Source organism: Pseudovibrio sp. Ad37, assembly GCF_001623075.1.
In the GTDB taxonomy this organism is placed as follows: Bacteria; Pseudomonadota; Alphaproteobacteria; order Rhizobiales; family Stappiaceae; genus Pseudovibrio.
Window position 1 is genome coordinate 1 of sequence record NZ_LMCF01000218.1, and the last position, 57,671, is coordinate 57,671.

The window sequence follows — 57,671 nt, forward strand, 5'->3', positions numbered from 1 at the left end:
TCACTAAACCGGGCGTTAGAAAGTCACGTTTTGTCGTCCTTCTAACGCTCATATTTTGTAGGGAAAGAAAAAAGGCCGCTGTGCACGTTATATCGCCCACCTATGCAAAATCTCACGCCGCGCCACAGGTAAAATCGCGCTTTCAAACGCTCTCATTTGCTTACATAGTGCTGACACAGGGCACAAATGCAAAAAGCTCCCGGAAGGGAGCTTTGCTAAACCTCTTTATATACCATGAGGTTAAATGGTGAGCCCGCACGGGTTCGAACCGTGGACCTACTGATTAAAAGTCAGTTGCTCTACCAGCTGAGCTACGGGCTCACTAAACACGAGACGTCTATTGGTGGGTGCATAGGGATTCGAACCCTAGACCGGCTGATTAAGAGTCAGCTGCTCTACCAACTGAGCTATACACCCAAAACGTTTCCCGCCGAAGCGATGGCGGGTGTATATAAAGCCTTTTGCGAGAGCGCAAGGCCCTACGTGCAACTTTTCGAAAATGTCTTGTGTAAAGTAAACTTATCCCAGACTAACCTATGCAAATCTACGAATTTTCGCAGCACAAACACAATTCAGAAGTGCGAAACGCGAAAAAACACCGCAATTTTCGCAAAGCTGCCTTCTTATCAATTAGTCCAACGCAAAATTTTCACAGATCTCCCAGCCACGGTCTATCTCAAATCTTCTTAGCAGTCACAGGCGTGCACTGCAGCTAAAGTCGTTCCACCATCATCGCACTGCAAAATCCCGTATTTCTGCGGGTTCGCTCAAGCGCAACAATTGCGCTTAGAAAAGCCAATGCAAACAGAGCGAGTATAACTTTCCGTGACGCAACTTCTGCAAAGCACGCTGACTGTTGCAGATAACTCAAGAAAACGAGAGGTCTTTGCGGCGCAACATTAAGAAGAAGCCACTTGACGCTTTTACGTATCTAAGCCTAATCTCTCCCCGAATTTCAGAGTTTACCTGAGCGATTCAATGGTGAAGCGCGGTAATCTCTTTCACGGTTGGAATTATGTTAAGGGAGAGTGGAGCCCTGAGGCTCCCAATACCAAAATGCAAACTTCAATTCTTCTTATCGTGGTGGGACGCGCGTCGCCGGAGTGAGCAAGCTCACTCGGAACGGTTAGACGCGCACAAGGAGCCAAACGGCTCCTTTTTTTATGGCTAATTCGCAGTGATGTTTAAAAGAGCACCTCTGCAAAACAAACAGTCGGATTGATTGCACACCCTTCAATCAGGCAAAACGAGCAGATACAGGCAACAAGGACTTGATGATGCAACGGGAGATGACAGGCGCTGAAATGGTTCTCCAGGCGCTGAAGGACAACGGGGTGGAACATGTATTTGGATACCCTGGTGGTGCAGTTCTACCCATTTATGATGAGCTGATCCAACAGGACGCGATCCAGCACATCCTTGTCCGTCACGAGCAAGGCGCAGGCCATGCTGCTGAAGGCTATGCACGCTCTACCGGCAAAGCCGGCATTGCTCTGGTGACCTCTGGTCCGGGCGCAACCAACATGGTGACTGCCCTGACAGATGCCATGCTCGACTCCATCCCCATGGTCTGCATCACCGGTCAGGTACCAACCAACCTCGTTGGGTCTGATGCGTTCCAGGAGTGTGACACCGTTGGCATCACCCGCCCGTGCACCAAGCACAACTGGCTGGTGAAGGATGTTGATGATCTGCCTCGCATTCTCCATGAAGCGTTTTATGTTGCACAGTCTGGTCGTCCCGGCCCTGTTGTAGTTGATATTCCAAAGGATGTTCAGTTTGCCATCGGCACCTATGAAGGCCCCCAGGCAAACCCGAGCAACCACAAAAGCTATCGCCCACAGCTGAAAGGCGACATGACTGCCATTCGCGCAGCTGTTGAGCTGATGTCAAAAGCCAAACGCCCTGTTTTCTATACAGGCGGCGGCGTCATCAACTCCGGCGCGGCTGCAAGCCAGCTGCTGCGTGAACTGGTAGACCAGACAGGCTTCCCGATCACATCCACTCTGATGGGTCTGGGGGCTTATCCGGCTTCTGGCGAACAGTGGCTCGGCATGTTGGGCATGCATGGCACCTATGAAGCCAACATGGCCATGCACGATTGTGATCTGATGATCTGTATCGGTGCACGCTTTGATGACCGCATCACGGGCCGTCTGGACGCCTTCTCACCGAACTCCACCAAGATCCACGTGGACATCGACCCATCCTCCATCAACAAGATCGTTCATGTTGATCTGCCGATCGTTGGCGATGTGGCACACGTTCTGGAAGACATGGTTCGCATCTGGCGCGCCTCCAGCTTCCACTCTCAGCCAGAGCTGAAGGAATGGCAGACACAGATCGCCAAGTGGCGCGCACGCGATTGCTTGTCCTACCGCCACAGCGACGATGTCATCATGCCTCAGTACGCATTGCAGCGTCTGAACGCAGCCATCAAAGGCCGCAAGGATGTTTACATCTCCACCGAGGTTGGGCAGCACCAGATGTGGGCAGCGCAGTACCTTGGCTTTGAATCGCCAAACCATTGGCTGACCTCCGGCGGCTTCGGCACGATGGGTTATGGTCTGCCAGCAGCCATTGGCGCACAGGTTGCCCATCCAGACGGGCTGTGCATCAACGTTGCAGGCGATGCCTCCATCCTGATGAACATTCAGGAAATGTCGACAGCCGTTCAACACGGTCTGGCCCCTAAAACATTCATTTTGAACAACTCCTACATGGGCATGGTTCGCCAGTGGCAGCAGCTGCTGCATGGCAACCGCCTGTCCCACTCGTATACTGAAAGCCTGCCTGACTTTGTAAAATTGGCAGAAGCCTACGGCGGCAAAGGTATTCGCGTTACCAAACCGGGTGAACTGGATGACGCCATTCAGGAAATGATTGAGACACCGGGTCCGGTTCTGTTTGATTGCTGCGTCGCTCAGCTGACCAACTGCTTCCCAATGATCCCATCAGGCAAAGCACACAACGAAATGCTGTTGCCAGATGAAGCAACTGATGAAGCCGTTGCAAACGCCATCGACACCGCTGGCAAGTCATTGGTATAGGTAAGCTGGGAGAAGCATTATGAACGCACAGAAAACAGACGCTCTATCGGCCTATTTCCTAGCCGAAACCAGCGATGTCCTCGAAACACATACTCTATCTATCATTGTAGACAACGAACCTGGTGTTCTTGCCCGCGTGATTGGCCTCTACTCTGGCCGTGGCTACAACATTGACAGTCTCAGCGTCTCTGAAACTGAGCACGAGAAACACGTTTCCCGTATCACGATTGTGACCACAGGTACTCCTCAGATCATTGAGCAGATCCGCCACCAGCTGGATCGCCTTGTACCGGTGCATATCGTCCGGGATCTGACCGTTGCAGCACGCAATTCCAATCAGGAAAAGCCGCTTGAGCGAGAGCTGGCACTGATCAAGGTGCGTGGTGAAGGAGAAAAACGTCTGGAGGCCCTGCGTCTGTCAGAAGCTTTCAGGGCAACTGTCATTGATGCAACCATTGATCACTTCGTTTTCGAGATCACAGGCCGCACCAATAAAATCGATCAATTCATCGAAATCCTGACACCACTGGGTCTTGTTGAGGTTTCACGTACGGGCGTTGCCGCACTTTCACGCGGTTCCCAAGGTCTTAAAGACTTGCAGGATGAAATTTAACAGTTAGAGGACAATTTTGTCCTATTGATATTGAGCGGCGTCTTTTGCAAGTCTGTGAAGACGCCGTTTTATTTTGATAATCTAGAGCGTATCCCCGACAGGTGAGAACCGGTTCTCGGATAAGGGTACGTGAAGAATAAAAAAGTCAGGGCATGGCGTATAAAGGCGACATGCCCTGACTCAAAAAAGAGTATGCCCCATGAAGACGCCTAGCCGCTTATCTGTCAACGTAAACGCTGTAGCAGTTCTGCGAAATCGCCGCGACGTTCCGTGGCCAAGTGTGACGCATCTGGCAGCCCTCGCCCTCAATGCAGGCGCCAAAGGCATCACCGTGCACCCACGCCCGGATGAGCGCCATATTCGCCGCACGGATGTTGAAGACATTTCCAAAATGCTGCGTGAAGAACTGCATGGCAAAGAACTGTGCCTCGAAGGCTATCCGGATGAGCGCTTCATGGAGTTGGTGGAGCAAACCCGCCCGACGCAGGTTCTGTTTGTACCGGACGACCCGTCCCAGCAGACCTCTGACCATGGCTGGGACTTTTCCGAGAACATGGATCTCCTGAAAGAAGCCATCAGCACTGCAAAGTCCTGGGGTGTGCGCACATCACTCTTCGTGGATCCGGAACCAAGCCAGCCAGCTCTTGCAGCTGAAGCAGGCGCTGAGCGTATCGAGATCTACACCGGCCCTTATGGGGCCTGTCATTCTGACAAGGAAGCCGAAAAGATCGAGCTGGAGAAAGTCGTTGCCACCGCAGAAGCGGCAAGAGCAGCAGGCCTGCTGGTCAATGCAGGACACGACCTCACCGTTGAGAACCTGCCAGCTCTGATTGAGCGCGTACCATACATCTCAGAGGTCTCCATCGGCCACGGCTTCACTGCCGACGCTCTGGAACATGGTTTCACCCAAAGCGTTCGCCGTTTCCGCCACGCCCTTGGTGAGCCGACAGAACTCTAAGAATTATCCCGTTTCAAAGAAGAGCCTGCTGTGATCCGTTACAGCAGGCTTTTTTGTGTGTAGCTGCTGAATTCAAACCCCTTCAAAATACCGCAGAAACTCAAAGCTGGTGATGTCCTTCTCAATCCATGCTTTGAACGCCTTCAGCTCATTCTCCCGGCTACGTGCATACTGATCCGCCAGCGACGACCCCAAGGCCTCCTTCACAAACTCACTCTCCCGGAAGAGCTCCAGTGACGCTTCCAAGGATCGCGGCAACTTCTCCAAGCTTTCATCCTTACCCGGATCACCAATCAGCATTGCCGGTGGCTCCTCCCCCTTGCGAAGACCTTGCAGCCCAGCGGCAGCAATCAAAGGCACGATGATATACGGATGGGTGTCAGCCCCCGGACACCGATGCTCCAAGCGGACCGCTTGCGGGTCAGGACTGGAAATCACGCGCACCGCACTCACGCGGTGCTCATCTCCCCAACACACTTCTTCAGGACAACCAGTAAATCGGGAAAGCCGGCGGTAAGAATTGATCGTTGGCCGAAACGCCAGATGAGACGACTGCATCTGCTCCAGAAGCCCAGCTACAAAGAACCTCCCCCGCTCACTCAGCACCGCCTCCCGATCATAAAATACATTGTGCCCCATCTCGTCATAGAGGCTGATGTGCACGTGGGTTCCGCACGCAGAATCCTGCCCCATCGGCTGATAACGCGCCATAAAAGTCGCAATCAGATTATGCTCCCGGCAAAGCTCTTTCAGGTGATGACGTGCCCGCACTGCATTGTCAGCAGCCTGCAACGGCGAGGTTGGCGACAAGGCAACCTCATACATGCCCCAACCAATCTCACTCTCCATTGAGGACACCCCGATGCCAAGCGAGTCCATACGCACCCGAAACGCTTCCATCAGATCCATGTAATCCGGGTCACGATTGACCGAGTCATATTGCAGTGAATGACCAAACGGCTTGAGTTTATGATGCTCGCCTGCCTCAACCAATGCACGGTCAAAGTGAAAGATCCCAAACTCAAACTCCATCCCAACTTTCATGGTGAGTTTCAACTCGGCAAGTTTCTCTTCCAGCATTTCCAACGGGCGCCACACATCCAGTGAAAAGCGCTCTCCACCCCGTTCATAACAGTTGAGCAGAACCTCAGGGACCTCAGACCGCCACCCCAGCTGGCACAGGGTGTTACCATCTGCCAAACTGTGCAAGTTGCCAAATCCTGTATGATACCAGACATGCGGAGACTCGTAGATCTGCTCACCTGCAGGCTGCCCGTCACCGTGAGGAATGAGGTAAAGCGAGGAATTGGTGGAACATCCCTTCTCCAACCCATCCAGATGCTGAAGTCGGCACCGCAAAAGCCCGTTCATATCCGGAACCTGCGTGATGACCGAATGTACGCCCCGCTGCCTCAACTGCGCGATTTGCTTGGCCAGCCCTTCCTTTGAGGCGGTTTGCTGTTCCCAAAATGTCGTCATGCCTGATCCACTCCAAGATGTACAAAGCACCTTAAAGTCAACGCTGATTGCAAAGCATGGAAGAATTTGGCGACCTTTAAACTAAATCTCGCATCCGCATAAGTTGCAAGTAAATCCTCAAGACTACCTAAGCAGTGTAATTGGTACACAGGCGCCTCGACGCGAATTATCGACAAAAACCACATCAAGCCTATGAAATGATGAAAATAAGTGCCCCCATACCCACCGTGCAGATCAGCAACACTCGTAGAGATAACTAATAGTTTATTGCCAGAAAATTGTAAGGATACGGATTTCTGCTAGGTTGGACATTCCCTAAGGACACCCCATCAAGAATAATAGAAACATGCGCTCTTTATACCTCCTGGCTATCCCCATGGCTCTTGCTGCACATCCCCTCAGTGCACAAGAAGCCAACCACCAAACAGAAGCTCCACGAGAGCTTAACGCAGGCGGTTTTGTCGGCGTCAACGTTGGCCGCTCTTTCTTTGAGGCTGATCAGATCGACACGAAAGATCAGGAACCAAACACCCTTGGCTTCTATGGATCTTACGCTCTGCCACTCTTCCAACAGTTCAGCCTGCAGGTAGATGGAGATCTCGAATACTACCAGTTCGACACCAAGGACGGTGACAACACCCTCCGCGACGGTCTGGGAGCAGTCCACTTCGCTTACAAAGACCCACAGCAAGGCCTGTTCGGTGTCTTTGGCGGCGGGGGTGTAACTGTTGACGGTGGAGACGACACCTCCACCAAAACCTTCCAGTTCATCGGCGTTGAAGGCCAGTATTACCTTCAGGGCATCACCCTGTTCAGTCAGGCTGGCTTCCTTGATGGTGATGACGACCAGAACGAGACCATCGACAACGGCCTGTTTGCCCGTGGTGGCGCAAGCTACTACTTCACACCAAACACCAAGTTGACCGGCTCTCTGTCTTACGTCAGTGGTGATCGCTACAATCACCCAAACCCGGGTGATGCGCGCGATGGTGAGGTGAATATCTTCAGCTGGGGTGCGGAGTTCAAACAAAGCTTCACCGCTCTGCCAATTGGTCTCAGCGCTTCCTACAATGGTCATGACTTCCAGATCAAAGGTGATGAATCCGACGAACCGGTCATTCATGAGTTCCGTTTTGGCGCATTCTTCCAGTTCGGCACCACAACATTGCAGGAAAACGACCGCACAGCAGCAGGCTCTGATCTGCCACAGCTGAAACGTTGGATTTCCCTCTCAACCAACGAAGTCGACTAAGCCTCTGAGATAAGGCTGAGCTATGTAGTAATACGCTATTACCCGCTCAGCCTCTTCCCTTGCTACGTTTCCCTCGCAGTCACATCTGGGAGGGAAACATGTCTGCCAAAAAAGTGCTTATGATCACCGGTGATTTCACCGAGGATTACGAAACCATGGTGCCGTTTCAAACCTTAGGCGCCGTTGGTCATGATGTTCACGCCGTTTGCCCGGATAAAAAGGCAGGCGATACAGTCGCAACATCCATCCATGACTTTGAAGGTGACCAGACCTACACCGAAAAACGCGGCCACAACTTCACACTCAACGCCAGCTTTGACGCCATCAACCCGGCCGATTATGACGCACTCGTCATTCCCGGTGGCCGTGCACCAGAATATCTGCGCCTGAACCCAGCCGTTCTGGACATGGTGCGTCACTTCTTCAAAGAGAACAAACCGGTTGCAGCCATCTGCCACGGTGCTCAGCTTCTCTCTGCTGCTGGCGTGTTAGAGGGCAGAACCTGCTCCGCTTATCCGGCCTGCGCACCAGAGGTCACCATGTCTGGCGGCAAGTTCGCTGACATCGACGTGGCTGACGCAGTCACTGATGGCAACCTTGTAACAGCGCCAGCATGGCCTGCTCATCCAGCATGGCTCAAGCAGTTCCTTGCTCTGCTGAACCAGCCTGCTTATGCTTAAGAAGCAGCACTAGACAATTGCGGAGGGGACCATGTGTGAGCTTTTCATCAAAGCAGATACTGACCTGTGGGAGAGCACAACACGCTCCCTTCGCATTGACCGTATGGTCACCAGCGTGCGGCTGGAAACTTATTTCTGGACCATCCTTGAAGAGATAGCTAAGCGTGATGACATGTCCGTTGGCCAGCTTCTGACACGTCTGCACAATGAATCCATCGAAGCAGGGCATGACTTGGGCAACTTCACCAGCTTCCTGCGCGTGTGTTGTCTCCGCTATCTCTCGTTACAGGTGACAGAGGATATCCCGAAAGACAAATCCGTCCCGATCAGCACCCTCAATGCTCCTCAGTTGCTGAAGAACGAACGCGCCTATCGGGCACAAACACGTGCCATAGAAAACGCAAGTTAGGCTCCCCTCACCTTCTTCAGCGAGAGAAGCCAATCAACTGCTACGCAAAGACAAAGTCTTCAGCGCTCAGGCTATGAGTGAACAACCACCCCGTATCCACCTCCAGCACATCATTGCCATAGGATATGGTGATCCATCCTCCCAAAACTGTCTCGTTGATATCCAGCTCCGAAAAGGAGCTCACACCGGCGGCGGAAAGATCAATGGTGTCCTCGCCAACGTCGAAGTCATCAATCACATCCTTCACACCATCATCCGCAAAGCAAAACGTGTCGGCACCATCTCCCCCAACAAGGAAGTCACGGCCCGCACCATCCCGCAGAACATCGTTACCATCTCCACCTTCCAGAATGTCATCACCGGAACCGCCAAGCAGCTGGTCATTGCCATCTTCCCCGCGCAGATGATCATCACCAGCAAACCCTTCCAGGGCATCATCACCATCATTCCCGCGTAGCAGGTCATTGGAGGTTGATCCGAGGATGTAGGCATCCTGTCCATGGTGACCAGTTGGGTCCAGCAGAATTGGAATATCCTCAACCCACGTATCATCACGCTTCTGATCAGAAAGCCCGGAGATAATCACCACGCTGTCCCGATTCATCTCGCTATAGAACGCGGAGGCGTTGATCGCATTGAATGCCGTGCTGTAGTTGAAAGGCAGATGCGCCGACCAGCTCGGCAGGTTGAGCAATCCGCCCCCATCCCAAAACAACGGTGTATCATACCAATCATTGAAAATGACGATATTGCTGGTGTCGTAGCCGTAGTCCGTATCGTTACCCGTCAAATCCAGACCATCAGACGAGATCGTCGAGGGCACCGGATCGTTTTCCAGATCAAAGCTGAAAAGCTCAGCTCCACTGTCCAGAACAGCAGCGCCATCCTCCGGCGTATAATGGCTAGCAAATGCCATGTAGTTGGCATCCACAAAGAAGCCATCCAGCCAGTCATTGCTGCGCTCTGCCATGTTGGCAACAGCACCGCCACCCAACGAATGGCCTGTCACAACCAGATCACTACCATCCAGACCATGCCCGACCATGAAATCCTTCAGCGCAGCAAGCAGCCCGCCGAACGCTTCTTCAACGTAATGCGGTTCATCCTTGAAGAACTCAAGATAGTCGATCACATCCCCAATCGTGTCGGTAACAATGTTGTCCAATGTCCCCGTCGTTCCACGAAACGCCAGCGCAACCTGCGTGATGTTGCCTTGATCATCATATTTGGCCAGCATATCCGCTTGCGCATCTTTGAACTTGAACGTCTCTCCCTGAAACGTCCCGTTGTGATCAACGATTGCACCATCATACCCAAGATCAGCAGCAGAAAGGACCGTCCATCCCTTCTCCTCAATCCTGTCGCGTGCCGCTTGTTCACTCTCTCCGCTCAACAATCCGGCTTGATCTTCAGTTCCCCAAAGAGTTCCGACTAGTGTTCCCAGCGAGAACCCGTTGGCTTGATACGCACTCCCAAGCGCATCATCCAGCCCGTGATAACTATAAAGCATCAAGTCCAAAGCATCAGACATGAGCTGTCGCGCGTCATTCCCTTTATACTCAAATAAAGACATCATCCCTCCCGAATGCAAAGCAACTACATCCTGAAGGAAAACGCTGATCTCACAATAATCAATACCAGTACTATGAATTCCATATTTCAAATATTTGAAATGCGGATGGATGTTCATCCAGCAAGCAACAGATAACCTAACCAACGCCTATGAAACTATTAGATTATAACTGGAAGTTCTTGCTACAAGGACAAATTCATTCAGCTCATCTAAATCCCAACTCTCCTTCAAATTTCTCTTGTATATTAGTTTATTAGAATATATTAATATTATAAATTAGAGAGATCGGAGGGTAATCAATTGGATCTTCTCAGGCAAAACGTTTGGTCCCCCTACCTGGCGGGCATAATCATTGGGCTCCTGCAAATCCCGACTTTCTTGCTGGTTGATACCGCACTGGGAGCATCATCCTCTTTCGTCACCGGCACAGGCTTTATCTTCTCGCTCTTTGATTCCAGCATCACGGAGATCAAGTATTTCGCCAAGTACATGTCCAAGGACAAGTACTTCTGGCAAAGCGCATTGGTCATCGGCATCGCTCTGGGCGCTCTGATCTCCTACAAAGCAAGTGGACGCAAAGCCAGCTTCTCATCCGCCAGCTGGAAGAACATTGGCGCAAGCTCGGCACCAGTTGCCCGCCTCCTGCAAGGTTTCATCGGCGGTTTCGTTCTGCTGGTTGGCGCCCGCATCGCAGGCGGCTGCACATCAGGACATGGCATCTCAGGCCTTGCTCAACTCGGCGTTGGCTCCAGCGTTGCTGTTGCAGCCATGTTCGCAGGTGGCATCGTCACCGCCAATCTTCTTTACAAACGCGCATCCTAAGGAGAGGTCATATGGAAATTTTCTGGCTTGTTATCCTCGGCCTCACCATGGGCATCATCTTCGGTGTCGCACTGGAAAAGTCATGCGTCATGGAACCCGGCGTTCTCATCGGTCAGTTCCTCTTCAAAGACTACACCATGCTTAAAATGTTCCTTGCAGCAACAGCAACTGGTCTGGTCGTCCTCTCTGGCCTGACCGCACTCGGCCTTGCTGAGCTGCACCCGAAAAGCTTTGTTGTTGGCAACATCATCGTCGGCGGCACCATCCTCGGCGCAGGCATAGCCATCGCAGGCGCGTGCCCGGGCACAGTCTTCGCTCAGATTGGCCGCGGTTACAAAGACGCATGGCTCACTGTCATCGGCGGCATCATGGGCGCAGCGTTTTATGGCTACAACAAATCCCTCATTGACGGCGTGTTGGACATGGGCAGCCTTGGCAAGATCACCTACGCAGAGCTGTTCCCACCCCTGCCCTTCTGGATGCTCGGCCTCATCACCGCAGCTGCCCTCGTCGTGGTCATGATTGCGCTGGAAATGTACCGCCCATGGAAAGTGGATCGTGGCATGGACCAGAACAACGATGCATCTGCCAGATCAAATGCTGCACATGCATAATTTAAGAGCCCCCAACTGAACTGACTTTAGTTCAGATCAGTAATGCCCCGAAGGAGCACAGACCTTCGGGGCATTTTTTTGCGTGAATGAGAAAGGATCAAACCAAACTCACCCTAAGACACCTAATTTTGTTGCGCTCACTCTGCATTTTCCCTCACTTTCCTGTTGCATCCATTTCGATTCTACGGCATAACCGAACCGTACCGTACGGTACATAAAATTAAACAAGCCGAACCGCTGGAACTAGAACTGCATATGTCCACTGAGCCAGAACAACCAGACTTTACAGACCGCCAGCGTGCGGTACTGGACAAAGCGCTGGAGCTGCTGGTGGAAGGCGGCGAAAAGGCGCTGACAACAGCCGCCATCGCTCGCGCTGCGGGGTGCTCGAAAGAGAGCCTCTACAAGTGGTTTGGAGATCGCGATGGATTGCTGGCTGCAATCGTGACCCGTCAGGCCTCCAAGGTTATTCCGGGTGCTGATCCAGCTGCAAACATGAGCGAAGACGGCCTACGAGCCGCATTGGAAGAATTTGCCAGAAACCTGCTGGAGACCATCTCCGGCGACGTTTCTCTGGCCCTGAACAGACTTGCCATCGGGCAAGCCAGCAAATCTGAAACCGGTCTTGGCGCCATCCTCGAAAAGAGTGGCCGCGCCCGCATTGGCAGACAGACCACAGCATTGCTGGAAAAAGGATGCACACTTGGCTACCTGCACTGCGAAGACCCGCAGGAAGCCTACAGCACACTTTACGGGCTGGTCGTTCGCGATCAGCACATCCGCATGCTTCTGGGCGGCACCGCACAGGCATCGGCAAAAGACTTGGAACTGGTTGCCCAAACAGCAGTCAAACAGTTCATACAGCTCTACGGAGCACAGAATTAAAGCGCCTCTCTGGAAAGAGGAAACAGATTTTCAGGGATACGCAAACCAAAAACTAGACCATACGTGCTTTGGGAAAGGCACGGGCGAAACAAAGGGTAGTACCATGCGCGTATATTATGACCGCGATTGCGATTTGAACCTGCTCAAGGGCAAGAACATCACCATCATCGGCTACGGTTCTCAGGGTCGTGCACATGCAATGAACCTTAAAGACAGCGGCGTTGCAGGCATCACCATCGCTCTGCGCGAAGGTTCCACAACACGTCTGAAAGCTGAAGCAGACGGCTTCACTTGTAAGACTGTTGCAGAAGCTGCAAAAGACGCAGACCTGATGATGATGGCAACTCCTGATGAGCTGCAGGCAGACATCTGGAAAGAAGAAATCGCAGGAAACATCCGTGACGGCGCTGCAATCGCTTTCGCACACGGCCTAAACGTTCACTTCGGCCTGATCGAGCCTAAGTCCACCATCGACGTTCTCATGGTTGCACCAAAAGGCCCAGGCCACACAGTTCGCGGCGAATACCAGAAAGGCGGCGGTGTACCTTGTCTGATCGCTGTTCACCAGGACGCAACAGGCAACGCAAAAGACCTCGGTCTGGCATACGCATCCGGTGTTGGTGGCGGCCGTTCCGGCATCATCGAAACCTCCTTCCGCGAAGAGTGTGAGACCGATCTGTTCGGTGAGCAGGCAGTTCTCTGCGGTGGTCTGGTTGAGCTGATCCGCGCTGGCTTTGAAACTCTGACCGAAGCTGGTTACGCACCAGAAATGGCATACTTCGAGTGTCTGCATGAAGTGAAGCTCATCGTAGACCTGATCTACGAAGGTGGCATCGCCAACATGAACTACTCCATCTCCAACACCGCTGAGTGGGGTGAGTACCAGACTGGCCCGCGCATCGTGACTTCCGAGACCAAAGCAGAAATGAAGCGCGTACTGGAAGAAATCCAGAACGGCACCTTCACCTCTGAGTGGATCCAGGAATACAAGGCTGGTGGCGCGAAATTCAAAGCAACACGCCGCCTGAACGACAAGCACCCAATTGAAGAAGTTGGCGCAAAGCTCCGCGAAATGATGCCTTGGATCTCCGCTGGTCAGCTGGTCGACAAAGCGAAGAACTAATCTGATCCTCATCGCAGGATACGCATAAAACAAAATCAGAGCGGCAGTTGAATTTAATCTCAACTGCCGCTCTGATTGTTTTTATAAAGATCAATGCACTGAAGACTTGGTCACCCGGTTTTATCTCTGCAGGTTCGGCTCAACCTCAAGCTGAATTTTCCCGGCATCAACGGCATCAGGCTGCAAACTGAGCATGTTCTGAAAGAAGCTCTTTTCTTTAATTTCTATGGTTTTCTTGTCTCGTCGGCTTGCAACACTGCTGGCAGGCAAAGCTTCATCAGAGGGAGCAACCGAAAACTCTTTTGCTAAACCCTCTGGCAGCTCAATTGAATATTCACCGCTATCAAGATTATAGGCTCTGAAAAAACCCTGATCATCCGTGAACACAGTAATGGCCTTATCGCTATCCTTGTTTTTCAGCAGCAATGGAGCATTCGCAATAGGTTCATTTTGATCATCAACCGCCTGACCACACACCGAGGCCGCAGGCGCACCTGTCACGGCATCACTCCCCTCGCATCCCCCCATCGAGAACGCTGGTATACTGACCAAAACCAATGCGAAAAACATCACAAAACGAGCGAAATGGCGGATCATCATCTACGCTCCTCCTTAGCGGTTTTTGCTCAAAACAACGGTCGGCTTAAACTTCTCACCTGCATTAAAAAATCGGGGAGCAACATCCGGATCGCCCAACGGGACCAGATACCCGTTATAAGACTTCCAGTTGCTGGGAACGGTTAACTTGATCTCAAGCTCCTCCTCGTTGCCCCAACTCTCCACGGAATCCCATTCATCGCTAACAACGGCCAGCGCAACCATGTTGACAGAGTGCGGTTGCTCAATTCTGACCGTAGCAACAAGCTCAGTCAGGTTGGGAGAATTGCCAAATTGCTGCAGGCAAAAGACAATCAATCCTCCACCGATGAATGTCACAGCAATCGGCGCCGCGTTTGTTTTCAGCTTGCCAAAAAATGGAAGTTCAAGCTCAACAACGCGCCCTTCATTGTCAACAAATCGCTTTTCTTTAATCAGCGCATAGACCGACAAAATGGCGATAAGACCGCCAAATAAAATACCCGTAAGAGCAAGAATAAAGGCAAAGAGCATCCAGACCTCCCACCAATCACTCCAAAAATATCCCAGCCAATTCGAAAAAACCAACCGTCAATATTCGAGAAGAAAAGCAGCGACGCGCAAACAGAATAAATCCAGTTCACCTTTATTCGATCAACAATAATCAATAATCTTCCAAAGGCTTAGAGATCTACGACATCCAGAAAAACCTGAGCCTTCACTGTGTTTTTTTGTGCTTAAAATTGCTCACTTTACACGACACCCTCATCAGGTAATTTACGTAGTATTAGAGCGATTGGCCCGAAATCATCTTTTGCAAGGTTAGGGCGTGGAGTTTTTCTTGAATCCTATTAGCAGTCCATTACAACGACTTGATAAGTTCCCAATTTTATTCTTCGCAGTGATGTTTTTCGGCGCATTTTCGATTGCCTTCGTAATCCCATTATTGAGCACCTACATCATCGAGGAATTGCAGGAACCAGCGTTTAATCTTGCACTAGTCATCGGCGGATTTTCGGTTGTGTCTCTTGCCACCAACCGCATTTTTGGTGGTCTCATTGATGGTGGTAACCGCGTCAAACCATTGCTTCTCATCAACATTTGCGCCTTCACTGTTCATGCTCTCATCCAATTGACTGCCCCCTCCTACCTGTCTCTCGTCATTCTCGGCATTCCGTTGATCGGCATCAGTGCTGGTGCTCTCTCCACCATGTACTCCACGGGTCGGTTGATTGCAGAGCAGACCGGACGCGATCCGGGCACCTTCAACCTTCACATGCGTATTTGCCTGTCGCTTGGGTGGGTCTTTGGTCCGCCTGCGGCCTTCCTGCTTTATGGCACCTATGGGTTTCAGGAAATCCATCTTGCAGCAGCTATTTCAGCCTTCATCTGGCTCACCCTTTGCCTGCTGTTCATCCCCGCAACGCTGAAAACTCACATCAAGAAGCATGCTCAGGAAAGCAGCACTGCCAACACAGTTCCCATGATGTTGCTGATCGCATGTGTTCCCGTATTTGCCTTGTCCGCCGCAAACAGCGTTTTCTTTTCGGCAGGCCCCGTTTACTTCATCAAGGAGATGGGCCTCTCGGTCTCCGTCCCCGGCTGGGCTTTTGCAACCAAAAGCCTCTTTGAAGTCATCATCATCTATTTTGCAATCAAGCCAACACAGCGGATTGGCGAGCGGAATATGATGTTACTTTCTGGCCTCGGCGCCATGCTCTTCTTTGCAACAATCACAAGCGCTACCTCTGTTGGACAAGTGCTCATGCTCTGCATCATTGAGGGCATGTACTACGGCATTTGCGCCAGTGTGGGCATCACGTTCATCCAGAACTACGCCCGCCACAAACCCGGCATCGCGACCTCATACTTCGTCAATGCCATCTTCGTTGGCGGCCTGGCAGGTAATGTCCTCACTGGGCTTATCGCATCCTACACCACCTTCCAAAACACAATCCTAAGCAGCGTCGTCCTTGCAGCCCTGGCCACCTTGATCCTGCTGGTCATCAAGCCCCCCCAACACCAGCAGCTTGCACAAACATCCTGAGCATTTGCGCTGGCCGGAACAGCGCACATAAAAGCGCGAGAACATCTCCTGCTTGCAATTCCTTCAAGGAGATGTATCAATACGTACATTCCCCGCAAGACTCCATAAGTCTTTCCCCATCACCTTTGGATTCCCCATGCGCTCTATTCCTGCGGCTCTGGCAATGCTGGATCGTTTCCCAATACTGATTCACGCCTACATGCTCATTGGCTCTTTGGCGATTGCTTGCCTCATCCCGCTCTACAGCTCTTATGTTGTCACAGAGCTAGGCGAGCCAGCATGGAAACTCGCGGTCTACATCGTTGGTTCAACCGCCATCACTTTGTTTTCAAACCGCTATTTCGGCGCACGTATTGATGCCGGAGCACGGCTGAAACCTATCTTGATATTCTGCTCCACGCTTTACATGCTCAACATGGGCCTTCAATCAACGGTACCAGCCTACTGGATGTTGCTGATGGGTGTGCCGCTCATGGGTGTCTCAGGTGGCGTGCTCTCCACCATGTTCTCTTTTGGCCGCCTGTTCGCAGAACAAACCAATCGCGAACCCGCCAAGTTCAACTCACACCTGCGCATCGCTATGTCGTTGGGCTGGATGGTCGGCACACCACTGGCCTTCACACTCTACGGCATGTTCGGCGTCAGCTCCATTTTCCCGACAGCCGGCGTCATCAGCATCTGCTGGGTGGCAATGGGCATATGGATCGTTCCCAAAAGCTTCACCACCCACCATCCGATCAAGACCAGCGAGAATGGCAGGATTGAGCCAGTTCCGTTCGCCCTCATCCTCGCCTGCCTGCCCATATTCGCGCTCACCTCGGCCAATGTCATCTTTGTATCCGCAGGTCCTGTCTTCTTCATTGAGGAGATGGGCTTCCCAACAGCAACACCGGGCCTCGCCTTCTCAGTCAAATGCTTCGTCGAAGTCTTAGTCATCTTTGTTGTCGTTAAACCTGCTCAAAAGCTGGGTCAGAAGAACGCTATGCTGTTCTCGGCTCTGCTTGGAACACTCTTCTTCCTACTGATTGTACGCGTAACAGAGCCGTCACAAATCTACCTGCTCTGCGCACTGGAAGGTCTGTACTACGGCATCAACGTCGGGCTTGGCCTCACATTCATTCAGGCATACGCACCCCATCGACCGGGGATCGCCACTGCGTCCTACACAAACGCCATTTTTGCTGGAGCGTTGGTTGGCAACATGATGACCGGCACAGTGGCAAGCATCACCAGTTTCGGAAACACCATCCAGTTTTCCGCTCTGCTCACGCTGCTCTCCGCCGCAATTTTGATGTTCGTCCGGGCTCCAAAGCCTGAAACCAGTCTCCAAACCTCCTGAACGACAGACGTAAGCAATTGAAAATGACCCAAATTCTGGAAATCGAAATCTCAACCGACAAAGACAAACTTCAGCGCGACAAGATCTATCAGTTCCTCTCGGAAGTTTCTTATTGGAGCAAAGGCTTGCCGCGGGATGTCTTTGACAGATCCATAGAAAACTCACTGTGCTTCGGGCTGTATCTGGCAAATGGAGAGCAAGTTGCGTTCGCCCGCGTCATCACAGACAAAGCCACCTTTGCTTATCTGGGTGATGTCTTTGTCACTCCCGCTCATCGAGGCAAAGGCCTCTCCAAACAGCTCATGCAAGCAATCGACGCCCACCACGAACTGCAAGGCCTCCGCCGTGTCCTGCTGGCAACAGCAGATGCGCACGACCTCTACAAACAATTCGGTTTCACCCCACTTGGCGCGCCCGACCGCATGATGGAACGACACAACAAGGCGGCTTACCAACAACACTGAGCTCCAGGACCAGGACCAGGACCAGGACCAGGACCAGGACCAGGACCAGGACCAGGACCAGGACCAGACTTCCTCGCAAAATTAGGCCTTCAGCAACCAAAAACTTCATTTCAAACAGTGGTTGAGCTGAGGCTTTAACCGCACACCTATAAGGAGAAGGGCAACTCTACTCTGGAGGTCGGGAATGACGCTCAATAAAACCAAGAAATCCCTTGCCCGCCAAATCTTGTGCGCAACTGCCACCGTAAGCATCGCATGGTCTCTCTCGCTCACCGCGACCACCGCAGAGACCATCACCAAACCGGCGACACGCTTCACCGGAGATCTTTATGAAAACATCTTGAAGCAACTGCATTTCTCCGACGAGCAAGACTTCAAGGATGCGCAGGCAGGTTATCTCGCTCCACTACCAGACGGCGGCGTGGTCAAAAACGCCAAGGGCGATATCGTCTACGATCTCTCCAAGTTTGACTTCATCATGCAAGGCTCCATTGCCCCTGAAACGGTCAACCCAAGCCTCTGGCGTCAGTCCCAGCTCATTTTACTGAGCGGCTTCTTCCAGGTGTCAGAACGTATCTTTCAGGTGCGCGCGGCAGACCTCTCCAACATCACCTTCATTGAAGGCGATGAAGGCATCATCATCGTAGATCCGCTAATCTCCGAGGAAACCGCCCGCTACGCTCTGGAGCTCTATTATGCCCAGCGCGGCAAGAAGCCGGTCAAAGCCATCATCTACACCCACAGCCATGTAGACCACTTCGGCGGTGTCCGCGGCGTGGTGGATGAAGCCGATGTCGCCAGCGGCAAAGTCAAAATCTACGCCCCCGAAGGCTTCATGGAACATGCCGTCTCAGAAAATGTAATGGCCGGCAACGCCATGAGCAGACGCGCCTCTTACATGTACGGCAACCTGCTACCGCACTCTCCGGAGGGACAGGTCGGCGCGGGCCTCGGCCCAACCACATCAAGCGGCACGGTCACACTCATTCCGCCAACCGATATCATCAGGGACAACGGCGAAACCCATAAGATCGATGGCCTCACCTTCGATTTCTGGATGGCTCAGGATTCAGAGGCTCCCTCAGAGTTCTTCTTCTACATTCAGGAGTTCAATGCTCTCTGCACCGCAGAAGATGCCACCCACACAATGCACAACACATACTCATTGCGTGGTGCGAAACTCAGAGATCCACTGGGCTGGTCCAAGTACATCAACGAGGCCATCTACAAGTACGGTAAGGACGTTGAAGTCCTCTTCGCTCCGCACCACTGGCATCTGTCTGGCAATGACACCATCGTGAAACACCTGCGCAACCAGCGCGATCTGTACCGCTACATCAACGATCAGCCATTGCGACTGGCCAACCATGGCTTCCGCATGACTGAGATTGCCGAGATGTTGGAAGTGCCGGAAACATTACAAAACGACTGGAGTACCCGCGGATACTACGGCTCGTTCAATCACAACGTAAAATCCACTTACGTGAGGTATCTGGGCTGGTTCAACGGCAACCCCGCCACACTGCATGAGTATCCAGAACGCCTGTCTGGCCCCAAATACGTCGAGTTCATGGGCGGTTCGGTGATCTTGCTCCAAAAAGCGCAGGAGTCCTTTGACAAGGGTGATTACCGCTGGGTGGCAGAAGTGCTCAACCATCTGGTCTTCGCAGAGCCAGACAATGAAGATGCCGCGCAATTACAGGCAGACGCGTTAGAACAGCTCGGCTATCAGGCAGAATCCGGTCCATGGCGCAACTTCTACCTCTCCGGCGCTAAAGAACTTCGGTCCGGCATTCAGGAACTGCCTGCCGTTGATACAGCCAGCCCGGATATCATTCGCTCTATGGATGTGGATCTGCTCTTTGATTACGCGGCCATGCGTTTGAACAACACAAAGGCGGGCGATCAGCAAATCAAGCTGAACTGGATCTTCCCGGATACAGATCAGAAATATGCAATGGAACTGCAAAACGCAGCGCTCAGCCATATTGAAGGATACCAGCTGGAGAATGCAGACGTCACGGTGACACTGGACAGAAGCACACTCGACAACATCATGCTGGGCATGGAAACCTTTGATGAGGCCATCAAATCCGGCATGATCACAGTGGATGGAGAAGCCTCCAAACTGACCGATCTGCTGGCAATGCTGGACAGCTTTGATTTCTGGTTCAACATCGTGCGCCCCGTGCCGCTGGACAAGGCCAACCAGAGTACACCAAGCAAATAGCAGGCTTGCATTTATGCCTGAAAGAGCCGGTTCAACACCGGCTCTTTTTGTATCTAGAGCGTGTTCCCGAAAAGTGGTTCCGGTTTTCGGATAAGAATACGCGCAAAATTAAAGAGTTAGAGCTTGGTGCGTGAATGCATATGAGCGCAACATGCTCTAATTGTTGCTCTGGGTTCTCAAGCGCCATTCAAGCTGGCGCAGTGCCCTCTCGGCTTCACGATATCCTTGATCAGCAGCCATCTTGTAAAAGTCCCGAGCCTTCACAAGATTGCGGCCCAGACATCGCCCGCTTTCATGACAGTATCCAAGCAGATAAAACGCTTCCGGCACGCCTTTGGACGCGGCAAGCAGAAACATCCGTGCCGCCTCACCTGGGTTCGGCTCTTCATTGAAGCCCTGCAAATAGACTTTGCCCAGCAACACGTCTCCCACAGGCTCTCCTCTTTCAGAGGCCTGCTGAAACAGCTTTTTCGCCAAGTCCACATCCTGCCGCACACCGCGTCCGTTCAGGTAAAGCAGCCCGGCATTGGTCAAAGCAAACGGAAAGCGGGCTGAGGACGCCGTATAAAACTCCAGCGCCAACTCATAGGACTGTGGGACACCGCGCCCGTTCTCATAAAGCACACCCAGATCATTCAAAGCCTGTGCATTGCCCTGTTTAGCCGCCGCTTTGTAAAGCCGGATCGCCTTTTCCAGGTTTGGTTCCGTTCCCTGCCCAAGCAGATAAAACCGCCCCAGTGCAAACTGCGATCGCGCCAATCCGCGCCGTGCCGCCCGCTCATAATGAAAGAAAGCCAGTTCAAGATCTCGTTTAACCCCGACCCCGTCTTCATAAAGCGTGCCAAGATAATGGTTGCCCAGCAAATGTCCCTCACCAGCCGCAACACGGTAATGCCGGATTGCAGCAGCAAGGTCCGCCTCGCCGCCATCTCCATTCTCCAGCAGCTCACCAAGAGGCACATGCGCATCTATAGAGCCCAGAGAAATAGCTTTGCGATAAAGCACACGAGAGCGCGAGGTATCCCGCTCAACGCCAACGCCATCACGATACAGGCCAGCAAGGTTTTCAATGCCCTGCATCAACCCGGCCATGGCAGCGCCTTTCACCCAATAAAAGGCCAGCTTCGGATTCCGCGCCACACCGATGCCATGCAGATAGAGAAGGCCAAGATTGTTCTGCGCCCAGGCATCTCCCCAGTCTGCGGCAATCTGGTAAAGCTCACGTGCTTTCTCCGCATCAGGCGCACCATGCTTGCCCTGCCGGTAGATTTCACCCAGATTGTTGTAAGCAGCCGCAAGCCCCATCTCACCAGCTTTTTCATAAAGCTCCATGGCAACGGGCAGATCCCGCGGCACGCCGTGCCCCATCTCATGCGCCACGGCCAGCCCGAAGACGGCCTCAGCATTACCAGCAAGCGCTTCTGCGTTCAGGGAGGTTATCACCGCACTCTTGGATATCTCCGCCCGTGTGGAACGGTGGATCTTCCCTGCCCGGTTATGAAGAAGCGTCAGCCCGCCAACACCCTTGGTCAGCAGGAGTTCCTTTTCACTCCCACTTGCTTGCCAACTCACGGCATGAGCGGGCAGGCCATTGGCAACCGCAAGCAAGCAAAGGAGTGGCAAAAAAATGCGCATGAGTACCTTCTCAACTGTGATTGTCACGGGTCAGAAAGAGCGCCATGCGAAAGGGCAAACACGTCATGCTTGCCCGGAAAGCTCTTGTCAGCCTACGAACCTCATGCAAATAGTTAATCGTTAATCTTTTCGGGTTGGATATCCTTCAAATCACATTGGTCACTTGAAACCATTTCCTCTTTTGGGCCACTATTGGCTGGTTGTTTCAACTAGACCGAAAAGAAGACTGGCAAATCTTTGGCCTCAACTTCCTCGGGCTTAAGCACAAACGGTGCTGGTTGAATTTGGAGAATTAAGAAGAATGCATTGCCAGATGCGGCTCGCCGCAAAAAGCCAAGCCATTGCCCTTACAGATATTATGCACGCTGCTAAAGGTCACTGGGGATACGATCCGCAGGACATGCAGGAGTTTCGGGACCATTGGAAAATCACCCCGGAAATGATCGAGGCAGATCCAATCCTTGTCATCACCGACCACGAACGACCACTTGGTTTTGCACGCATCACCAGGGAAAATGCAGAGACCGCCCTGCTGGATTGTCTGTTTGTGTTGCCCGAAGCACACGGCAAAGGCCACGGAGCCTGGTTGTTGGAAGGGGCTGAAGAAGCAGCCAAACGCATGCAATGCACGCGCATGCGCCTTGAATCAGATGCAAACGCAGCTCCCTTTTATCAGCACCACGGTTATCGCAGCACAAGCAACAGACCGAGTGCCTTCAAAGGTGCTGGCCCGATCGAGCACATGCAAAAAGATCTCACCCCGCAAATCCATGAGATCGCAGATGTCAGTTTGAACCTTAACACCTCCGATTGCTGGGATTTCGCCACCAATAACAGTGAGGCTATCAAGGAAAACTGGCAGACATTGATTTCCGATAACCCGGATCTTTGGGATGGTAAGGTTCTGTCATTGTACCAATACTCCTTGGACCAGAAGCAATTTTCCGGTGATCTGGTAGAAATCAACTACTCCGAGTTCCTCGCATGGCGCGACTGGGGCTTTCCTGACAGAAGCGCCAAAAACCTGTTTGGCTGCGCAGTCCTCCGTTCCAGCCAGGGCCATCTCGTATTTGGTAAAATGGCGGGAAACACCGCAACAGCAGGTCAGGTCTATCCACCCGGCGGCAATCTTGATCTCAACGATATCACGCCCGCTGGGAAGGTGGATATCTTCAGCTCCATCGCTCGCGAGCTGGAAGAAGAAACAGGCCTCACATTGGATCAGGGAGAGTTGGGGGACGTCTTCGCAATCGAAGATGGGCCACGCCTCGCAATCGCGCGTATTTTAACATTGCAACTCACCTCAGACGAAATCCTTTCAAAAATTGCACATTTCAACGCAAACCAGAAAAAACCTGAGTTAGAAGAAGCAGTTATCGTAAAATCCCGTGAGGATCTTAAGGACTACAGCGTCCCCCCATATGCCTTGGCGCTCACCGCACACCTGTTAAATTAACGAGCTATCTTCATTTGCAGACTTGTATTTGGCGCCAAAACAATCTTGAGTGGCGCTCAAGCAACCCTTTTTCGCAAGTTGAGCCTGTGATGCAAAACCACAAGCTCAACACCAAACTGAGATAATTGGACTTTTAAAATGGCCAGACCTTATGCCCTGCTAGACGTTTTCACTGATAAAGCGCTGGCAGGTAATCCACTTGCAGTTGTGCTGGATGCAAAGGGATTGTCAGACGCTCAGATGCAGCAGATCGCCTGCGAATTTAACCTCTCCGAAACCGTCTTTGTTCTGCCACCAGACAATATCGCTCATAACGCTTCCATCCGCATCTTCACCCCGTCCATGGAACTGCCATTTGCAGGCCACCCAACCGTGGGAACCGCCGTTTTGATGGCAGAAAACCGCTTCGGCGCACCAGATAACGATATGGATGCATTGGTGCTGCTAGAGGAAAAAGTCGGACTAGTACGCTGTGCAGTTGCCTTGCAAAAAGACAAGGCCACCTCTGCCGAGTTTGATGTTCCAAGACTACCAAAGCCAGCTCAGAGGCTTGGCGAAAAAGATGTGATTGCTGCAGCACTGTCTTTGGAACCAAATGAAATCACATTCGAAAACCACAAGCCCAAAGCTTGGGAAGCCGGTTTGCCATTTGCGTTTGTTCCAGTCGCAGATATGGACGCGATCAACCGCATCCAGCCAGTTCATAAATACTGGGAAGAGGCATTCGGCACCATCGACCACAACAATGCCTTTGCGTACTGCCGCCAGACCATCCATGTAGACAGCGCATTCCACGCGCGCATGGTCTATCTGGAAAACGGCTTGCCACGAGAAGATGCAGCAACAGGGTCAGCAGTCGCAGCCTTTGCCGGGTCCATCGCAGAATTCGACCAGCCACTGGACGGCACACACAAGTACCTCATTGAGCAAGGCTTCAAGATGGGCCGCCCCTCGTCCATCTCACTGGAAATGGAGATGCGGTCTGGCGCCATTCACGCTCACCGCATTGGCGGACAGGCAGTTATCCTCGCTCGCGGCGAACTGCACCTCTGATCGATAACACCGGAGGAGAGCACTCCGCCTCCTCCACTTCTCCCGCATATTGGGACTGCTTTGTGAGCCAATTGAGATTATCTCAGCGTGAGCTGCATATACTTTTGAGTAATCAGAGCCCTGTTTTGAGTAAAATTCTTGCGTTTAATCCGCATATCCGCTAGGAAAATTACAGATTAGGCAAAAACGAGACTTACTCGGTAACGCTACAAGAAGATTTGGCTTGTAACTTCAAACAAGTTTCCGACACGTAAGTAGTTGGAAAACTTTGATTTCAAGCCATAGCGACGAAAAGGCAGCTGACAGATAATGATCGCGAACCGCGACAATCTGAATGAAAACAGCACCATGCGCCAGCATGGCGGCCTCTTCCTACGCGCGCTCCTTCTACTTAGATGCCCCTAGGCGTCGGCGGCCCCGTATCTGGGCGGGCACTTAGGGGATCACTCTTAAATATCTGAGAATGAAGAAAAATCCCCAGGCGCTATTCAGGACACGCAAGGTGTCGGGGCAAAGTTGAAGGCATTACCAATGACCGCATCCGCTAAAGACCAAGTAGTTATTTTCGACACCACTCTGCGCGACGGAGAACAATCTCCCGGCGCGTCCATGACCTTGGAAGAAAAGCTGCAAGTCGCTGAATTACTTGATACAATGGGCGTCAACATCATTGAAGCAGGCTTTCCAATTGCCTCTCAGGGTGACTTTGAAGCGGTCAGCGAAATCGCCAAACGCTCAAAAAACTCCGTAATCGCAGGCCTGGCCCGTGCAATCCCGGCGGATATTGACCGCGCTGGCGAAGCAATTAAGCAGGCAAATCAAGGCCGTATCCATACATTCGTCTCCACCTCTCCAATTCATCTGCAATTCCAGATGAACAAAACAGAAGAGCAGGTTCTGGAGATCATCACCAAAACGGTGAAACAGGCACGCAACCTGATCGATGACATCGAGTGGTCCGCAATGGACGCCACCCGAACCTCCATCGAGTACCTGAGCCGCTGTGTTGAAGCCGCCATCAACGCTGGTGCAACAACCATCAACCTGCCGGATACCGTTGGCTACGCAACGCCAGCTGAATATCAAGCCATGTTCGAGCAGGTCATCGTGAATGTTCCGAACTCTGATAAGGCAATATTCTCAGCGCATTGTCACAACGACTTGGGCTTAGCCGCAGCAAACTCTCTGGCTGGTGTCGCAGGCGGTGCACGTCAGATCGAATGTACCATCAACGGTCTGGGCGAGCGCGCTGGCAACGCCGCGCTGGAAGAAATCGTCATGGCCCTGCGTACACGAGGCGACGTACTTCCATATGAATGCACCATAGATCCAGCCTATCTGACCCGCGCATCTAAGCTGGTCTCTGCAGTATCCTCCTTCCCCGTCCAGTACAACAAGGCAATCGTCGGCAAAAACGCATTTGCCCACGAAAGTGGTATTCACCAGGACGGCATGTTAAAGCATGCAGAAACCTACGAAATCATGCGTCCGGAAGATGTTGGAGTTCGTGCAACCTCTTTGGTTATGGGCAAACACTCTGGTCGTCATGCGTTCAAAGACAAGCTATCTGAGCTGGGTTATGAGTTGGGCGACAACGCTTTGCAGGAAGCCTTCCGCCGCTTTAAGGACTTGGCAGATCGCAAGAAAAACGTTTACGACGAAGACATTGAAGCGCTGGTGGAAGACCAGATCACAATTGAAAGCGAGAACGTCAAGGTTATCGCTCTGACAGTGATTGCTGGTACTGGTGGACCTCAGAAAGCCATCCTGACCATGGACGTCAACGGCAAGCACGAAACTCGTGAAGCTACAGGCGACGGCCCGGTTGATGCCACCTTCAACGCGATCAAGGCAATTTGGCCGCATGACGCAAACATGTCCCTCTATCAGGTACATGCAGTGACAGAAGGCACCGATGCTCAAGCTGAAGTTTCCGTTCGTCTGGAAGACAACGGCAAGATCGCAACCGGTAAAGGTGCTGACACAGATACTCTGGTCGCCTCTGCCCGCGCCTACGTCTCTGCACTGAACAAACTGACAATCCGCCGTCAGCGTCAGGTCAACGTGGAAGACGCGATCACCGTTTAAGTCATTCAATTTTCATGGAAAGAGCGCGGGTCGAAAGCCCCGCGCTTTTTTTGTGCTAGTTCAGGCTGGAACAGCAAGCTTCTGACAGCTTGGGCTAAGCACCTGATAAAATTCGCATGGCAAACCATCAACCAGACGCGTCTCACGAAACTCAAAGCCTGCACGCTTCATGACTTTCTTGGAAGCATGATTTTCTGGATGGGCAAAGGCCAAAAGGTGAGAGTAATAGGTGTTCTCGAAGAACCACTCCACCAGCGCCTGCGCAATCTCACTGCCGAAGCGTTTGTTCCAGAAGTGCTCTAACAAAGTGTAGTCCATCTCGACTTCGGCGGTTTTCTCATAAAGAGAGAAACCAGCACGGCCAACGAACTCACCCTCATGCGTCGACAGATGCCATTGACTGAAACCCATCAGTTCCTGAGTCTCAATAAAGCTTGCCAACCGTTTTTTCACGATCGAAACATCCCAGGCCACATTAGTGGGCTGTAAGTAACGATTGACCTCTGGATTGCTATGAAGGCTTACAAGATCTGCCAGATCATCAGAGGTAAAAGGTCGTGCCCGCAGCCGTTTAGTTTCCAGGATTGGGAGTGTCACGCTTGATTCCTCCATTATAATCACACGCCAGCCAGCCAGAAAAACCAGCCACGTAAGACCAACAGCCTCAGGTCACATCTGGAGAGTCCTCCCTCAGATTACAACCGCCTTAATGCATGCAATATGCTTTTAAATACCGTCAAAATTCAAAGGCGAATGCTTGATGGCACTTCATTATGTCTAAAAAGCGTCAGAAGTCCTTCTTCATGCAATCCTTTGAAATTCAGTAGGATTTTCTCGAAGAAAGTATGCAGATAACATTTAATAAGGCAAAATTACGATCTTTAGATACCACAGATTTGCCGGATAACGCCAATTATGCGAGCCGCACAATGACTTAAGGTAAACCTAGTCTTATACAACTCATCACAATCACTTAAAATTAGTACTGGTCGGTGGAGTATACTCACACCGACCAGAGCTCTAAGGAGCCTCAGCTCCGCCGCAAATTAAATTTCTCGGAAAATAGTATGACTTGTTTGGCGGCCTCTGCCAAACGTGCGCCTCTCTTTAAAGAAACCGTAGAAAGATGTCACTCAGAAATTCATCAGTAAAACTATCTATCTGCCAATTTTAACAGGGATTTTCGCCAATCAATAAAAGCCAGCATTAAAATCCGTGGGAGAACGCAGTCTTCACAGTTTCAACAAAGGCTTCAATTTCGCTTGTCTTGAGCGGGTCAATATTCTGCCAGGTCGAAAGTTGTCCCCTGAAGAACGTGGATTGTCGCTTTGCATAGCGGCGCGTCTCAGTCTTAGCTTTCTCAACTGCCCAGTCCATGCTGGTGAGCCCCTGAACCGCTTCTGCAAGCTGCTTCACGCCAATCGCCTTCATCACTTGCAGGTTTGGATCAAGGCCCTTGGCCCAAAGCGCGCACGCTTCCTCAACCGCTCCCTGCTCCACCATCAAATCAAACCGGCGATGAATCCGATCATGCAGGACTTTGCGATCTGGCGACAACACCACTCTCACAGATTCATCGGTACTCAGCAAAGGAGTGCTACGCTCATTCTGCCAGACTGATAGAGACTTACCCGTCCCCTCAATAACCTCCAGAGCGCGTACAATGCGCTGCGTGTCTGATGGATGCAAACGGTCAGCCATAATCTGATCCCGCTCTCCCAGAGCGTTATGAAGCGCCCCTGCAGCTGCATCCTGTGAGAACACCCTCCAATGCTGCCGCACATCCTCAGGAATGTCGGGCATCAGGGATAGTCCCTCCAGCGCGGACCTGAAGTAAAGACCAGTCCCACCAACAACAACCAGCGGGCGACCTGATTGTCGGGCATCCGACAACAGTTCTTCAAACTCCGTCAGCCAGTTCATTACGCTGTAAGGTTGGTCACTGGGCACATGGCCGAACAAGTAGTGCGGTGCCTGCGATTCTTCTTCCACGCTTGGACGCGCGCTCAAAATGTGCAGATCAGAATAGATTTGCATGGAATCTGCATTAACAACCCACGCATTCAGCTCTTTTGCCAGTTGAATGGAAAGAGCTGTCTTGCCGCTGGCCGTCGGTCCGGCTATCAACACCGCAACAGGCCTTTTACCAGCGCCATTCACTTGCCCAGTCCGAGAGCTGCTTATGTCGTTTGTTGTCACGCTCATTTCCAATCCAGCCAAACCTGCTGTCACTGAGGATATCGTTGAGAAGGTCAGTGCCCTTCTTCCCGCTGCACCTCAGGTTAAGGTTCTCAACCCTCACATCGCTGTAGACCTGACGATTGAGGGTCACGCAGAACCTGAAGAACTCGAAAGCTCTATTCGCACAAACCTTGCAAATGCACCAGTTGATGTTTTCATTCAACCCCAGAATGGCCGCAGAAAGAAACTCCTGATCGCAGATATGGATTCCACCATGATCCAGCAGGAGTGCATTGATGAGCTTGCAGCGGAACTGGGTTTGAAAGAGAAAATCTCCGAGATCACCGAGAGCGCCATGCGCGGCGAAATTGAGTTTGAACCAGCTCTGCGACAGCGTGTTGCCCTGCTTAAAGGCCTGGGCACCGAAGTCATCGGCAAGACCATCGAAAATCGCATTACGTTGACACCTGGCGGACGAGAACTCGTGCAGACCATGAAAGCCAATGGCGGATATGCCGCACTGGTATCCGGTGGTTTCACCTCGTTCACGCAGAAGATTGCCGAGATCATCGGCTTCGATGAAAACAAGGCCAACATCCTTCTGGAAGCGAAATCCAAGCTCTCAGGTGAAGTTGCTGAACCGATCCTTGGCAAACAGGCGAAACTAGACCGCCTCAACGAACTCACTACGGAAAAGAGCATCGCATTGGAAGACGTCATTGCAGTGGGTGATGGCGCCAATGATCTGGCCATGATCTGCGCTGCTGGTCTGGGCGTTGCCTTCCACGCAAAGCCGAAAGTGGCTGCGGAAGCTCGCGCTAAGATCAACTACGGCGACCTGACAGCCCTGCTCTACATTCAAGGTTACAGCCACGACGAATTTGCAAAGACCTAAGTTTCCTTGCCTTCAAATAAAAAAGCCGCCTCCAATCTGGAAGCGGCTTTTTTCATGTCTGATCAAAACGAACTAGTCTTCGATACGAACTGCAACAAACCGCAGTTCCCCAGAACCGTTGGAAAGCAACAGCAACGCAGAGCGACGTTTATCAGCCTTAAGAGCTTCAACCATATCAACCACGTCTTTTGGCGCAGCAACAGGCTCCTGAGCCACCTCAACGATCACGTCACCAGCACGAACCCGTTTGTCTTCAGCAGAACTGCCTTCAGCAACGCGGGTAATCACAACGCCTTCGATTTCGTCTGACAGGGCAAAACGTTCACGCAAAGGTTCATCGATTTTGGCCAGAGACAATCCAAGCACAACGGTTTCATCCGCTTTGCTCTTTGGACTTTCCTGCTCTTCCTCAACCTTCTCAATTTCAGCCACCTCATCAAGACGCCCGAGGGTGACCTCAAGCTCGACTTCTTCACCACGGCGCAAAACCATGAGCGGAACAGTACTGCCAATCGTTGTCGTAGCAACCATGCGCGGCAGATCGCGCATTTCAGGGACACTCCGACCATCAAAGCTCAGAACAACATCACCTGGCATGATGTCAGCTTCCTGTGCAGGTCCACCCTCAGTTACACCAGCAATCAAAGCACCACGCGCACTTTCCATACCGAGACTCTCAGCGATCTCTTCAGTGACATGCTGAATACGCACACCAAGCCAGCCGCGACGGGTTTCACCAAACTCACGTAGCTGCGCAATCACACGGGTTGCAGTCTCTGCCGGAATGGCAAAGCCAATGCCAATAGATCCACCAGAAGGCGAGAAAATAACAGTATTGATCCCGACAACTTCACCATCCATGTTGAACAGTGGTCCACCCGAGTTGCCTCGGTTGATGGCAGCATCAGTCTGAATAAAATTGTCATAAGGACCGGAGTTGATATCGCGGTTCCGTGCAGAAACGATACCTGCTGTAACTGTACCACCAAGGCCGAACGGGTTACCGATCGCCATCACCCAGTCACCAACACGCAGCACTTCAGAACTGCCGAACTTCACAGAGTCCAAGGTTGACTGAGGCTCAACCTTCAAAACAGCAAGGTCCGTCTTCTCGTCAGATCCAAGCAACTGTGCTGACAGTTTGGTACCATCATTGAAGTTAACGGTAATCTCGTCCGCACCCTCAATCACATGGTTGTTGGTAACAATGATGCCCTTTTCACCGTCAATAACAAAGCCAGAACCGAGCGATTGAACACGCTGCGGGCTTTCACCTTCAGGTTCTTGCCCGTTGAAGAATTCTTCAAAAAATTCCTGAAAAGGAGATCCCTCAGGGACATCTGGCAGCTGAAGAGACCGTTTGGCTTTCACTCTTTGCGCGGTCGAAATGTTGACCACGGCATCACCAAGCTCTTCAGCAAGGTCTGCCAGAGATTCTGGGCCGCTTGCGCGAGCACTATCGAAGCTGCCGGTCACCGCCGCAACTCCAAGTACACTCGCAAAAACAATTGCCTTGATCGATCGTCCAAGCTCAAGGCGAGGGAAAACACCGGCCATAAGCCATCTCCTCAGATTATCAGATTATCAGGTGAACACAAACACTTCACCAGAACGCATACTGAAAACAAATATGCCCGCGCTTGGTTAATAAAGCGCGGGCAAAACTAACATTTATTTCTTAACTGCGTCAGGCTGAATTCTCGCAGTTGTATCATTGGCAAATCTGCGTCTAGCCACTAAGGGAACGCACCAACCATACAATCAACACACCCAGCCCCATCGCAGCAACACCACCAAGACGGAGAGACTGATCAGGAATTTCCTGAGCTTTCCGCATGAATTCCTTCAAATGGCCTGGGGCTAGAGCATAAACAACTCCCTCAACAACGAGGACAAGTCCCAGAGCCACAATAAAATCATTCATTACTGTGGTGCACCAACCGCCGGAGCACTCCGCGTTCCTGCCGGATCGTTGAAGAAGCGGAAGAAGTCAGAGTCAGGAGACAGCACAAGCGATGTGTCGCCTTTTTCCATAGCAGTTCTATAGGCCTGCATAGAGCGATAGAACTCAAAGAAACTCGGATCTTTACCATAGGCTTCTGCGAAGATCTGGTTGGCAGCGGCGTCACCATCACCACGGATGATTTCTGCATCACGCTCAGCTTCCGCGACAAGCACAGTCGCATCACGATCAGCACGTGACTTGATACGGCGAGACTGTTCCTCCCCCTCTGCACGGATTTCCGTTGCCTCACGTTGACGTTCTGTCTGCATGCGGCGGAAAACAGCTTGAGAGTTTGCTTCTGGAAGATCTGCACGGCGGATTTTTACATCAATCACTTCCATGCCAATCGCTTTTGCTCGTTTATCAACGTCTACTCTGATTTGCTCCATCAGATTGGAACGATCATCTCGCACGACCTGCTCCAGAGTTGCATTACCAAGAACACCACGCAAACTAGAATCCAAGAAAGTCGCCAAACGAGAGGCACCAGCCGGAATGTTGTTTACGGATTGATAGAAACGTACTGGATCAGAAATCCGATAGCGAGCAAACGCATCAACAAGCAGACGCTTTTTGTCTGCAAGGATCGGTTCAATCGGTGGCATATTCAGATCGAGAATACGCTTGTCGATAACCAGAACATTTTGCCAAGGTGCCTTGAACTTAAGGCCTGGAGTCGTTTGAATGCCACGCACCTCACCAAACTGCAAGACAAGTGCTTGTTGAGCAGGCGTCAGACTAAATGTGGACCAGTACAAAACCAGTGCAACAATAGCAATTACAATGCCAAGAAGACCACTTTTCATTAGTTGTTACCTCCAGCACGCTTGTTCAGCTGGTCAAGCGGCAGGTATGGCACAACACCATTCTGCTGGCCGTTGCCATCAATGATAATTTTCGAATTTTTACTCAAGACTTCTTCCATGGTCTCAAGATAGAGGCGTTGGCGAATAACGTCTGGTGACTTCGCATACTCCTCATAGATCTTTGTGAAACGCTGAGCCTGACCGTTTGCTTCTGCAACAGTTTTGTCCCGATAGCCCTGCGCTCTTTCAGACACGCGAGCTGCGCTACCACGAGCCTCAGGAACAATCTTATTCGCATACGCCTGCGCCTCGTTCTGCACGCGTTCTTGGTCAGCACGAGCTGCCTGAACATCGCGGAACGCTTCAATAACCTGCGCAGGCGGATCAACCTTCTGCATCTGAACGTTACTTATTTGGATACCGGCTTTATACCCGTCTAAGGTTTTCTGCATCAGCTCCTTCACAGCAACCTGGATCGGTGTACGACTTTCAGTCAGAATGGCGTCGATCTGAGAGCTGCCAACCACTTCGCGCATCGCGCTCTCAGCAACAGCCTTCACAGTGCCCTCCGGGTTCTGAATATTGAAGAGGAACTCCTGAACACCTGTTGGCGTATTCTGGATGACCCATTGAACCTTGAAATCCACATCAACAATGTTCTCGTCACCGGTCAGCATCAGGCTTTCTTCCGGTACATCTCTAGTGTTAACAGAGCTGCGACCCGAGAACTGTTGCAAGCCAATGGTGGTCTCGCGAACACCTTGTACGTTGGGAGTTTCAACAGTACCAATCGGATAAGGCCAGTTGTAATTCAGACCTGGGCCAGTCTGACCTACGACCTTTCCAAACACCATAGGAACGCCAACATAACCTTCATTAACACGATAAAGGCCCGTGGCCATCCAAATCAAAACAGCAACTAGGATGGCGAAGAGAACACCTTTAAAACCAAGGCCGCCTCCATCACCAGGAAGAACGGATTTCAGCTGATCCTGACCCCGTTTGAGGATTTCCTCAAAATCAGGTGGATTACCACCGCCACCGTTTCCGCCGCCACGCTGTGGGCCACCGCCGCCACCCCAAGGGCCACCACCGCCCTTGTTGCCGCCGGAGTTCCCCCAAGGGCCGCCGTTATTGCCGCCACCTCCGCTTTGATTGCTCCAAGGCATAGAGAGATCCCTTTACTAGGTATGCTGCCGGACAAACCGACAAATAGATGAGAGTTAGACTAAGCCAACTATTACTTGATTAGGGTTATAGGCAAGTTACCAGCGCCTTTCAACGAATGCAGATACGCCAAAAGGCTGCACTTTATGGAAAAACACCAAAACCCCACAGAAACCGGACATTATTGAAGAAGATAAGCCTTCTTTCGCACGTTTCAACCGACGTACAAGAGCCTACCTGCAAATTTCAGCTGTAAGAATTAGAGGCACAATCAGGCAAATTCTTGCTGTTTTGCTCAACAAAACGTAAACCAAGCCAACACACAGCGGAAACGTGCAGAGTTTCAAGCCCTCAGCTTTCAGGCGGCACCCTTAAACACATATCAATATGCGGAATACCATCGTCCAGATAGGTCTCCGAAGTGGCGTAGAAGCCAAGTCCGCCATAAAAGTCCTTCAGATAGTCCTGTGCCTGCAACTCCACGCGCGCATCATCATTGGTCGCTGCGCAGTAAGAAAGTGCGGCATTCATCAACTTACCGGCAATGCCCTGCCCGCGCGCATCCTTTGAGACCAACACACGGCTAATCTTGAACACATCGCCATCTTCGTGTTTCAGGAGGATTCGCAGCGCCCCGAGAATATGCCCGGCATCATTCATCACGAGAATGTGTTTACTGACAGGATCGAGCCCATCGATATCTGGATATGCGCACTGCTGTTCAACAATAAACACATCGCAACGTAACTTTAGCAAAGCATAGAGCTGTTCAACGCTGAACTCGTTGAAGTCTTTAAGCTCAAGAAACTGGGACATTCCACCTCAAAATTCCGCGGCTCACTCCCGAAAAGCAAGCCTTAAACCCTTATTTATCTTGGTGGTCAGCGTTCAAATTGCAAGTCAATTACTGCCAGAAACTAATCTTTAGGCAGATTTCACAAGCAGAAACAGAAGGAAAGACCCAAAGCACCAATCCCCTTAACCTCTCGTTAATGAAGAGCGGCGGGGATGCAGATGCGGGCAATAAAGCCAAAACACCTCATGAACAGCTTGCAGCGCAGGTTCCTGCCTTCGTCCTCCTATCAATCGGAGTGGGACGAAGAAACGATACCCAATTGGTTTCATAGCGATCTGACCGATCTTCATAGCCAGAAGATTGAAAAGCAGGCGAAACTGTATTCAACCCTGCCTCTCTCTTGCGCTCAGGCTTTGCAAACCCATGGCATCTGGATCAAACATGATGTGTTGCCGCGGGAGTTCTTTCGCAGGCTCAAGTTCGAAGCCTTTGACTATTTTGTCGGGCAGAGAGATCAGAATAAGCGGCTTCTCTCCAACTGGCATAACGCACAAAGCTTCACACTGCCGTTGAACTATACGCACCTTCTCAGGCAACCCTTTTTGCAATCTGCCATCACAGACGAGCTTATTCCGCCACCGCTACAGTTCGCAGCAGGCAGAAAAGCCAAGCCTGCGTACCATATCGAGGCAATGGCACAATGCACGCCGTCCTTCCGCTTTGAAACGGAAGGCAGCAACACACCACCTTTTGAAATTGAGCACGATGCATTCTCGCCCGGCGCAATTGCATTGCTTTTTCTGGAAAAAATCACACCAGAAGACGGCGCAATGTTTTACATCCCCGGCTCACATCGCATGACAGAACAGCGTATTTTCTGGGAGTACCAGCGCCATCTTGATTATACAGAGATGGAAGAAGAGGACGATGAGCCCATCACAGGGCTGAGTGATCTGCAAGAGCTGGATCTGCCACCTCTCCTGCCTTTAAAGGTAGAGGCCAACACACTGCTGATTATGGACCGCTCAGGTTTCCATGGCCGTTTGCCAAGCACCAACAACGCGCACAATGCTCATACAGCCCACCGCCTTGCTTTGCGCGCAGACCTCACAACAAAGTCTTCAACGCGCAACAACTAATCAGCCTGTATCAAAGCTTGCGGCGATAAATTTCCAGTGAGGAATCAGCAGAGTCCTTTTCCCCACGATCAAACGGCGTGCGTTCAGCAAGCTCCCATTCTCCCTCATAGATGTCCGGGAATTTCGTGTCACCGTCTGGCTGCGCATGAATACGGGTAATGTAGAGAGTGGAAGCCTTTGGCATCGCTTCTTTATAGATCTGCCCCCCACCCACAATCATAATCTCATCGACACCATCATTTTCAGCAATGTCATTTGCAAGCGTGAGCGCATCACCAAGGCTGCTGACCACTTCAACACCTTCATAAGCGTAGTTCGGATCACGCGTGATGACGACATTTTTGCGGTTTGGAAGAGGCTTGCCAAGCGTCGTGCAAATACTCTCAAAGGTCCGACGCCCCATGATCACGGGCTTACCTGTTGTCGTCTTGCGAAAGAACTTCAGATCGGTAGAAACAGACCATGGCATGTCATTGTTTGCGCCAATCACACCATTTTCAGCCACGGCTGAGATCATCGAAATTTGCTTCATCCTATCCTCAATCGGCAAGAGACAAGTCGTACTCAGTTGATGAGAGCATCAAGCTCCCATCTAAACCAGTTCAGGCAGCAGGAAAGAACCTACGGCCTCACATTCCAACTAAGCATTAACGGCTGGCCTTCGTCTGTAACATCGAACACACCATAGGCCGCTGTCTTCAGTTTCAAATCAGCACCAGCACCTTGATCAGCCAATGCTTTCAATGCAAAACGTGCAATCCCGTTACTGGTCACTACAAGAAGGGTCTTGCCTGGGAACTTCTTGGGAGCAGATGCAAAGAACTCCTGCCAGCGTCCAATCACAGCGTGCGGGTCAATGTGCCAGCCATTCGGCGGTACACCTTCTTCTTCCCATGCACGAAGAGCATCATCACCAATCCGGGCCAGAACCTCTTCTTCAGGTCTATTTTCATCCGGGCCGTAATCGATCTCCACCAAAAACGGCAGAACCTTCAGATCAACCTCTTCAGCCTGCGTTTTCAGTGCAATCTGCGCTGTTTGCTTGGTTCTCTGCAGCGGAGAGCAAAACGCCATATCGAAGCTCACACCCAGATCGGCAAAGTGCTCAGAGAGCTTCTCAGCCTGCCCCAGACCAGAAACACTGAGAGGCAAGTCTGTGCGGCCACCAACACGAGTGACAACATCGCCCTTATCAAAAGTGTTGCCGTGTCTGAGAATATAAACGCGCGTCAAAGGCCAGTCTCCAGATGATCAAACGGGTCACCAAATTTAGCAATCAATTGTGCAGCAAGCTCCGCATCGCTTGGCGTGTCCACACCAGACATGGAAAGTTTAGGCGGCTGCACTTCTTCCGCATGAACAACCATACCGTTTTCCAGAAAACGAAGCTGCTCAAGCCCTTCCATCTGCTCGTAATACCCAAGCCCAAGCTCATTGAAACGCTCAAGAGCATCAACGCGGTAGCCGTAAAGCCCGATATGGCGGAAGACGGGAGAAAGCTTGTCGGTCTCCCGCAGTTTGTCTTCTTTGCGAATAGCCGGAAGAATGTTCTTGGAGAACCACAGGGCCGTTCCATCATCCCTGCGCACACAAGTTGTGCCGGAGAACGGATGAGCCTTCTTGTGCTCACGGAGCTCGTCCAACCCATTCCAGTCCAACCGGATAACAGGCGTAAACACGTCCGCATCAGGGCGCATTGCAGCAGCCTGGATCAACGCAGAAACATGCTCAGGCGGTGTAAACGGCGCATCACCCTGCAGGTTCAAAACGAACTCGGGATGCGTGCCATGCACTCTGGAAGCAGCAAGCGCCCGATCCGTACCCGATGGATGCTCCGGATCAGTCATCACAAAGGGCGCACCAATATGTCGGCAATGCTCGGCAACCTCTTCATGGTCCACTGCGACCACATAGTCAGAACCAGTTTGTTTCGCAGCAACACGAGCAACCTGCACAACACGCTCCAGCAAGCTGCGGCCACTGATTGGGTGCAGCGGCTTGCGCGGGAAACGAGTTGATCCAATACGCGCCGGAACGCAAATAAGGGTTCGCATGGGAACTCCTTTTAAAAAACCAAAGACAACTAGACCGCAACAACACCTTTGATGTGTGGATGCGGGTCATAACCTTCCAAAGCAAAGTCCTCGTAGCAGAACCCGAAGATATCCTTCACTTCTGGATTGATACGCATAACAGGCAAGGCCCGCAGCTCTCTGGAAAACTGAAGCTCAGCCTGCTCCATATGATTTGAGTAAAGATGCGCATCACCAAGCGTATGAACAAAATCACCAGCTTCCAGATCGCAAACCTGCGCAATCATCAATGTCAGCAATGCATAAGAAGCGATGTTGAACGGAACACCCAGGAACACATCTGCCGAGCGTTGATAGAGTTGGCAGGAGAGCTTGCCGTTTGCCACGTAAAACTGGAACAGCGAATGACAAGGCGGCAGCGCCATGTCGTCAACAAGCGCGGGGTTCCAGGCAGAAACAATCAACCGGCGGCTATCCGGGTTTGTTTTGATCTGCTGCACCACATTGGCAATCTGGTCGATAGAACTACCATCAGGCTTAGGCCAGGAGCGCCACTGGTAACCATAAACAGGCCCCAGGTCGCCATTCTCATCTGCCCACTCATCCCAAATGCGCACCTTATTGTCTTTAAGGTACTTGATGTTGGTATCACCCGCCAAAAACCAGAGCAGCTCATAAATGATAGATCTCAGGTGTAATTTCTTGGTCGTAACAACCGGAAAGCCCTTGGACAGATCAAACCGCATCTGATGACCAAATACAGACTTGGTGCCTGTCCCAGTGCGATCTTCCTTGACCACACCTTCATCCATGATACGGCGCATCAGCTCTAGATATTGCTGCACGAAGGATCATCTCCTGTTTTGCGATTCGAGTCGCGCACAGTATAGCCAATCTACCGAAAATCGCCTCTGTGCCATCTTGCATACGGGGTCTTACCCCAAGCTTCCGTCGATAAAAAGACCGGGAAAATAGCTTGAGTGCTTCCGCCTTAGTCAAATCCCAGCAAAAGCGTCATTTACAAATCTTCAACACCACCACTTGTTCAAATTGGCCTGTGAATATGCCGCTTTGTCAACAGGTTCTCTTAGCCCTGCGACAGTAACCGATAGCTTTTGCCCTTCCATTTGCCAGTGCGTGCACCTATATTCCCCCTGCCAGTTCGCTGGCTACGGCAATAAATTGCGAGCGCAATAAACCATTCGGACCCGGGGGCGGTACCCGGCGCCTCCACCAAAGCCCGTTGTACTCCAGCGGTCTTCGGGGGGGCGAAACAGGATCGACGAGGGCGTAAAGGCTTTGTTTTTGCTCGGCATGGTACCACCGTTATCGGACCAAAATGATAGTTGCAAATGACAACTACGCTATGGACAACGCTGTAGCTGCGTAATGCAGTTCCGGTAGTCCACTAAGTCCCGTTGGTTAGCACCTTCAGGCGGGGTTCGGAGGCACCTGGCAACAGAAGCCTCCACTTTAGTGTTAAAAGGCTCTTTCCTTATTCTATGCCTATTCAAGGTATAGAAATAAAAGACAGGCCTTTTTGTCGCCTCTACGCTATAGTTAGGCCGAATAAGAACGCAAAGGATGAGCGGTGCCGGACATGGCTGAAGATTTAATCCGCTATGACATCATCATTCAGGACGCGTTGAGAAACGCAGTCCGAAAGATATTGGTTGAGGTCAACCGGGCAGGACTTCCCGGAGAGCACCATTTTTACATTGCCTTTGAAACCACGGCCCCTGGCGTCAAGATTTCAAACCGCTTAAGGGAACGTTACCCGAAAGAAATGACGATCGTGCTGCAGCACCAGTTCTGGGACCTGCAGATCACTGAGCACGCTTTCGAGGTTGGTTTGTCCTTTGGTGGTGTTCCGGAGCATTTGTATGTTCCGTTCTCTGCAATCAAGGGTTTCTTCGACCCGTCTGTCCAGTTTGCTCTTGAGTTTGAGCCTGGCAAGACCGGTGAAGAACTGCCTGCAGAATTCCGCATTGCAGAACGTGATCTGGACTCTGTAGAAGAGTTCCATGCGCGTCTGGAATCGGCTGTCGAACAGGACGAAAAAGAAGAAGCTAACGCAGCAGCTTCCGAAACAGAAGAGACAGCTTCAGACTCTGAGGAAGAGAAAGAGAAAACCGACTCTGACGAGACTTCCAAGGATGATAACGGAAGTGCGCAGGTTGTTTCTCTGGATGCTTTCCGCAAGAAGAGCTGATCCGTCCGATCAAGATAAGAGCGGTCGGCTCATCAACGTCATGTAATGGGTGATTGTATGAGCGCGACCGTTGTTAACCTGCGTCAGGCCCGCAAACAAAAGGCCAGAGACAGCAAAGCCCAGTCCGCTGCGGAAAACCGCCGGAAGTTCGGGCGCTCAAAAGCCGAAAAGTCTCAAGAAAATGCAGAATCAGACCTGCAGACAAAACGCTTTGAAGGTCACAAGTTGGCCTCTGTCTCTTCTTCATCACCAGCAGATAAAGAGTGAGGCTTTCATATGAGCCTCAAGAAACGTTCCATCACCCTACACGGACATAGAACCAGCATCACGCTGGAGCCGGAGTTCTGGTCTGGGCTGGAAGACTTTGCGCGAAGTCAGGGTAAAAATATTACCGCGACCATCGCTTCAATTGATGATGAGCGAAACCCGGAAAACAATCTCTCAAGCTGCATCCGCGTCGCCGTGCTCAAACACTTTCAGACCCAACTGGTCAGTTAACCTGCAGCAGGCGACCACCTGGCAGCTCAATGAATTTAGGCGCTCCCCGCTCATCAGTCTGCAAATCAGGCAGAGGTCCACGCAAGACCTGGTTGTCATTGCCTGCTTCAAGCACGCCAAGATTTTTCGGGGCACCTGACTGGATGATAGGCCCAAGCAGGTCAACCTCTCCCGCTGGCACCGTCGCCTCGTTCACGCCACCAATGGTCACCGGAGCTTCCAATGCAGGTAGACTGGATTTCGCGCGCGGTTTCGGTGGGTCAACGATTGCAACAGAGGGGCTAACGGGCTTTTTTGCAGTGGCGTCTCCGTCAAGAACTGACCGAATACGCGCACTAAAGTCCTGTACAGTGCTCTTGTTGCTCTCAGCATCGGCCTTAGCTTGCGCTTCAGCCGCAGCTTTGGCCTCCGCAGCAGCTTTCGCCTCTGCTGCTTTCTGAGCTTCCTCAGCCCGCTTAACAGCCTCAACCGCTTTCGCCTTGCGCGCTTCTTCCTCAGCAGCCAAGCGGGCAGCAAGGGCTTTCGCCTCTTTGTCTGCCTGCGCCTGTCGCTTACGCTCAGCAGCGGTGGCAGCTTCGGCTTGCCGAGCCTTTTCCGCGTCCTCAGCAGCCTTCGCTTTTTGGGCGGCTTCCTCTTCCCGCTTTTTCTTCAGTTCATCAAGCATGCGCTCTTGCTCAGCAATCTTGCGCTGCTCTTCCTCAATGCGTTTCACATTCAGTTCAATCGCACGAAGATTGAGGTAGGAGAGCAAAGGCCCCGTATCCAGCTTGCGCACCGGGTTTTCCAGCGGACCAGCATACAAGATAGCGACCTGAGGCTCAGCACCCGCAACCTTTTGCGCCTCATCACGGGTCTTCATGGAAACATCGCCCGTCAGCGCCCACTTCTCCAGATCAACAAGCGCAGAGCCAAACAGCGTGGTCCCGGCAGTATCAACGGAGATGTTACGCGCCCGGATCCGCCCACTGGCAATGCCCAGGGACCCATCAACCCGGTTGAACGATATAGAGCCCGCATCCAGATGGTCCGCAAAGGTGTTTTGAATAGCAGCCTCATCCAGCTCAAGACCCGCATCAGCTGCCTTGATCACAAGGTCAAAGGCCGCTGGGTTGATCCGGCGAATTACACCATCAGTAACGCTGAAAGTACCACCACCTGAAAGACCAGCCACAAGACCGGAGATTGTGCGTCCGCTTCCTTCAAACTCAGCAATCGCCTGCAACTTACCTGTTGCTAAAGCGCGACCTTCATCAGTCCAGGCCAGCTCTTCAAAGTCAACATCATCCAACCGGAACCTGCCAGAAAGGCTCGCTTGTCCCTGATCCCGCCGCAAATCAAAGGCACCAGAGAACTCACCTCCTGCAAACCGGCCAGTCCCTTCATTGATAGACAGCCGATCCGAACGTAGCCGAAGCTGACCACTTGCGGCGTCCAGTCGGAACTCATCACTGAACAAAGCACGATCACTCTTCACATCAAGTGTCAGATCCACACCATCAGCAAGGCCTTGCCCAAGCGCCTGCGAGGACCACACAGAATCTTCCTGAAGCACACCGGCCCAAACATTGGCTCCCAGCAGCAGCTCACTCAAACTGCGCATATCAAGCTCAGACAATTCCAGCTTGCCGGAGGCTTCTAAAGGTCCACCCTTCTTCAAAGTACCTTCAAGATCACCAGACAGATCCATATTAGCCAGCTGGCCTTTCAGATCTGAGAGTTTGAAGTCCCGCCCGCGTCCTTCAAACTGACCACTCAGGTTTGCTTTGAGAGGACCGGAGTAAATTGGATAAATCTTGCCAAATGCCAGTCCATAATCCGCCAGATCATCAGACTGCAACGCAACCTTGGCAGACCAGACAGCAGCAGACCGGTTCGGAACCCGTACGGTCCCATCGGAGAGAATCTTCAACCCAACAAGATCACTGGAAAAACCAAAGGCCAGTTGATCGCGCGGACTGCCAGACAAGGAAAGACGAACCTCTCCCGGTTGCAGTTGCGTGATTGGGATAGCTTCAAACCCAAGCTGTCGAAGCACTTTGACGCCATCTTTGCCACCAAGCGTCATTTCCGCATAAAGGTCACCTTCTGCGAAGTCATCAATGCGGCCTTCAAAGGTACCATTCAAATCCAGATCACTGACGCCAACCTCACCAAAAAGGTTCAAGGACATATCCGTCCGCCCCTTCTCAGCATAGGCAGAAAGCTCAGCTTTAAGGCTAGCGGGTGCAAGATCCGGAGCAGCTGTTTTCAGACGCTCAATCAACGGATGGTCAGGTGCATATTCTTCCAAAACAGCAACCGCTCCAGTCAGAGACGATGCTGTCAGCGTGCCTTTGATATTCCCCTGTGGTGTCGTGCTCAGGTCATCAATGCGGCCCTTCATATCAATGTAAGCACCAGCAAAATCACGAATTTTCAGCTGCTCGATTGAAAGCGCATCCCGGCTCAGGCTCGCACTCACGGCCATGCTTTTTGCTTTCACGCCACTGGCAACAAGCTCATCTGCGTAAAGCCGTATGGACATATCAACCGCACTGGGTTTGATCTTCTTACCCGTAAACGCTTCCACATAACGCTGGATTTCATCCAGATTGACCCGGTCACTATCCATATCAACAGTGATCAACGGGCTGCGATCAAGCGGATGCTCAAATGAAATCAAGCCAACACTGCGCACATCTCCAGCATCTATCCGCAAATCAGGCAGTCGCAGAGCACCGGAACCAGCTTCAACACGACCTCTCAACGCAACAGGAGACAGACGTTTGGAAGCATCCTTCCGCTCTCCCAGCCACCAATGCCCCAGCTGATGTGGCTGACGAGAAGAAATCTCCCAGTCACCCTGATAGCCAGCAGAGCCACGCAGCTCCAGGTAACCACTGGTCTTGAAGAGGCTACGACCCGGCAACTCACCAGAGAGCTCATCAATCTTCCAGCCAGTGCCTGTCGATTCAAGTAAGGCACTCAGATTGGAAACAACAGAACCACCCGCCACTACAACAGGCACGGTCAGATCCATATTGCCTTTCACATCCAGCAGGGGCAGAGACTGCAAGCCGCCAGCCAGTCGCGTAAGAACGGCATCAGTTGGAACCAGCGGACGCTGTGGCCCACCACCAATCATCCGGTCCAGATCAACCTGTTTAAACTGAGCAACAGCCTGAAATTCTGGCTCTGGACCAAAACTATAAATACCGCCACCTTCAGCGGTAATCGGGCGATCTTCTGAGCCAAGACGCAAAGTACTCTCAGTCAGTTCCAGCCGCTCACCGTCCAGATTAAACTTACTCTTCCCGGCCCATTCCAGCGCATCAGAGCCTTCACTGACAACAGATTGAACCTCGGCATCTCCGTAATAGGAGACCACACCGTTTTGGTGTGTCAGGAAACCATCCGTTGAGAATTGAGCCGCAACATTTGCAGGAGACACCTGCGTCTTAACTCGGATCTGACCATTGCGTTCAACACGGCCACTACCAATTTTCAGCGTGTAAGGCACGCCTTCATAAAGCATTGCGCCTTCCGCTTTGAAAGGCCCCTGCAATCCGCCAGCATAAAGTTCAAGGTTCGCATTGCCTGCGCGGCGCACTTCACCAGTCCGCGCATCAGTCAACACGACAGACCCATTTTGAACGCTCACCCCCTCCAGAATAAGCGAGGTCGGGTCGATTTCAGAAATAACGGAACGGCGGGAGTTGGTTTGCAAAACATCAAGACGGCCATCCTCATCAAGAGAAAGGTTAAGCTCCGGCTCGTTGAGTTTCATCTCAGTAACGTGCACTTCTCCGCGCAAAAGCGAAGGCAATTCAATACGGCCTTCAAATCCTTTGATCGTCATCAACGGATCTTCGACAGCACCAACACGAACGTCAGAGAGTTTCACGTAGGGAGCAGGCAGCAGTTGGACATCGGTCTCACCGAGGATCGTCACCTGATGCCCCAGAACTTTCTCACCATAGCTTTCAAACAGGGAACGATAAGCTGACCAATCGATGACCAAAGGGCCAACAAGCGCGATGACCAGCGCCAAGATCAAAGTCCCACCGACGGTGATGTAAACCGAATTCAACGTTAAGCTCCTTTACCCACTTCGAACCTCACGCCTTGCCGCGCTGTCCGCCTATGAGCTGCATGCAAACACTTGTTTGTCTATGTGAATTACAGCAGGAACAAGACGACAGCAACGACTTAAGGCAATGTTTCCGAACGGATCGAAGCAAGTGCGTATTTATGGCACTTCTTTACTCGGTATCTAAGGCAACAATCTTACCGGGGTTCATAATATTCAGCGGGTCAAGACTACGCTTGATTGCAGCCATCACAGCCACCCCTGCACCATGTTCCTTAGGCAGATACTTCATCTTGCCCTGCCCCACACCATGCTCACCAGTACAGGTTCCACCCAGCTCAATCGCACGATAGTTCAGCCGTTCAACAAACGCCTCAGACTTGGCAATGTCCTCAGGGTCAGTCAGGTCCGTCAGCACAAGCACATGAAAGTTGCCATCACCAACATGGCCAACTATCGGACCAATCAGGCCATTTCCCTCGATATCATCGTGTGTAGCCGTCACACAGTCAGCTAGACGAGAGATAGGCACACAGACATCTGTCGACAATCCGGTTCGCTCAGGTGCCAGTCCAAGGCCAGCCCAATAAGCGTCATGCCGCGCGGCCCAAAGCTTATTGCGCTCTTCAGGATCGGTCGCCCATTCAAATTTTTTCAAAGAGTTTTCAGCCGCAATCTCACCAAACCGCTCAGCCTGTTCTCTCACACCAGCCTCAGAGCCGTGGAATTCCACAAGCAGCAACGGTGATTCTGGCAAATCCAGCTTTGAATAGGCATTGACGGATTGGACGGTCAGTGTGTCCAACAGCTCCATACGGGCAACGGGAATGCCATACTGCACCGCCTCGATAACCGTGTTGCAGCAATCCGCAATGCTATCGAAAGAGGCAATTCCACCTGAAATTGCTTCAGGTATGCCCTTCAGCTTCAACGTAATCTCAGTGATCACCCCAAGCGTGCCTTCTGAGCCAACCATCAAACGCGTCAGATCATATCCTGCAGACGATTTCTTGGCACGGCTTCCAGTCTTCACAATAGACCCGTCAGGCATGACAACTGTCAGCGCCAGAACCATATCCTTCATCGTCCCATACAGCACTGCATTGGTGCCAGAAGCCCGCGTCGCCGCCATGCCGCCAATGGTGGCATCAGCGCCCGGATCAATCGGGAAAAACAAGCCAGTATCGCGCAAATAAGCATTGAGCTGCTTGCGTGTCACACCCGGCTGAACCACACAGTCCAAATCCTCGGCATGAACTGAAACAACCTCATTCATTTGAGAGAGGTCCAGCGAGATACCGCCGCCCGGTGCATTCAGATGCCCTTCGAGAGAAGAACCACTGCCAAACGGAATGATCGGCACATGCAGGTCAGCACAAAGCTTTACGATTTCAGAGACTTCCTCGGTCGACTGCGCAAAGACAACAGCATCCGGCGGTTGGTTTGGTAGCCATGATGTCGTATGCCCGTGCTGCTCCCGCAAGCTCATGGATGTCTGGCAGCGATCGCCAAACTTCTCACTCAAGAGCGCAATCGCTTTGTCGATCCCCTCGGCATTACGTGTAACATTCAGCTGCATCCCCGTCAGAGACATGGCAGACCTCCCTTATATTCCAGATACTTCCCCCCGGAAGCACACTTCCAAGCATATAGTCGAAACTTCGAGACACGCCTCGGCATTTATTGGAATTATAGTATTCTGCATGACCAGCATAATTGAGCTTTTGGCAAGGCTGAACCCACCTTGACGTTGCGGCCTCTTGAGGTTCCTTAAGTGTTTCTCAGTGCTTATCGAAAATAATGATCCGAAATCCGAAGATCAGAGCATATCCTGATTAGCGTTTGCTGGGGAATCTCGTTAAAGACAGTGCCAATCATTCATTGTCGTATCGCTTAATCTATTATGCCAAACCAAGCTAACCCGCTGAAAATCGCAATGCGTATAGCCTATAAATGGGTCGAACCTAACTTACGTTTGTTCATGTCATCGCGGCTCCCGCTTGTATGGCTCCTTGCGCTAATCATCGGAGCTGCTGTGGGCGGGTCAGCGATCCTGTTTCGCATTGGCATCGGTCTGGTTCAGTGGTTATCGCTCGGCACCGTCTCCGAACGCATGATAAGCGCGGCCAACGCGCAACCATGGTATGTGATTGTTCTGGCACCCGTCATAGGCGGCGCAATTGTGGGCCTCCTTTTGCAAACTATCCAGAAGAAGCAACGTGCTGGCGGCGTAGCAGACGTGATTGAAGCACGAGCCCATGGAGGAACCGGCCTGCCCTTTTGGCCTGGCCTCAACTCCGCACTCATCACAGTCATCTCACTTGGCAGCGGCGCCAGTGCAGGCCGTGAAGGCCCCATGGTTCACCTGGGGGCCACACTCGGCACATCCGTCTTCTCCAAGCTGAAACTCCCGGATTCAACAATGCGCATCCTGCTCGCTGCAGGTGTCGCAAGCGCAGTCTCCGCAAGTTTCAACGCGCCGATTGCAGGCGTACTATTCGCGCACGAGGTCATCCTCGGCCACTACGCAATGTCCGCTTTCGTTCCAATCGTGCTCTCATCAGCCATGGGAACACTGGTGTCTCGCCTCTATTTCGGCGAAGCCGTGGCTTTCATTCTGCCCCACTACCAAATCAACACGTATTGGGAATTCCCGGCTTTCGTGCTGCTCGGCATCATTTGCGCAATTGTTGCCATCTCCTTTCAGTTCGCACTGATCGGCTCAGACTGGCTTGCCAGAAACATCAAAATGCCAATCTGGCTCCGCCCGATCATCGGCGGCGCATTGGTTGGCTCAATCGCTGTCTTCTATCCGGAAATCATTGGCGTTGGTTACGAGGCAACCGATGGAGCGCTCAACTCAGAACTGCCGCTCACATTGATGCTCTCGCTACTCGTCGTGAAAACAGTAGCAACAGCCATCACACTCGCCTCGCGCTTCGGTGGTGGCATCTTCTCACCCTCGCTGTATCTGGGGGCGATGACTGGTGGTGCCTTCGGTCTGATTGCGGCAAATCACCTGCCCGAAATGGCTTCCAGTCACGGCCTCTACGCTATTTTAGGCATGGGAGCGGTCGCCTCAGCCGTCCTTGGCGCACCAATTTCAACCACCATGATCGTATTCGAGCTGACAGGTGGTTACGAGTTGTCCATTGCTCTGCTGATCGCTGTTTCCATCTCAACGGGCCTCAATCAGGCAATCCATGGTCGTTCCTACTTCCACTGGCAGCTGGAAATGCGCGGTGTCATGCTGCAAGACGGCGCCCACAAATGGCTCGTCCGCATCGTTCATGTTGAAGATTTCGCAGATCCGCCAAGGCCAGACTCCGATACTACCTTCAACCCAGAGTCAGAAGCACCGTTCCTTGCACCACTGGATACGCTCGAAAAAGCGCTCAGGACCTTCGATGATGCAGGTAAGTCCACCTTGCCAGTCATTGACCCAAAGAATCCGGCGGAAGTTATTGGTTACGCAAGTCACGTGAAGGCTCTGCGTTACTTCAATTCAGCACTCATTCAGGCGAATGTTGAGGAGCACCGCTAGCCAAACCCCAGATAATCTCCATTGACCCAATCGTAAAAAACAGCAATCTCATTCAAGACATCCTTGTCTTCGCTGGATAAATTGGGTCTATGAAGCCGGTCACACAAAAAATTGCCTTAGAAGCAACTCCGCTCAATTCGGGAGAGAACGCACAATTCTGGTGTGCGCCTCGCTTTGATGGATTAGAATGTCTTGCGGCAAGTTTCAAAACCCATGTGTACGAACCTCACACTCACGATACGTTCGTTGTCGGTGGTATTCTCTCGGGTTGTCAGTGCTACTGGCAACGCGGACAGCAGATATTCGCTGGTCCCGGAGATCTGGTCTTCGTCAACCCATTCGAGCTTCATGACGGCATACCGGAGGGTTACGGCTACACCTACCGGATGACCTACCCCAGCATCTCACTGTTGCAGAAGATCGCCGAAGACCTGACGGACAAGCCACAAAGCGGAACACTTTATTTCCCGGAGGCCTGTGTCCATGACCCAGAGCTCTGTCAGGAATTCGTCGAAGCGCACAAATCCATACAGAACCGCTCCATTGATCTGGAAGCTGAAGAGCCGCTCTATATGATCTTCGCCAAGATGCTCGCAAAACACGGCAGCTTCACTGACAACATGACCGGCTCAAAAGATCCCGTCGCAATCAAACGAGCGCGGGAGTATTTGGAAGAAAGCTTCATGGGCAGCGTGCATCTGGATGATCTGGTGAACATCTCAGGCCGCTCAAAGTACCACCTCATCCGCTCCTTCAAGAAAGCGACAGGACAAACACCGCACGCCTACCTGACGGATGTGCGGGTACGAAATGCCAGACGCTTGCTCGTGCGCGGAACCTCTCCAAGCGAGACCGCATCACTCTGCGGCTTTGCAGATCAGGCTCACCTCACGCGGCAGTTCAAATCCCGTGTTGGCACCACACCAGCAGCGTTCCAGCGATCTGTGATTTCCATTTAATCACAGCGGCATACCAGAAGCGCAATTTCATTCAAGACGACATCGGCCTCTCTGACTTAAAAGCACTCCATGCTCTGGAGCGCGTTCCGTTTAATTGAATTCAATCAAACGACAAGAATTCGCTGAAAGTAAAGAAATTAGAGCGTGAGGCGTGAATGTAAATGAGCGCAACAGGCTCTAGGAGGGTTTTGTGAAAAGCAATCAGAACAAATCAGCGATCAACGCTGGTCCCAATGAATTTTTCCTCGGTGTAACAACATTCTTCCCGTTGATTTTCGCCGCGACACCCATCGGCCTGTTGTTTGGCGCGCTCGCAGCACAAAAGGGTATGTCTCCTTTGGAAGTCCTGCTGATGGGCTCCTTCGTATTTGCAGGCGGCTCTCAGTTTCTCGCGCTGGATTTATGGGCCGACCCGCTCCCGTGGCTCACCATTGCCTTCTCTACTTTCCTGATCAACCTGCGTCACGTGCTTATGAGTGCGTCCCTTGCCCCCAAACTCGGCCATTGGACACCCCTGCAAAAGTACCTCGGCTTCTTCATATTGGCCGATGAGGTCTGGGCTCTGTCTGAACAGCGCGCCATCAAGCATCACACCACTTTCAGCTTCTATCTCGGTGTTGGCCTGACCCTGTTCATCACCTGGCAAGTCGCAACAGTGGTCGGAAGCCTGATAGGCGCAGTCATGGGCGATCCATCCCGCTACGGTCTGGACTTTGCGTTCACCGCCCTCTTCATCTGTCTGGTCATGGGCTTCTGGCAAGGCCGCAAAACTGGCGTAGTCCTCGCAGCAAGCGGTTTAGCAGCAGTTCTCACTCACAAGTTCGTTCCAGGTGCTTGGTACATAATCGCTGGCGCAATCGCAGGCGTCATCGCCGCAGCAGTCCAGTATGACGAAAAAACCAACGGGCTCCGGAAACCTGCGGAGGCACTTCAGTCATGATGTCAGAAGTCTTCGCAGTTGATCCGCTTGTCCTCTTCACCATTGTGGCAATGGCAGCAGGAACCTACCTGACCCGCATAGCAGGGCTGGTGCTGACAAAGTTCGTCACTTTCTCAGGTAGAACTGAGGCAGCCTTGCAAGCCGTTCCGCCAGCGATCCTCATGTCGGTCGTCGCCCCAACAGCCTTCGCAACCGGCATCGCAGAGACCGCAGCAACAGCCATCACCGCGATTGCAGCCCTACGCTTGCCAATGCTGGCAGCCATGACACTCGGTGTTGTCAGTGTTGTCGTGCTCAGATTGGCACTCTCTGTCATCTAAACAAAAACCCCGCTCCATGAAGCGGGGTTTTCTTTATCTCAAAGAGAAGCAGGAGCGGTTTAAGAAACCGGACGAGTTGCCTCTTCCAGCCAAGCTTTGGTCTCACCATCAAGCAGTGGCCCAACCAATTCCCGCACACGAGCATGGTAAGCATTCAGCCAGTTCAGCTCAAACGCGGAGAGAAGCTTGGTATCCACCATACGCAGATCAATCGGCGCCAGCGTCAGCGGCTCAAAACCGAGCATCTTCTGATCACCACCCTCAATGGCAGCAGCAGGCGTCACCAGCTCGAGGTTCTCAATCCGGATGCCGTACTCATCAGCCCGGTAATAACCCGGCTCATTGGAAAGGATCATACCCGGCTTCAGCGCGATGCTGTTTGGAGCTTTGGAGATCCGCTGCGGACCTTCATGCACGCCCAGATAAGAGCCGACACCATGGCCAGTGCCATGGTCAAAGTCGAGCCCCTGCTTCCAAAGATCGATACGAGCCAGCGTATCCAGCTGAGACCCAGTCGTCCCAACAGGGAAACGCGCGGTCGCAATAGCGATATGGCCCTTCAGAACAAGCGTAAAGTGCTTGCACTGCTCAGCAGTCACAGCTCCAACAGCAAGCGTACGTGTGATGTCTGTTGTGCCATCCTCGTACTGCGCACCAGAATCGATCAGATACACACTGTTCAGCTCAATCGGCAAATTGCTGTCGTTGCTCACACGGTAGTGACAGATCGCACCGTGAGGGCCTGCCGCTGAAATGGTGTCGAAGGAAATGTCCTTCAAAGCACCCGTCTCACGGCGGAACTCCTCAAGCTTTTCAGCAACAACAACCTCAGTCAGGCCACCAAGAGGCGCCGTCTTCTCAAACCATGCAAGGAAACCAGCATAGGCAACACCGTCACGCAGATGCGCAGCTTTTGTGCCCTCAATCTCAGCCTGATTTTTAACAGCCTTCGGCAGCAGAGTTGGCTCCTGCCCTTCCACAACGTGGCCGCCATTGTCAGCAACCGCATCATAAAGAGCCTGACCCGCAAGACCGGTATCAATGAGCACCCGTTTGCCTTCAGTACCCAATGCTTTCAATGCAGGTGCAAGTTCTGTCGGTCCTGCAATATCTGCAAGAGCGCTCAGCTCATCACGCACTTCATTGGAAAGCTTGCGCCCATCAATAAACAGCGATGGCTTGCCGTTGGTCGGCACCAAAGCAAAAGACAGTGGCAGCGGTGTATGCATCACATCGCTACCGCGAATGTTCAACAGCCACGCAATGGAGTCTGGCTGTGTCAGAAGCGCTGTATCCGCCTCTTTTCCAGCAATCAACTCACCAATACGCTTGATCTTGTCCGCAGCACTTTCACCAGCAAACTGCATCCCGTGCATTTTCACGGCACCAAGCGGCGCTTCCGGGCGATCACTCCAAACGGCATCAACAGGATTGCTTTCAATAGCAACCAGCTGTGCACCAGCCTTCTCACAGGCAGCTTTCAAGGAGCGCACCTGACGAACAGGATGCAACATCGGATCGTACCCGATCTTCTGGCCTTCTGCCGCGTTCTCACGAAGCCAGCCCGTCAGCGGCTCATCAATCAGATGACGATAGGCAAACGCCTCTTCGTCTACCTGATCCCGCACCTGAATGGTGTAGCGGCCATCAATAAAAACAGCTGCCTTGTCACTGAGAACACCAGCAATACCAGCAGAGCCGGTGAAACCCGTCAGCCACTCAAGGCGGCAGTCGCTATCAGGAACGTACTCACCTTGGTGAGCATCTGCCCGCGGCACCAAAAAGCCATCAAGCCCACGCGAGGCCAGCTCGTCTCGCAGAGCGGCCAACCGAACCGGCCCACGAGATTTATCATTTACTGTGTCAAAGCTTTGAAACATGCCGGAAGGCTAATGCCGATCGTCACGCAACTCAACCACACAAACACGGCTCCTAAGAGGAATTTATACTCTCAATTCAGGCGATGAGGATACAGAAGTACACAATCCATGCGTTATACGCAGATCTGCTATGTACTCCATGCAATTTCAGATCATGACAATACAGAGACATGCAAAAAACGCATAAGTGTCATGCGAAACTATCTCTTTTTTTACAAACTAAAATAATAGATAACTCCTCTTGTCGACGGGGCGCTTCCCTCCCAAAGCAAACCGGTGGATCACACCTCCTCCCAAAGTGATCTGCACGACAAAAATGGCCGGCATCCATCAGCTGCTGATAAAGCGCTAGAAATGCCACTCATACAGCTGGATACCTCCTCCCAATATCTAGCAAGCTAAGCAAATTCCTCCCAGTTGCTTGGCACACAAAAAAACCTTTGCTTCCCCGGCAATTTCCTCCCAATTTGCCGGATCAGGAAGCAAAGGTTTTTTGTATTTCAATCAGACATCAAAAAACCCTCACTGCATCAGCAATGAGGGTTCAAAATTATTACAGCGTATCTCCGAAAAGTGGAAACCGGTTTTCGGAGAAAGATACGCAAAAACAAAGGCTAAAGCAGTTCATGCGTTTCCATTTAAATGCGAACTGCTTTAGCAGTCTGTCAGACCTTATGAGTCCCAGTTGCCTTTTGCAAAGGTCAGCGTCAGCCATCCTTCAATCTCGCGGCGATGCACAAGCTTCAGTCCCTGCTGTCCATACGCTGAGATGATCCGTGGACCATGCTCAATCCGCAAGCCGGATAGAACCAGCGTAGACTTATGCGCAAGGTGAGCGCACAGTTTAGCGGACATCTGCATCAACGGTCTTGCAAGAATATTGGCAACAACCAGATCAAACGGACCAAACTCATTAAAGCGGCGGTCATCCACACCAGCACCGGTGAAGGCTTTGAAGTGAGGCCCCACATTGTTCTTACGCGCATTATCAATCGCAGCTTCCACCGCAATAGGATCGATATCGGTCGCCAGAACTTCAGAGCTGGTCAGCTTAGCAAGTGCAATGCCCAGAACACCCGTTCCGGTGCCTAAATCAAGCATACGGTGGTATTTGTGCCGCTTCAACAAGCGTTGAAGCTCCAAAAGGCAACCTTCAGTCGTACCATGGTGACCGGTACCAAAAGCCTGCGCTGCTTCAATCTCGATACCAATGTCAGACTGGCCGACAGCATCACGATCATGCGCACCATGAACGATAACCCGATCCGCACGAACCGGCTTCAAACCTTCAAGGGATTTAGCAACCCAATTGATGTCAGGCAGCGCCTCAACTTCAGCAAAGCTTGGAATAACGCCGCCTTCAAACTGATCAAACAAACGCATTTCAACCAGATTGATTGCGTCATCAACCGTAGATTCCAGAACCAGCACTTCTGCGGTCCAAGTTTTTCCGTCCTTGGAGCTTTCAAAGACGGCAACTGGGAACCCGTCATCTTCAAAGCGCGCCTCCATAATATCGGAGAGTGCTTTTGCTTCAGCCTCAGGTGCCGGAATGCGAACCCGGATCGTGTCCATGCAAAATCCCTTAGTTACGATGAGCTATCAAAACTCAGTGAAAACCTTTGCCTAGGCGTATAGAAGGTGCAGCACCGAAAAGCCAGTACTCACGAGGTTTTCTCGCGCTCTGCCGCATATTCGCAGGGAACAAGGCTAAGTATTGTTGAACCAGCAATCGGCATCGCAGGCTTGGTGCCATTCAGCGGGCGAAGCTTCTTGGTCGGGTCTATCAACATCAGCACAATAGCCGTCTCCGGCAAAGCCTCCTGAAACTCGGTCCAGCCATAAGTATCTGTCAGCTCACTGGCTTTGATGAACCAGCCTTCACGGATCTTCGTTTCAAGGTCATTATAGCTGTGTTCTGGTGTCAGGAAGGGACGACCGCCAAGAGTCACAACACGGCGAAACTTTTCCTTCTCGCTTTGCTCTTCTGAGGGGGCAAACTGATACACCTCCCCTCGCCCCATAAGCGGTCCAAAGTTTGTGGTCACCAGCGCGTTGTAATCATCATTGTCAGTCACAGCGAGCAAAACGCTGTAATTCTCAAGCGGAAGCTCGTTCTCAACTTCCTCGGAAAGAACCTCGCCATAGTGGTTCGTAAGCCCGGCATTGCGCGAAAGCCGCAGCTTACCCCAGTTACGGTCAACCGTAAGGCTCGGAACATCCAGCATTTTCAGCTTGGTCGCAAGCGCTACGCTAAACCGGCTCGCCCCAACAATCAGCAATCCCGGCCCCGTATGGCTGGAAAGCCCGAGCCACCGCGCAAACGGCCCAAGCGAAAACCCGTGCGCGAACACAGTCGCAACCACAACGGCAAACGACAAAACCGCCAACCGCTCTCCATCAGGAGCCCCATGTTCAACAAGCGACCTTGCAAACAAGCCGGAAACCGCAACGGCCACAATACCACGTGGCGCAATCCACCCAACCAGCAAACGTTCTTTCCAGCTCAAGTGAGCACCAATGGTTCCAACCCAAACCGAGATAGGCCGGATCACAAACAACAGCACCAGAATAAATGCCAAATCCTCCAACCCAAACTCCGCAAGACTGCCAAGCTGAACTGAAGCCGTCAAAACAATGAATACCGAAGACACCAGAATGATCGTGACGGCTTCCTTAAACCGTTTCAGCTCTTCAAGACTGGCGAGACGAGAGTTACCGAGCACCAGTCCAAGAACCGTCACCGTCAGCAAACCGGATTCCTCCAGCACCAGATCAGAAAGCGCATAAGCGCCCATCACACTCACAAAAATCAGCGGAACTTTGAGAAACTCAGGAACACGGCCACCAACAAACAGCCAGATCAATCCACGCCCCAGCGCCCAGCCACCAACACCGCCAATCAGCAGCCCAGCCACAGCCCGGATCGCCAGGACCCAGAAACCATGGTCGCCGTGATAAACCAGATACCCTTCAAACATGAACACCGCGAGCAGCGCACCAAGTGGATCAGCAAGAATTGCTTCCCAGCGCAGCAATGAACTCACCCGTCGCTCCAACCGCGCCTGACGCAGAAGGGGAATAATGACAGTAGGACCGGTAACAATCAGAATTGCAGCAAACACCAGCGCCGAAGGCCAGCTCAGCTCTGCGATATAGTGGGCATTCAATGCGCCCAACAAAAACGCGATAAAAGCGCCCAAAAGAACGAGTCGCCAAACCGCCTTCTCAACACCGCCAATACGTTGAAAGTTAAGAGAAAGACCGCCTTCAAACAGAATAACGGCAACCCCAAGCGCAACAGTTGGACGCAATAAATCACCGAACAACGCAGTTGGGCTGAGAACACCCGTGGCAGGGCCAATGAGAAAGCCAGCAACAAGCAGAAGAACGATCGCAGGCAAAGACCATCGCCAGGCAAGCCATTGTGCACCAACGCCCGCCACACCAATCATCGCAAGTGCGAGAACCACCTCATTCATTGCTATCTCCCAACACAACTTAGAAGAGAGATAGCACAATCTACCCTAAAGGTAATTAACGCTTGAGCTGCAGCTTATGCCCGCTCGACAAAGCTATCGAGCACTTTCTTTTGGCCAGCTTTTTCAAAATCGACGGTAAGCTTGTTCCCCTCGATATCGCCGATCAATCCATAACCGAACTTCATATGGAAGATCCGCTCACCAATCGCAAAATCGCTTCCTGCCTCAGTAACGCTCTTGGCAACCAGCTCGCCTTCAATGGTCATCGGACCAGCCTTCTTGGCACGACGGCTCTGGTTTCCGCCATGCATTTTGCCATACTGCTGACCAGACGCCTGCGCCTTACGCGCACGCTGCCAACCCGGCGTAGAGTACTTGCTCTGGAAGGGATCACTGTTGTCAAACCGGCTGGCACCATAACCACCACCAGCGCTATTCAGACCATACCCACCGTAAGAGCTGGAGGCCTCAACAACCTCAACACTATCTGCAGGTAGCTCATCCAGAAACCGCGAAGGAATGCAGGACTGCCACGAGCCATGAATGCGGCGGTTAGAGGTAAACCACACTTTCACACGCTTGCGGCCACGGGTAAGACCCACATAGGCAAGGCGCCGTTCCTCTTCCAGACCAGCTTGTCCGGTTTCATCCAATGCCCGCTGGTTCGGGAACACACCCTCTTCCCAACCGGGAAGGAAAACACTATCAAATTCAAGGCCTTTTGCAGAATGGAGTGTCATAATCGAGACCGCATCCTCTTCCGCATCGCTGTCCTTATCCATCACCAACGAGATGTGCTCAAGGAACCCAGCCATGCTCTCAAACTCTTCCATCGAGCGGATAAGTTCTTTCAGGTTGTCCAAACGTCCCGGCGCTTCAGCAGATCGATCCTGACGCCACATCTGGGTGTAACCACTCTCATCAAGAATGATCTCCGCCAGTTCCGTATGGCTCATGGTCTCAACCTGATTACGCCAGTTCTCCAACATGCCAAGAACATCCGCGAGCGCAGCACGAGCTTTCGGACGCAGCTCATTGGTCTGCACCAACTCTTCAGCAGCAATCATCAGCGGAATAGCGCGTTCCCGTGCATAAGCATGAACGATTTTCAGCGTAGCTTCACCAAGCCCACGCTTCGGCGTATTCACGATGCGCTCAAAAGCCAGATCATCTGACGTCTGCATAACACAGCGGAAATAGGCGAGCGCATCACGGATTTCCATGCGCTCATAAAAGCGCGGGCCACCAATAACGCGGTAGTTCAAACCAAGCGTGACGAACCGATCTTCAAACTCACGCATCTGGAAGGACGCACGCACCAAAATGGCCATTTCATTAAGGGAATGCCCATGGTTTTGAAGGGCTTCAATCTCATCACCAACAGAACGGGCTTCCTCTTGAGAATCCCAGGCCGAGGTGACTTGTACCTTCTCTTCTTCCTCAGATCCCATCTGGTCAGTGAAAAGAGTTTTACCAAGACGGCCCTGATTATGCGCGATCAGGTGAGAAGCCGCGGACAGGATGTGGCTGGTCGAGCGATAGTTCCGTTCAAGCCGAACGACAACGGCACCCGGGAAATCCTGCTCAAATCTCAGGATGTTATCAACCTCAGCACCACGCCAGCCATAAATGGACTGGTCATCATCGCCAACACAGGCCACGTTCGGATTGCCCTGCGCCAGCAGACGCAACCACATGTACTGCGCGATGTTGGTATCCTGATACTCATCCACCAGCATGTAACGGAAGCGATGCTGGAAGCTCTTCAAAACATCATCATGCTCTTTGAAGATCGTAATACAATGCAGCAGCAAATCACCAAAATCACAGGCATTCAGGATCTTAAGCCGTTCCTGATAGGTCTCATAAAGCTTGCGCCCCAAGCCATTAGCAAAGGCCTGTGCGTCACCAGCTGAAATCTGTGAGGGTGTAAGCCCCCGGTTCTTCCAGCTGTCCAGCAGCCCGGCAAATGTCTTTGCAGTCCAACGCTTTTCATCCAGACCTTCCGCCTGAATGATCTGCTTGATCAAACGAACCTGATCGTCCGTATCCAGAATGGAGAACGAGGACTTCAATCCAACAAGCTCAGCATGGCGGCGCAAAATCTTCACGCAGATCGCGTGGAACGTGCCGAGCCACGCCATGCCTTCAACACCATCGCCAATGTAAGCGCCAATGCGCGTCTTCATCTCGCGGGCAGCTTTGTTGGTGAAGGTCACAGAAAGGATCTGCCCCGGAGTGGCATGACCCGTTGCCAGAATATGCGCAATACGCGTTGTCAGAACACGTGTCTTACCAGTGCCAGCACCTGCAAGAACGAGCACTGGTCCGTTGATCGTTTCAACAGCAAGTCGTTGTTCTGCATTCAATCCTTCCATGTAGGCTGGGGCGTTGGTTTG

48 protein-coding genes, 2 tRNA genes and 1 other RNA gene (1 of these 51 running past the window's edge) are annotated in these 57,671 nt (G+C 52.1%); 27 read left to right on the forward strand and 24 right to left on the reverse strand.

The window, feature by feature from the left end; translation table 11 throughout:
* Nucleotides 1–245: 245 nt before the first annotated feature.
* Both PsAD37_RS23445 and PsAD37_RS23450 read right to left on the reverse strand, forming a co-directional pair.
* Nucleotides 246–321, reverse strand: a tRNA-Lys gene (locus PsAD37_RS23445).
* 20 nt (nt 322–341) lie between these two features.
* Nucleotides 342–417 (reverse strand) — tRNA-Lys (locus PsAD37_RS23450).
* A gap of 860 nt (nt 418–1,277) precedes the next feature.
* Between PsAD37_RS23450 and PsAD37_RS23455 the strand changes: the two genes are divergently transcribed.
* The 3 genes from PsAD37_RS23455 (at nt 1,278) to PsAD37_RS23465 (ending at nt 4,621) form a co-directional block, all read left to right on the forward strand.
* Nucleotides 1,278–3,050: an acetolactate synthase 3 large subunit gene (locus PsAD37_RS23455; protein WP_063298293.1), complete on the forward strand. Its 1,773-nt coding sequence runs from the start codon at nt 1,278–1,280 to the stop codon at nt 3,048–3,050.
* Between the two features lie 19 nt (nt 3,051–3,069).
* Nucleotides 3,070–3,663 carry an acetolactate synthase small subunit gene (ilvN, locus tag PsAD37_RS23460; protein WP_057465780.1) on the forward strand — a complete coding sequence of 198 codons (594 nt, stop codon included), beginning with the start codon at nt 3,070–3,072 and terminating at the stop codon, nt 3,661–3,663.
* A gap of 199 nt (nt 3,664–3,862) precedes the next feature.
* Complete coding sequence (locus PsAD37_RS23465) at nt 3,863–4,621, forward strand: pyridoxine 5'-phosphate synthase (RefSeq protein ID WP_063298147.1); 759 nt, start codon at nt 3,863–3,865, stop codon at nt 4,619–4,621.
* A gap of 72 nt (nt 4,622–4,693) precedes the next feature.
* Here the strand turns inward: PsAD37_RS23465 and PsAD37_RS23470 are convergent, their stop codons facing one another.
* Nucleotides 4,694–6,100, reverse strand: a complete 1,407-nt coding sequence (locus PsAD37_RS23470; RefSeq protein ID WP_063298148.1) for a glutamine synthetase family protein — start codon at nt 6,098–6,100, stop codon at nt 4,694–4,696.
* Between the two features lie 376 nt (nt 6,101–6,476).
* Here PsAD37_RS23470 and PsAD37_RS23475 point away from each other — a divergent pair, with 376 nt between their 5' ends.
* The 3 genes from PsAD37_RS23475 (at nt 6,477) to PsAD37_RS23485 (ending at nt 8,441) form a co-directional block, all read left to right on the forward strand.
* The gene (locus PsAD37_RS23475) at nt 6,477–7,352 is read left to right on the forward strand and encodes a hypothetical protein (protein WP_208992046.1); all 876 of its coding nucleotides are present in this window, start codon (nt 6,477–6,479) and stop codon (nt 7,350–7,352) included.
* 98 nt (nt 7,353–7,450) lie between these two features.
* Nucleotides 7,451–8,032, forward strand: coding sequence for a DJ-1/PfpI family protein (locus PsAD37_RS23480; RefSeq protein ID WP_063298150.1), 582 nt, complete (start codon nt 7,451–7,453; stop codon nt 8,030–8,032).
* Between the two features lie 31 nt (nt 8,033–8,063).
* Nucleotides 8,064–8,441 carry a ribbon-helix-helix domain-containing protein gene (locus tag PsAD37_RS23485; protein WP_063289897.1) on the forward strand — a complete coding sequence of 126 codons (378 nt, stop codon included), beginning with the start codon at nt 8,064–8,066 and terminating at the stop codon, nt 8,439–8,441.
* A 40-nt stretch (nt 8,442–8,481) separates the two neighbouring features.
* Here the strand turns inward: PsAD37_RS23485 and PsAD37_RS29430 are convergent, their stop codons facing one another.
* Nucleotides 8,482–10,014 carry a triacylglycerol lipase gene (locus PsAD37_RS29430; protein ID WP_275078342.1) on the reverse strand — a complete coding sequence of 511 codons (1,533 nt, stop codon included), beginning with the start codon at nt 10,012–10,014 and terminating at the stop codon, nt 8,482–8,484.
* A 300-nt stretch (nt 10,015–10,314) separates the two neighbouring features.
* Here PsAD37_RS29430 and PsAD37_RS23495 point away from each other — a divergent pair, with 300 nt between their 5' ends.
* The 4 genes from PsAD37_RS23495 to ilvC all read left to right on the forward strand — a co-directional run bounded on the left by PsAD37_RS23495 (nt 10,315) and on the right by ilvC (nt 13,458).
* The gene (locus PsAD37_RS23495; protein WP_063298152.1) at nt 10,315–10,836 is read left to right on the forward strand and encodes a YeeE/YedE thiosulfate transporter family protein; all 522 of its coding nucleotides are present in this window, start codon (nt 10,315–10,317) and stop codon (nt 10,834–10,836) included.
* Nucleotides 10,837–10,847: 11 nt separating this feature from the next.
* Nucleotides 10,848–11,450 carry a YeeE/YedE thiosulfate transporter family protein gene (locus PsAD37_RS23500; protein ID WP_063298153.1) on the forward strand — a complete coding sequence of 201 codons (603 nt, stop codon included), beginning with the start codon at nt 10,848–10,850 and terminating at the stop codon, nt 11,448–11,450.
* A 255-nt stretch (nt 11,451–11,705) separates the two neighbouring features.
* Nucleotides 11,706–12,335: a TetR/AcrR family transcriptional regulator gene (locus PsAD37_RS23505; RefSeq protein ID WP_063298154.1), complete on the forward strand. Its 630-nt coding sequence runs from the start codon at nt 11,706–11,708 to the stop codon at nt 12,333–12,335.
* Nucleotides 12,336–12,438: 103 nt separating this feature from the next.
* Nucleotides 12,439–13,458: a ketol-acid reductoisomerase gene (gene ilvC, locus PsAD37_RS23510; RefSeq protein ID WP_063298155.1), complete on the forward strand. Its 1,020-nt coding sequence runs from the start codon at nt 12,439–12,441 to the stop codon at nt 13,456–13,458.
* 120 nt (nt 13,459–13,578) lie between these two features.
* On the opposite strand, the gene PsAD37_RS23515 is transcribed toward ilvC, so the two are convergent.
* Together PsAD37_RS23515 and PsAD37_RS23520 are read right to left on the reverse strand one after the other, a co-directional pair.
* Entirely contained in the window at nt 13,579–14,058 is a 480-nt protein-coding gene (locus PsAD37_RS23515; protein WP_063298156.1) for a carboxypeptidase-like regulatory domain-containing protein, read from the reverse strand.
* Between the two features lie 12 nt (nt 14,059–14,070).
* Entirely contained in the window at nt 14,071–14,568 is a 498-nt protein-coding gene (locus PsAD37_RS23520) for a hypothetical protein (RefSeq protein ID WP_063298157.1), read from the reverse strand.
* Nucleotides 14,569–14,875: 307 nt separating this feature from the next.
* Between PsAD37_RS23520 and PsAD37_RS23525 the strand changes: the two genes are divergently transcribed.
* From PsAD37_RS23525 to PsAD37_RS23540, 4 genes are all read left to right on the forward strand, one after another.
* The gene (locus PsAD37_RS23525) at nt 14,876–16,081 is read left to right on the forward strand and encodes an MFS transporter (protein ID WP_208992047.1); all 1,206 of its coding nucleotides are present in this window, start codon (nt 14,876–14,878) and stop codon (nt 16,079–16,081) included.
* Nucleotides 16,082–16,217: 136 nt separating this feature from the next.
* Nucleotides 16,218–17,420, forward strand: coding sequence for an MFS transporter (locus PsAD37_RS23530; protein WP_063298159.1), 1,203 nt, complete (start codon nt 16,218–16,220; stop codon nt 17,418–17,420).
* Nucleotides 17,421–17,443: 23 nt separating this feature from the next.
* Nucleotides 17,444–17,884, forward strand: coding sequence for a GNAT family N-acetyltransferase (locus tag PsAD37_RS23535; RefSeq protein ID WP_063298160.1), 441 nt, complete (start codon nt 17,444–17,446; stop codon nt 17,882–17,884).
* 184 nt (nt 17,885–18,068) lie between these two features.
* Entirely contained in the window at nt 18,069–20,114 is a 2,046-nt protein-coding gene (locus PsAD37_RS23540; protein WP_063298161.1) for an alkyl/aryl-sulfatase, read from the forward strand.
* Nucleotides 20,115–20,270: 156 nt separating this feature from the next.
* Here PsAD37_RS23540 and PsAD37_RS23545 read toward each other — a convergent pair whose 3' ends face one another.
* A complete protein-coding gene (locus PsAD37_RS23545) occupies nt 20,271–21,749 on the reverse strand; it encodes a tetratricopeptide repeat protein (RefSeq protein WP_063298162.1) in 1,479 nt (492 codons plus the stop codon).
* 313 nt (nt 21,750–22,062) lie between these two features.
* On the opposite strand from PsAD37_RS23545, the gene PsAD37_RS23550 reads away from it, so the two are divergent.
* The 3 genes from PsAD37_RS23550 to PsAD37_RS23560 all read left to right on the forward strand — a co-directional run bounded on the left by PsAD37_RS23550 (nt 22,063) and on the right by PsAD37_RS23560 (nt 26,346).
* Nucleotides 22,063–23,205 (forward strand): GNAT family N-acetyltransferase, encoded by a 1,143-nt coding sequence (locus PsAD37_RS23550; protein ID WP_063298294.1) that lies wholly within the window; start codon nt 22,063–22,065, stop codon nt 23,203–23,205.
* Nucleotides 23,206–23,343: 138 nt separating this feature from the next.
* A complete protein-coding gene (locus PsAD37_RS23555; RefSeq protein ID WP_063298163.1) occupies nt 23,344–24,258 on the forward strand; it encodes a PhzF family phenazine biosynthesis protein in 915 nt (304 codons plus the stop codon).
* A 531-nt stretch (nt 24,259–24,789) separates the two neighbouring features.
* Nucleotides 24,790–26,346: a 2-isopropylmalate synthase gene (locus PsAD37_RS23560; protein ID WP_063298164.1), complete on the forward strand. Its 1,557-nt coding sequence runs from the start codon at nt 24,790–24,792 to the stop codon at nt 26,344–26,346.
* A 60-nt stretch (nt 26,347–26,406) separates the two neighbouring features.
* Here PsAD37_RS23560 and PsAD37_RS23565 read toward each other — a convergent pair whose 3' ends face one another.
* The gene (locus PsAD37_RS23565) at nt 26,407–26,943 is read right to left on the reverse strand and encodes a GNAT family N-acetyltransferase (protein WP_208980682.1); all 537 of its coding nucleotides are present in this window, start codon (nt 26,941–26,943) and stop codon (nt 26,407–26,409) included.
* Between the two features lie 609 nt (nt 26,944–27,552).
* Nucleotides 27,553–28,545 (reverse strand): tRNA (adenosine(37)-N6)-dimethylallyltransferase MiaA, encoded by a 993-nt coding sequence (gene miaA, locus PsAD37_RS23570; protein ID WP_342633598.1) that lies wholly within the window; start codon nt 28,543–28,545, stop codon nt 27,553–27,555.
* Here miaA and serB point away from each other — a divergent pair.
* Complete coding sequence (serB, locus tag PsAD37_RS23575) at nt 28,529–29,422, forward strand: phosphoserine phosphatase SerB (RefSeq protein ID WP_063298166.1); 894 nt, start codon at nt 28,529–28,531, stop codon at nt 29,420–29,422. The two genes, miaA and serB, sit on opposite strands and share 17 nt — an antisense overlap.
* 72 nt (nt 29,423–29,494) lie before the next feature.
* Here serB and PsAD37_RS23580 read toward each other — a convergent pair whose 3' ends face one another.
* The 5 genes from PsAD37_RS23580 to PsAD37_RS23600 all read right to left on the reverse strand — a co-directional run bounded on the left by PsAD37_RS23580 (nt 29,495) and on the right by PsAD37_RS23600 (nt 34,216).
* Nucleotides 29,495–30,979 (reverse strand): Do family serine endopeptidase, encoded by a 1,485-nt coding sequence (locus PsAD37_RS23580; protein ID WP_063298167.1) that lies wholly within the window; start codon nt 30,977–30,979, stop codon nt 29,495–29,497.
* Nucleotides 30,980–31,151: 172 nt separating this feature from the next.
* On the reverse strand, nt 31,152–31,346 hold the full coding sequence (locus tag PsAD37_RS23585; protein ID WP_057465757.1) for a DUF2065 domain-containing protein: 195 nt from the start codon (nt 31,344–31,346) through the stop codon (nt 31,152–31,154).
* Complete coding sequence (hflC, locus tag PsAD37_RS23590) at nt 31,346–32,233, reverse strand: protease modulator HflC (protein WP_063298168.1); 888 nt, start codon at nt 32,231–32,233, stop codon at nt 31,346–31,348. The genes PsAD37_RS23585 and hflC overlap by 1 nt, the downstream gene beginning before the upstream one ends.
* A complete protein-coding gene (gene hflK, locus PsAD37_RS23595) occupies nt 32,233–33,402 on the reverse strand; it encodes an FtsH protease activity modulator HflK (RefSeq protein ID WP_063298169.1) in 1,170 nt (389 codons plus the stop codon). The genes hflC and hflK overlap by 1 nt, the downstream gene beginning before the upstream one ends.
* Nucleotides 33,403–33,751: 349 nt before the next feature.
* Nucleotides 33,752–34,216, reverse strand: coding sequence for a GNAT family N-acetyltransferase (locus PsAD37_RS23600; RefSeq protein ID WP_063298170.1), 465 nt, complete (start codon nt 34,214–34,216; stop codon nt 33,752–33,754).
* A gap of 198 nt (nt 34,217–34,414) precedes the next feature.
* On the opposite strand from PsAD37_RS23600, the gene PsAD37_RS23605 reads away from it, so the two are divergent.
* On the forward strand, nt 34,415–35,335 hold the full coding sequence (locus PsAD37_RS23605) for a phytanoyl-CoA dioxygenase family protein (protein ID WP_208992048.1): 921 nt from the start codon (nt 34,415–34,417) through the stop codon (nt 35,333–35,335).
* A gap of 10 nt (nt 35,336–35,345) precedes the next feature.
* Here PsAD37_RS23605 and PsAD37_RS23610 read toward each other — a convergent pair whose 3' ends face one another.
* From PsAD37_RS23610 to PsAD37_RS23625, 4 genes are all read right to left on the reverse strand, one after another.
* Nucleotides 35,346–35,867, reverse strand: coding sequence for a dihydrofolate reductase (locus PsAD37_RS23610; protein WP_057465752.1), 522 nt, complete (start codon nt 35,865–35,867; stop codon nt 35,346–35,348).
* 89 nt (nt 35,868–35,956) lie between these two features.
* Nucleotides 35,957–36,568 carry a histidine phosphatase family protein gene (locus tag PsAD37_RS23615; protein WP_063298172.1) on the reverse strand — a complete coding sequence of 204 codons (612 nt, stop codon included), beginning with the start codon at nt 36,566–36,568 and terminating at the stop codon, nt 35,957–35,959.
* On the reverse strand, nt 36,565–37,389 hold the full coding sequence (locus PsAD37_RS23620) for a 3-deoxy-manno-octulosonate cytidylyltransferase (RefSeq protein WP_063298173.1): 825 nt from the start codon (nt 37,387–37,389) through the stop codon (nt 36,565–36,567). Before PsAD37_RS23620 ends, PsAD37_RS23615 begins: the two co-directional genes overlap by 4 nt.
* A 29-nt stretch (nt 37,390–37,418) precedes the next feature.
* Nucleotides 37,419–38,213 (reverse strand): thymidylate synthase, encoded by a 795-nt coding sequence (locus PsAD37_RS23625; RefSeq protein ID WP_063298174.1) that lies wholly within the window; start codon nt 38,211–38,213, stop codon nt 37,419–37,421.
* A 272-nt stretch (nt 38,214–38,485) separates the two neighbouring features.
* Here PsAD37_RS23625 and ssrA point away from each other — a divergent pair.
* The 4 genes from ssrA to PsAD37_RS23645 all read left to right on the forward strand — a co-directional run bounded on the left by ssrA (nt 38,486) and on the right by PsAD37_RS23645 (nt 40,078).
* Nucleotides 38,486–38,841, forward strand: a transfer-messenger RNA (tmRNA) gene (gene ssrA / locus PsAD37_RS23630).
* A 127-nt stretch (nt 38,842–38,968) separates the two neighbouring features.
* Nucleotides 38,969–39,580, forward strand: coding sequence for an SspB family protein (locus PsAD37_RS23635; RefSeq protein ID WP_063298175.1), 612 nt, complete (start codon nt 38,969–38,971; stop codon nt 39,578–39,580).
* Between the two features lie 57 nt (nt 39,581–39,637).
* Nucleotides 39,638–39,847 (forward strand): DUF4169 family protein, encoded by a 210-nt coding sequence (locus PsAD37_RS23640; protein ID WP_063298296.1) that lies wholly within the window; start codon nt 39,638–39,640, stop codon nt 39,845–39,847.
* Nucleotides 39,848–39,856: 9 nt separating this feature from the next.
* Complete coding sequence (locus PsAD37_RS23645; protein ID WP_063289922.1) at nt 39,857–40,078, forward strand: ribbon-helix-helix domain-containing protein; 222 nt, start codon at nt 39,857–39,859, stop codon at nt 40,076–40,078.
* Here the strand turns inward: PsAD37_RS23645 and PsAD37_RS23650 are convergent.
* A complete protein-coding gene (locus PsAD37_RS23650; protein WP_063298176.1) occupies nt 40,071–44,147 on the reverse strand; it encodes an AsmA-like C-terminal region-containing protein in 4,077 nt (1,358 codons plus the stop codon). The genes PsAD37_RS23645 and PsAD37_RS23650 overlap by 8 nt on opposite strands.
* A 172-nt stretch (nt 44,148–44,319) precedes the next feature.
* Nucleotides 44,320–45,741, reverse strand: coding sequence for an FAD-binding oxidoreductase (locus PsAD37_RS23655; protein WP_063298177.1), 1,422 nt, complete (start codon nt 45,739–45,741; stop codon nt 44,320–44,322).
* Nucleotides 45,742–46,050: 309 nt separating this feature from the next.
* Between PsAD37_RS23655 and PsAD37_RS23660 the strand changes: the two genes are divergently transcribed.
* The 4 genes from PsAD37_RS23660 to PsAD37_RS23675 all read left to right on the forward strand — a co-directional run bounded on the left by PsAD37_RS23660 (nt 46,051) and on the right by PsAD37_RS23675 (nt 49,910).
* On the forward strand, nt 46,051–47,691 hold the full coding sequence (locus tag PsAD37_RS23660) for a chloride channel protein (RefSeq protein ID WP_063298178.1): 1,641 nt from the start codon (nt 46,051–46,053) through the stop codon (nt 47,689–47,691).
* A gap of 89 nt (nt 47,692–47,780) precedes the next feature.
* On the forward strand, nt 47,781–48,650 hold the full coding sequence (locus PsAD37_RS23665; protein ID WP_063298179.1) for an AraC family transcriptional regulator: 870 nt from the start codon (nt 47,781–47,783) through the stop codon (nt 48,648–48,650).
* A 190-nt stretch (nt 48,651–48,840) separates the two neighbouring features.
* Entirely contained in the window at nt 48,841–49,590 is a 750-nt protein-coding gene (locus PsAD37_RS23670; protein WP_063298180.1) for an AzlC family ABC transporter permease, read from the forward strand.
* On the forward strand, nt 49,587–49,910 hold the full coding sequence (locus PsAD37_RS23675) for an AzlD family protein (RefSeq protein WP_063298181.1): 324 nt from the start codon (nt 49,587–49,589) through the stop codon (nt 49,908–49,910). The genes PsAD37_RS23670 and PsAD37_RS23675 overlap by 4 nt, the downstream gene beginning before the upstream one ends.
* A 59-nt stretch (nt 49,911–49,969) precedes the next feature.
* On the opposite strand, the gene PsAD37_RS23680 is transcribed toward PsAD37_RS23675, so the two are convergent.
* From PsAD37_RS23680 to PsAD37_RS23695, 4 genes are all read right to left on the reverse strand, one after another.
* A complete protein-coding gene (locus PsAD37_RS23680; protein WP_063293889.1) occupies nt 49,970–51,790 on the reverse strand; it encodes an aminopeptidase P family protein in 1,821 nt (606 codons plus the stop codon).
* 672 nt (nt 51,791–52,462) lie between these two features.
* A complete protein-coding gene (locus tag PsAD37_RS23685) occupies nt 52,463–53,365 on the reverse strand; it encodes a 50S ribosomal protein L11 methyltransferase (protein WP_063293890.1) in 903 nt (300 codons plus the stop codon).
* A gap of 89 nt (nt 53,366–53,454) precedes the next feature.
* Nucleotides 53,455–55,272, reverse strand: coding sequence for a sodium:proton antiporter (locus tag PsAD37_RS23690; RefSeq protein WP_063298182.1), 1,818 nt, complete (start codon nt 55,270–55,272; stop codon nt 53,455–53,457).
* A 74-nt stretch (nt 55,273–55,346) separates the two neighbouring features.
* Nucleotides 55,347–57,671, reverse strand: the 3' portion of a protein-coding gene (locus tag PsAD37_RS23695; protein ID WP_063298183.1) for an ATP-dependent helicase. The gene runs 114 nt beyond the window's last position; only the last 2,325 of its 2,439 coding nucleotides appear in the window; its start codon lies beyond the right edge, outside the window — the gene reads right to left on this strand; it ends in the stop codon at nt 55,347–55,349.

Coding starts and splice junctions, on each gene's coding strand:
- PsAD37_RS23515 (WP_063298156.1), bottom strand. CDS start 14,058: ATGATGATCCGCCATTTCGCTCGTTTTGTGATGTTTTTCGCATTGGTT.
- ilvC (WP_063298155.1), top strand. CDS start 12,439: ATGCGCGTATATTATGACCGCGATTGCGATTTGAACCTGCTCAAGGGC.
- PsAD37_RS23520 (WP_063298157.1), bottom strand. CDS start 14,568: ATGCTCTTTGCCTTTATTCTTGCTCTTACGGGTATTTTATTTGGCGGT.
- PsAD37_RS23600 (WP_063298170.1), bottom strand. CDS start 34,216: ATGTCCCAGTTTCTTGAGCTTAAAGACTTCAACGAGTTCAGCGTTGAA.
- PsAD37_RS23640 (WP_063298296.1), top strand. CDS start 39,638: ATGAGCGCGACCGTTGTTAACCTGCGTCAGGCCCGCAAACAAAAGGCC.
- PsAD37_RS23560 (WP_063298164.1), top strand. CDS start 24,790: ATGACCGCATCCGCTAAAGACCAAGTAGTTATTTTCGACACCACTCTG.
- PsAD37_RS23535 (WP_063298160.1), top strand. CDS start 17,444: ATGACCCAAATTCTGGAAATCGAAATCTCAACCGACAAAGACAAACTT.
- PsAD37_RS23545 (WP_063298162.1), bottom strand. CDS start 21,749: ATGCGCATTTTTTTGCCACTCCTTTGCTTGCTTGCGGTTGCCAATGGC.
- PsAD37_RS23680 (WP_063293889.1), bottom strand. CDS start 51,790: ATGTTTCAAAGCTTTGACACAGTAAATGATAAATCTCGTGGGCCGGTT.
- PsAD37_RS23645 (WP_063289922.1), top strand. CDS start 39,857: ATGAGCCTCAAGAAACGTTCCATCACCCTACACGGACATAGAACCAGC.
- hflC (WP_063298168.1), bottom strand. CDS start 32,233: ATGAAAAGTGGTCTTCTTGGCATTGTAATTGCTATTGTTGCACTGGTT.
- PsAD37_RS23665 (WP_063298179.1), top strand. CDS start 47,781: ATGAAGCCGGTCACACAAAAAATTGCCTTAGAAGCAACTCCGCTCAAT.
- PsAD37_RS23540 (WP_063298161.1), top strand. CDS start 18,069: ATGACGCTCAATAAAACCAAGAAATCCCTTGCCCGCCAAATCTTGTGC.
- PsAD37_RS23530 (WP_063298159.1), top strand. CDS start 16,218: ATGCGCTCTATTCCTGCGGCTCTGGCAATGCTGGATCGTTTCCCAATA.
- hflK (WP_063298169.1), bottom strand. CDS start 33,402: ATGCCTTGGAGCAATCAAAGCGGAGGTGGCGGCAATAACGGCGGCCCT.
- PsAD37_RS23455 (WP_063298293.1), top strand. CDS start 1,278: ATGCAACGGGAGATGACAGGCGCTGAAATGGTTCTCCAGGCGCTGAAG.
- PsAD37_RS23655 (WP_063298177.1), bottom strand. CDS start 45,741: ATGTCTCTGACGGGGATGCAGCTGAATGTTACACGTAATGCCGAGGGG.
- PsAD37_RS23470 (WP_063298148.1), bottom strand. CDS start 6,100: ATGACGACATTTTGGGAACAGCAAACCGCCTCAAAGGAAGGGCTGGCC.
- PsAD37_RS23580 (WP_063298167.1), bottom strand. CDS start 30,979: ATGGCCGGTGTTTTCCCTCGCCTTGAGCTTGGACGATCGATCAAGGCA.
- PsAD37_RS23685 (WP_063293890.1), bottom strand. CDS start 53,365: ATGGACACGATCCGGGTTCGCATTCCGGCACCTGAGGCTGAAGCAAAA.
- serB (WP_063298166.1), top strand. CDS start 28,529: ATGTCGTTTGTTGTCACGCTCATTTCCAATCCAGCCAAACCTGCTGTC.
- PsAD37_RS23555 (WP_063298163.1), top strand. CDS start 23,344: ATGGCCAGACCTTATGCCCTGCTAGACGTTTTCACTGATAAAGCGCTG.
- PsAD37_RS23660 (WP_063298178.1), top strand. CDS start 46,051: ATGCCAAACCAAGCTAACCCGCTGAAAATCGCAATGCGTATAGCCTAT.
- PsAD37_RS23475 (WP_208992046.1), top strand. CDS start 6,477: ATGGCTCTTGCTGCACATCCCCTCAGTGCACAAGAAGCCAACCACCAA.
- PsAD37_RS23675 (WP_063298181.1), top strand. CDS start 49,587: ATGATGTCAGAAGTCTTCGCAGTTGATCCGCTTGTCCTCTTCACCATT.
- PsAD37_RS23620 (WP_063298173.1), bottom strand. CDS start 37,389: ATGCGAACCCTTATTTGCGTTCCGGCGCGTATTGGATCAACTCGTTTC.
- PsAD37_RS23585 (WP_057465757.1), bottom strand. CDS start 31,346: ATGAATGATTTTATTGTGGCTCTGGGACTTGTCCTCGTTGTTGAGGGA.
- PsAD37_RS23500 (WP_063298153.1), top strand. CDS start 10,848: ATGGAAATTTTCTGGCTTGTTATCCTCGGCCTCACCATGGGCATCATC.
- PsAD37_RS23465 (WP_063298147.1), top strand. CDS start 3,863: ATGAAGACGCCTAGCCGCTTATCTGTCAACGTAAACGCTGTAGCAGTT.
- PsAD37_RS23480 (WP_063298150.1), top strand. CDS start 7,451: ATGTCTGCCAAAAAAGTGCTTATGATCACCGGTGATTTCACCGAGGAT.
- PsAD37_RS23485 (WP_063289897.1), top strand. CDS start 8,064: ATGTGTGAGCTTTTCATCAAAGCAGATACTGACCTGTGGGAGAGCACA.
- PsAD37_RS23605 (WP_208992048.1), top strand. CDS start 34,415: ATGCGGGCAATAAAGCCAAAACACCTCATGAACAGCTTGCAGCGCAGG.
- PsAD37_RS23505 (WP_063298154.1), top strand. CDS start 11,706: ATGTCCACTGAGCCAGAACAACCAGACTTTACAGACCGCCAGCGTGCG.
- PsAD37_RS29430 (WP_275078342.1), bottom strand. CDS start 10,014: ATGTCTTTATTTGAGTATAAAGGGAATGACGCGCGACAGCTCATGTCT.
- PsAD37_RS23550 (WP_063298294.1), top strand. CDS start 22,063: ATGCGGCTCGCCGCAAAAAGCCAAGCCATTGCCCTTACAGATATTATG.
- ilvN (WP_057465780.1), top strand. CDS start 3,070: ATGAACGCACAGAAAACAGACGCTCTATCGGCCTATTTCCTAGCCGAA.
- PsAD37_RS23635 (WP_063298175.1), top strand. CDS start 38,969: ATGGCTGAAGATTTAATCCGCTATGACATCATCATTCAGGACGCGTTG.
- PsAD37_RS23690 (WP_063298182.1), bottom strand. CDS start 55,272: ATGAATGAGGTGGTTCTCGCACTTGCGATGATTGGTGTGGCGGGCGTT.
- PsAD37_RS23610 (WP_057465752.1), bottom strand. CDS start 35,867: ATGAAGCAAATTTCGATGATCTCAGCCGTGGCTGAAAATGGTGTGATT.